Raw genomic sequence first — 55,945 nt, 5'->3', positions numbered from 1 at the left:
GTCGTCGGTGATGAGGCTGGGCACGCCCTCGGGGATCTCCTCGTCCACCTCGCGGCCCTCCGTGGGCTCCCCGGAGGCGCCGGAACCGCTGGATCCCGAGGAGGGGGCCTCACCGGGCGGCTCGTCCTCGGAGGTCCCGGGCTCCTCGGCCACCCCGGCGCCAGCGTCCTCGATGCTGCCCCACACGGTGTCGTACCAGGCGCGATCCTCCGCGTCCGGCACGTCCTCGGCGTCGTCCGGACGGATCTCACCGCTGGTCAGCACGTGGTAGCGCCGCTCCCCCGGCTCGGCGTAGTCCAGCCGCGCCCGGGCCACCTCCCGGACGTGCGCGTCGTCCTGGAGCCTCCGGCGCTCCTCGACGAGCTCGTCGGCGGCCCGGTCCTCCTGCTCGGCCTGCGCCCGGACCTCCGCGATCTGGGCCCGCTGCGTCCACCACCCGGCGAAGGGCGGGATGACGATCCAGGCCGCCAGGGCCAGGGCCGCGAGCAGCCCGAGCGCCCGCCAGGGCGCCTGCTGGAGCAGCGAGGAGCCGGCGGGCGACGCGGAGCCCCGCCGGGGGTCCCGGCCGGGGGTGGGTCGCTGGGGCATGCCCCCATTCTCCGACACGTCCTCGCCGCCCCTCGCAGAGGCACACCGGCCCGGCACCCACGCAGGGTGCCGGGCCGGGGGCACGGGCGTCGCGGCCCGCGGATCAGGGCGGGTCAGCCCTTCGGCGTGAAGCGCGGGAAGGCGCCGGCGCCGGCGTAGACCGCCGCGTCGTCGAGCTCCTCCTCGATGCGGAGCAGCTCGTTGTACTTCGCGACGCGCTCGGAGCGAGCCGGGGCGCCGGTCTTGATCTGACCGCAGTTGGTGGCCACGGCCAGGTGCGCGATGGTCACGTCCTCGGTCTCCCCGGAACGGTGGGACATCATCGAGGTGTAGCCGTTGCGGGCGGCCAGCGAGACGGCGTCCAGGGTCTCGGTGAGCGAGCCGATCTGGTTGACCTTGACCAGCAGCGAGTTGCCGGCCTTCTCATCGATGCCGCGCTGCAGGCGCTCCGGGTTGGTGACGAACAGGTCGTCGCCCACCAGCTGGACCCGGTCGCCCAGGCGCTCGGTGATGAGCTTCCAGCCCTCCCAGTCCTCCTCGTCCAGCGGGTCCTCGATGGAGACCAGCGGGTAGGCCTCCACGAGCTCGGCGTAGTAGTCGACCATCGCGGCGGCGTCCTTGGCCTCGCCCTCGAAGGTGTACTTCCCGCCCTCGCAGAACTCGCTGGCGGCCACGTCCAGGGCCAGGGCGATGTCCTTGCCCGCGGTGTAGCCGGCCTTCTCGATGGCCTCGAGGATGAGGTCCAGGGCGGCACGGTTGGAGTCCAGGTTGGGGGCGAAGCCACCCTCGTCCCCGAGCCCGGTGGACAGGCCCTTCTCCTTGAGCACGGCCTTCAGCGCGTGGTAGACCTCCGCGCCCCAGCGCAGCGACTCCCCGAAGGTCGGGGCGCCGATCGGGGCGATCATGAACTCCTGGATGTCCACATTGGTGTCGGCGTGCGAACCACCGTTGAGGATGTTCATCATCGGCACCGGCAGGACGTGCGCGTTGGGGCCACCGACGTAGCGGAAGAGCGGCAGGTCGGCGCTCGCGGCGGCGGCACCGGCCACGGCCAGGGAGACGCCCAAGATCGCGTTGGCACCCAGCTCGGCCTTGTTGTCGGTCCCGTCGAGGGCGAACATCTCGGTGTCGATGCGGCGCTGGTCCGAGGCCTCCTCGCCGAGCAGGCGGGGGGCGATCTCCTCGATGACCGCCTCGACCGCCTGGGTCACGCCCTTGCCGAGGTACCGGCCCTTGTCGCCGTCACGGCGCTCGACGGCCTCGAACTGGCCGGTGGAGGCACCGGAGGGGACCGCGGCCCGGGAGACCGAGCCGTCCTCCAGGATGATCTCGACCTCGACCGTGGGGTTGCCGCGGGAGTCCAGGATCTCGCGGGCGTGGATGCCTTCGATGAGTGCCAACGTTCGCTCCTTGTGGGTGCTGGGACGTGCCGGACCAGTCCGGTGCCGTGCACCTCGCTGTGCCCGGCCACGGTGAGCCTACTGGGTGTCCCGGGCCTGCTCCGCCCGTTCGCGGGCCTTGGCCGCCCGGTAGATGGGGTACACCTCGGCGGCGGTGGCGACGTTCGGGACGGCGGGGTCGAAGACGTGCGGGTGGCGGCGCAGGACCTTCGCCTCCAGGGTGCTCACCACGTCGTCGATGTCGAACTGCCCGGCCTCGGACGCGAGCTGGGCGTGGACGACCACCTGCCAGAGCAGGTCACCGAGCTCCTCCGCGAGATGGTCCGGATCCCCCTCGGCGATGGCCTCCCGGGTCTCGTGGGCCTCCTCCACCGCGTAGGGGGCCAGCGACTCGTGCGTCTGCTCCCGGTGCCAGGGGCAGCCCTCCGGCCCGCGCAGCCGGGCCATGAGCTCTACGACGCGGGTCAGGGAGGCCCCCGGCGCGGTCACCCCGCCACCTCGTCGAGGAGCACGGCACGCAGCAGCTGGGCCGCCCAGGCGAGCACCTCGGCGCCCCGCAGCGGCTGTCCACCCACCTTGGCGGTCTTCGGGGTCGGCACGAGGATCACCCCCAGCGCGGGCTTCACGACGGTCCCCGGGTAGATCCGGAGCAGACGCAGCTCCTGCGACTCCCGCAGCTCCACCCCGGCGAAGCGGATCTTGGAGCCCATCGCCGAGATGTCGGTGACCTCGGCCCGGCGGGCCAGCGTGCGCAGCCGCGCGACCTCGAAGAGGGCCTCGACCGGCTCGGGCTCCTTGCCGTAGCGGTCCCGGACCTCGGCGATGATCTCGGCCAGCTCGGCGTCGTCCTTGACCGCGGCCAGCTTCTTGTAGATCTCCAGGCGCAGGCGCTCCCCGGGCACGTAGTCGTGCGGCAGGTGGGCGTCGACCGGCAGCTCGATCTTCACCTCGGCCGGACCGGTGTCCTCGGCCTCGCCGGACTTCGCGCGGGCCACGGCCTCCCCGACCATCCGCACGTAGAGGTCGAAACCGACCCCCGCGATGTGGCCGGACTGCTCCCCGCCCAGCAGGTTGCCGGCGCCCCGGATCTCGAGGTCCTTCATAGCCACCTGCATGCCGGCACCGAGGTCGGTGTGGCTGGCGATGGTGCGCAGCCGGTCGTGGGCGGTCTCGGTGAGCGGCTTCTCCGGCGGGTAGAGGAAGTAGGCGTAGGCCCGCTCCCGCCCTCGCCCGACACGGCCCCGGAGCTGGTGCAGCTGGGAGAGGCCGAAGGTGTCCGCCCGGTCGACGATGAGGGTGTTGGCGTTGGGGATGTCCAGACCGGTCTCCACGATCGTCGTGGAGACGAGCACGTCGAACTGCCGCTCCCAGAAGTCCGTGACGACCCGCTCCAGGCGCTGCTCGCCCATCTGGCCGTGGGCCACCTCCACCCGGGCCTCGGGCACCAGCTCCCGCAGCCGGGAGGCCAGCTTGTCGATGCTCGCGACCTTGTTGTGGACGAAGAAGACCTGCCCGTCCCGGAGCAGCTCGCGACGGATGGCGGCGGCGATCTGCTTCTCCTCGTAGGCCCCCACGTAGGTCAGGACCGGGTGCCGCTCCTCCGGCGGGGTGGCCAGCGTGGACATCTCCCGGATGCCCGTCACCGCCATCTCCAGGGTGCGCGGGATCGGGGTGGCGGACATCGCCAGCACGTCCACGGCGGTGCGGAGGGTCTTGAGCTGCTCCTTGTGCTCCACCCCGAAGCGCTGCTCCTCGTCGATGATCACCAGGCCGAGGTCCTTGAAGCGGACCGAGGAGGAGAGCAGGCGGTGGGTGCCGATGACAACGTCCACGTCGCCGGACTGCAGCCCGGCGAGGGTCTCCTCGGCGTCCGCCTCGCTGGTGAACCGGGACAGGTCCTTCACGGTGACCGGGAACTGCTGGTAGCGCTCGGCGAAGGTCTGCGTGTGCTGCTTGACCAGCAGGGTGGTCGGCACGAGCACCGCCACCTGCTTGCCGTCCTGGACGGCCTTGAAGGCGGCCCGCACCGCGATCTCGGTCTTCCCGTAGCCCACGTCGCCACAGATCAGCCGGTCCATGGGCACCGGCTTCTCCATGTCGGCCTTCACCTCGTCGATGCTGGAGAGCTGGTCGGAGGTCTCGACGTGGGCGAAGGCGTCCTCGAGCTCCCGCTGCCAGGGGGTGTCGCCCCCGAAGGCGTGCCCCTGGGTGGCCATGCGGGCCGAGTAGAGCTGGATGAGCTCGTTCGCGATCTGCTTGACGTGCTTGCGGGCCCGGTTCTTGGTCTTCGTCCAGTCCGCCCCGCCGAGGCGGTTCAGGCTGGGCGCCTCGCCCCCGACGTAGCGGGTGATCTGGTCGAGCTGGTCGGTCGGCACGAAGAGCCGGTCCCCCGGCTGGCCGCGCTTGGAGGAGGCGTACTCCACCACCAGGTACTCCCGGGTGGCCCCGCCGACGGTGCGCTGCACCATCTCCACGAAGCGCCCCACCCCGTGCTGCTCGTGGACGATGAAGTCGCCCGGGTTGAGCTGCAGCGGATCGACCATCTTGCGGCGCCGGGAGGGCATCCGCCGCATGTCCTTGGTGGACCCCTTGACGGCCTGCCCGGTGAGGTCCTGCTCGGAGACCAGGGTGAGGCCGGTCCCCAGCGAGGGGAGGACCACGCCCGGCCCCCAGGGGGCGGTGCACACCTCGGCCACCGGGGCGGAGGGGGCCTCGGCCCCGGTGGCGGGCACAAGCCGGGCCGGGACCTCGTCCTCCCCCAGCAGCTCCACGAGGCGCTTGGCCAGGCCCGGCCCCTCGGTGAGGAGCACCACCCGCTGTCCGGCGGCGAGGGCGGCCCGGACGTCCTGCACGGCCTTCTCCGGCTCCCCGCGGTAGGGCGGCACCTCCCGCGCGTCCAGGGCGAGGTGGGTGGAGTCGTCCTCGAGGGTGTCCAGGTCGGGGGCGAAGGGCGAGAGGGCCCACCAGCCGACCCCGGACTCCAGCGCCTGCTGGCGCAGCTCGGAGAGCTCCCGGTAGGCGCCCTCCCCCAGCGCCTGCGCGAGGTCGACCGGGACGTCGCCCCCGGCGGCCGCCGAGGCCCAGCCGGCGGTGAGGAACTCCTGCGAGGTGTTCACGAGGTCGGCGGCCCGCGTCCGCAGACGCTCCGGGTCGCTGAGCAGGAGGCGGGAGCCCTCCGGCAGGAGGTCGACCAGGCTGACCATCCGGTCCACGAGCACCGGGGTGAGCGACTCCATGCCCTCCACGGCCACGCCCGCGGCGATGGACTCGAGCATGTCGGCCACCCCGGGGAGCTCCTCCACCAGGCCGGCGGCCCGCTCCCGGACGGCGTCGGTGAGGAGCAGCTCGCGGCAGGGCGGGGCCCACAGCCCGCCCTCGGCCACCTCCAGGGAGCGCTGGTCGGCCACCCGGAACCACCGGATCTCCTCCACCTCGTCGCCCCAGAACTCCAGCCGCAGCGGGTGCTCCTCGGTGGGCGGGAAGACGTCGAGGATGCCGCCGCGCACCGCGAACTGACCGCGCTTCTCCACGAGGTCGGTCCGCGTGTAGGCAGCGGCCACCAGGGCCTCGGCCACCGACTCCAGCTCGACCTCGTCCCCGGCCTGCACGGTCACCGGTTCGAGCTCCCCCAGCCCGGCGGGCAGCGGTTGCAGCAGGGAGCGCACGGAGGCGATGAGCACCCGGACCGGGCCGGCGTGGTCGGTCTGGTCGGGGTGCGCCAGCCGGCGCAGCACGGCCAGACGCTGGCCGACCGTGTCGCTGCGGGGGCTGAGCCGCTCGTGGGGCAGGGTCTCCCAGCTGGGGAAAGAGACCACCGAGGCCGGGGGCAGCACCGAGCGCAGACTGGCCGCCAAGTCGTCGGCCTCCCGGCCGGTCGCGGTCACCAGCGCGACCACCCCGCCGGTGGGAGCCGTCCGGGTGCTCAGGGCGGCCGCGACCCACGGCCGCACGCCGGGCACGGCGGTCAGGTCGACGTCCACGTCCCCCCGCTCGTGGATCTCCAGCACCCGTGCGATCCGGGGATCGGTGAGCACGGTGTCGAGCAGGGGCGCCAGCGGCGGCGGGGTCTCCTCGGCCGGCGCGGGGGTGGTCTCGGGCTGGGTGGAGGCGTCTCGGGGCACCCGCCAAGGGTAGGGCTCGCCGCCGACACCCACCACGGACACTGTGTTGCGTCCGTCCGAGGAACCGGTGAGGATCGGCCCGTGGTCACTTCCGAGCAGCTCCGTCCCCACCTCCTCTCCACCCCTCTGCGTACCTCCGCCGTCCTCGTGGCGTGCGGCGCCGCGCTCCTGGGAGGTGCGAGCCCGTCGACCGCGGCGCACGGACCGACCGGTTCCGCACCCGCCCGGGCGACGGGCGCCCTGGGGGCGCTCCCGGCGGCGGAGCCGATGAACCTGCGTGACGAGATCACCGACGAGGCCGGCGTCCTGGAGGACCCCGAGGGCCTCCAGGAGGAGATCGACCGCCTGCAGCAGGAGCACGGCGTCCAGGTCTTCGCGGTCTTCGTGGACAGCTTCGACGGCTCCTCCGACCAGTGGGGCCGCGACACCTTCGACGCCTCCGGGATGGGCTCCGACGACGTGCTCCTGGCCGTCGCCGTGGAGGACCGGTCCTACACGACCTACGGCGGCACCGGCACCCTCTCCCAGGCCGACGGCGCCACCCTGCGTCGCGAGTACATCGAGCCCGCCCTGGCCCAGGAGGACTGGGACGGCGCGGTCTCCGGCACCGTGGAGGGCATCACCGACGTCGCCGAGGGGCGCGCCGGGGAGGGCGCGGGCTCCTCGGGGGCGGGCGGGTCCAACGGGTCGAGCGGTCTGGGCGGCGGCAGCTGGATGCTGTGGCTCCTCGGTCTGCCCGTGCTCGGCGGTGCGCTGGCCATGCTGCGCGGGCTGGGCCGTCGCCCGGCCCGGGCGACGGGCTCGCCGGCACCGGCCCCCGGTGGGGCCCCGGTCCCCACCGCCGACCTGCAGAACCAGGCCTCCGAGCTGCTCGTGCGCGTGGACGACGCGGTGCGTTCCTCCGACGAGGAGGTCCGCTACTCTCGCGCCCAGTTCGGCGCCCAGGCCACGGGCGAGTTCGAGCAGGCCGTGAAGGAGGCCCGGGGCCGGGCCTCGGAGGCCTTCTCCCTCAAGCAGCAGCTGGACGACGCGGTGCGCGGCGGCCGGGCCGACGAGGGGGGCGTCCGGGCCTCCCTCACCCGCATCAACGCCCTGGCGCAGGAGGCGCTGGACATCCTCGACGCGCAGAGCGAGAAGTTCGACCGCCTGCGGGACCTGGAGTCCCGGGCCCCCGAGGTGCTCGCCGGGATCGACCAGCGTGCGGGCGAGGTGGAGGCCCGCCTCCCCGGTGCCCGCGAGCAGCTCCGCGCGCTCGAGGTGTCCTTCGCCCCGACCGCCCTGGCCACGGTCAGCGGCAACATCGAGCAGGCCGAGCGGCTGATCACCTCGGCACGGCAGAGCGGCCTCAACGGCCAGGCTGCGCTGGAGAAGCAGGACAAGCGCACCGCCGTGACCGCCGCCCGCACCGGGGAGGACGCGCTCGGCCAGGCCAGCGACCTGCTCGACCAGGTGGACGACGCCCGGGCCACTCTGGAGAACGCCTCCCAGGAGCTGGCCCGGGCCATCGGCTCGATCTCCGCGGACATCGCCGACGCGCACCGGCTGGCCCCCTCCGACGGAGCCCTGCAGCCCCTGGTGGCCCGCGCCGAGCAGGCCATCGCCCAGGGTGAGGCGAGCCGCAACGGCGGGGACCCGCTGGCCGCCCTGGCGGAGCTGGAGGCCGCGGAGGCCGCCATCGACGCCGCCCTGGAGCCGGCCCGCAGCGCCGACGAGCACCGGCAGAAGGTCACCGGCACCGTGAGCCAGCGCCTGGCCCGACTCCGCGCCGCCCACGCCAGCGTCGACGAGTTCATCCGCACCCGTCGCGGCTCGGTGGGAGGGCGTGCCCGCACCGAGATCTCCGAGGCCGGCCGCCTCCTCGACGAGGCCCAGCATCGTCTGGGCGAGGACCCGGCAGGTGCCGCAGCCCTGCTCGACCAGGCTGAGCCGCTCATCGAGTCCGCCCGCCGCGAGGCCGAGAACGACATGACCCAGGGTCCCTTCGGGCCCGGCGGCGGCTACGGCGGCCGCCAGGTGGGCGGGATCGACATGGGATCGCTGATCCTCGGCGGCATCCTCTCCGGCGGCTTCGGCGGAGGCGGCGGCGGAGGCTTCGGCGGAGGCGGCTTCGGCGGGGGCCTGGGGGGCGGTGGCTTCAGCGGCGGCGGACGCTTCTGAGCCGGCTGCACCCCCTGCCGAGCAGGCGCCGGACCCCCCCCTGTGGGGCCGCTCGGTCCCGGTTGGCGAAACGCCCGTCACCCCGGCAGACTGCAAGGGAATCCACCGCCGCACCCGCGGCAGAAGGGCAGGACACCATGGTCCAGAAGCAGACGATCATCGGCCGCATGACTACGCTGGCACGCGCCAACATCAACGCCATCCTCGACCGCGCCGAGGACCCGGAGAAGATGCTCGACCAGATGGTGCGCGACTACACCAACGCCATCGCCGACGCCGAGGAGGCCGTGGCCCAGACCATCGCCAGCCTGCGCATGGCCGAGGAGGACTACGAGCAGGACAAGAAGGTCGCCGAGGACTGGGGCCAGAAGGCCGCCGCCGCCTCCACCGAGGCCGACCGCCTGCGCGCCGCCGGCCAGGCCGCCGAGGCCGACAAGTTCGACAACCTCGCCAAGGCCGCCCTGGAGAAGCAGATCGGCGCCGAGAGCGACGCCCAGCAGGCCGAGCCGATGGTCACCCAGCAGCGCCAGACCGTCGAGACCCTCAAGCAGGGCCTGGTGGAGATGCGCTCCAAGCTGGACGACCTGAAGTCCCGCCGCGACACCCTGGTGGCCCGCGCCAAGACGGCCGACGCCCAGGCCCAGGTCAGCGACGCCATGGGGTCCATCTCCATCCTCGACCCGTCCTCCGAGCTCGGCCGCTTCGAGGAGAAGGTCCGTCGTCAGGAGGCCCTCGCCCAGGGCCGCCAGGAGGCCCAGGCGGCCACCCTGGAGGGACAGTTCGAGCAGCTCGAGGACTCCTCCAAGTCCACCGAGGTCGAGGCCCGTCTGGCCACTCTGAAGAACAAGCAGGCCTGATCCTGCGGGGCACCTGCCCCAACGCACGAGGAGGCCCCCACCGCGATGCGGTGGGGGCCTCCTCGTGGACCCGGGGGAGTGTCGATCAGCCGAAGCGGCCGGACACGTAGTCCTCGGTCTCCTGGTGCGTCGGGTTCTCGAAGATCTGCTTCGTGTCGCCGTACTCGATGAGCTTGCCCGGCTTGCCGGTGCCCTCGATGTTGAAGAAGGCGGTGCGGTCGGAGACGCGCGTCGCCTGCTGCATGTTGTGCGTCACGATGACGACCGTGTACTGCTCCTTGAGCTCGTGGATGAGGTCCTCCACGGCCAGGGTCGAGATCGGGTCGAGCGCCGAGCAGGGCTCGTCCATGAGGAGCACGTCCGGCTGGACGGCGACCGCACGGGCGATGCACAGACGCTGCTGCTGACCACCGGAGAGGCCGGCGCCCGGCTTGTCCAGACGGTCCTTGACCTCGTTCCAGAGGTTGGCACCGCGCAGGGAGGCCTCGACCAGGTTGTCGGCGTCCGACTTCGAGAGGCGCTTGGCGTTCAGCGTGACGCCGGCCAGCACGTTCTCACGGATCGACATGGTCGGGAAGGGGTTCGGCTTCTGGAAGACCATGCCGACCTGACGGCGGACCTCGACCGGGTCGATGTTCTTGCCGTAGAGCGGCTGGTCGTCCATGTAGACGTTGCCCTCGACGCGTGCGCCGGGGATGACCTCGTGCATGCGGTTCAGCGTCCGCAGCACGGTGGACTTGCCACAACCGGAGGAGCCGATGAAGGCCGTCACCGTGCGTGGCTCGATGACCATGTTGACATCCTCCACGGCACGGAAGTCGCCGTAGAAGATGTTCAGGTCCTTGAGTTCGATTCGCTTGGACAAAGTCTCTCCTCGGGGTCAGCTCTTCTTGGGAGCCAGGGCCGCTGCCACCGCTCGGGCGATCAGGTTCAGGATCAGCACCAGCATCACGAGCAAGAACACCGCGATCCACGACCGCTCGTAACTGGGGTCAGGGTACCCGGGGTTCAGCGGGTACTGGAACAGCTGGTATCCGAAGAACGCGAGCGAGTTCATCGGGCCCTCGAAGGGGTTCCAGTTGGTCGCGGCGTTGTAGCCGGCCGCCACCAGCAGCGGCGCCGTCTCACCGATCACTCGGGCGACACCGAGGAAGACGCTCGAGGCCAGACCGGCGGCCGCGGTGGGCAGCACGATCTTGGTGATGACGCGCCACTTCGGCACCCCGAGGGCCAGCGCCGACTCGCGCAGGTCCCGCGAGACGACGCGCAGCATCTCCTCGGAGTTGCGGACCACGATCGGGATCATGAGCACGCACAGGGCGACCGCGCCGGCGATACCCATCTTGGTGCCCGGTCCGAAGAGCATCGAGAACAGCGCGAAGGCGAACAGACCGGCGACGATCGAGGGGACACCGGTCATGACGTCCACCAGGAAGCGCAGGGTCCTGCTGAACCAGCCGTTGGTGCCGTACTCCACCAGGTAGATGGCGGCCATCACACCGATCGGGATCGAGATGATCGAGGCGATCAGGGTGATGAGCACCGTCCCGATGAGGGCGTGCTTCATGCCGCCGACCAGGCCGCCGCCCTCCTCGACGCGCGTCTCATCGACCCCACCGGAGATCGCGTACATGTCCTCGGTGAGCATGTTCGGGTTGGCCAGCAACGGCGGGATCGCGTTGCTGAACACCGTCCACAGCAGCCAGACCAGCGGGATGACCGCCAGCGCGAAGGCCGTGTAGATGAGGGCTCGGACCACCTGGTCGAGCCCCTGCCGGTGGCCGGAGGTGACGCGGTAGCCGACGTAGACGGCGACCAGGAAGATCACCATCGTGGCGACGACCCACAGGGCGACGTTCCAACCGATCAGGGCCATGAGGGCAGCTGCCACGGCAGCGCTGCCGAGCAGGATCAGGGCCCACAACGTCTTCGACGCGGGCTTGATCTGGTTGTAGTCCAGCTGGGGCATCTCGGGCCCCTGGTCGCCCTGCGAGACGACCTCTCGGTCCTTGACGGAAGTGCTCATGTCAGTTCCTCCGCTCGACGATCCAGCGCGCGAACAGGTTGACGACGAGCGTCAGCACGAAGAGCACGAGGCCCAGCGCGATGAGAGTGCTCACCTTCAACCCGGTGGCGTCCGGGAAGTTCAGGGCGATGTAGGCGGGGATCGGGAAGTTGCCCGAGCCGATGACGTTCCACTGGAACTCATCGCGCGGGGCGAGGATCATGGCGACGGCCATGGTCTCACCGAGAGCACGCCCCAACCCGAGCATGGCGCCACCGATGACACCGGGCCAGCCGAAGGGCAGCACGGCCTGCTTGATCATCTCCCACTTCGTGGCACCGAGGGCCAGCGAGGCCTCCTCGTGGCCCCGGGGAACCTGCTGGAAGACGTCGCGGGCGACCGAGGTGATGATCGGCAGGATCATGATGGCCAGGACGATCGAGGCCGTCAGCAGCACACGCCCGGTGGTGGAGGCGTCCTCGAAGAGCGGAATGAAGCCCAGGTTCTCCTCGAGCCACTCGTAGAGCGGCACGAGCTTCGGGGCGAAGGTCATGTATCCCCACAGACCGAAGATCACCGAGGGGATGGCGGCCAGCAGGTCGATGACGAAACCGAGCGACTTCGCGATCTTCGGCGGGGCGTAGTGGGAGATGAACAGGGCGATGCCGACCGCGACCGGCACGGCGATGAGCATCGCGAAGGCCGAAGCGAGCAGCGTGCCCCCGAGGAGGTGGAGCGCGAGCTGCCAGAAGCCATCGGAACCGGCCGCCTCCGGCTCCTGGAAGATCGGCCAGGCCTCACGGATGAGGAACAGGGCGACCAGAGCGAGGATCACCGCGATCGCGATGCCCGAACCCACGGAGAGTCCGGAGAAGATCTTGTCCCCAAGGCGTCCCGTACTGGCCCCCTTCACGGGCGCGGCAGGAGCCGCCCCGCGGGGCTCACCCGGTCCCTCGGAGAGCACGGTCGCCCCGTCAGCACTGGGGGGCTGTGCGTCAGCCATGTCTTTCGTTCTCCTTGATGGAGGGTGGATAGAGGGGGAACCACGACCGAGGGGACCGCACCACGTGCGCGGCCCCCTCGGTCAGGTGGTGGGGCGTCAGCCCTTGGCCGAGATGCTCTCGACCGACTTGGCGATCTTGGCGGCGGTGTCCGCGGAGATCGGTGCGGAACCGGCCTCGTCGGCGGCCTTCTGCTGGGCCTCCTCGGAGGCGACGTAGGTCAGGAAGTCCTTGACATTGTCCGCGTCCTCGGCCTTGTCGTACTGCTTGCAGACGACCTCGTAGGCCACCAGGACGACCGGGTAGGCGCCCTCGGCCTCACGGTTGAGCTCCAGCGCGAGGTCACCCTCCGGGCGGCCCTCGACCGGCTCGGAGCCGTCGACGACCTTGGCGGCGGCCTCCGGGGAGTACTCGACGAACTCCTCGCCGACGCCCACGTGGACGGTGTTCAGCTGGCCGATCGCGGAGGCGTCGGCGTAGCCGATGGTCCCCGGGGTGCCCTGGACGGTGCTCACCACACCGGAGGTGCCCTTGGCACCCTCACCGCTGGCCGGCCACTCCTTGGAGGACTCGTGCGGCCAGGCGTCACCGGCGGCGTCCACCAGGTAGTCCTGGAAGTTGGCGGTGGTACCGGACTCGTCCGAGCGGTGGACGACGGTGATCTCCTGGTCCGGGAGCTCGACACCCTCGTTGTCGGCGGCGATGGCCTCGTCGTTCCACTTCTCGATGTCGCCGTTGAAGATCTTGGCGATGGTCTCCGGCTTGAGCTTCAGCTCGTCGACACCCTCGAGGTTGTAGGCGATGGCGATCGGCGAGATGTAGGCCGGGAGGTTCATGGCCCCCTCGTCACCGCAGACCTTCTTGGCCTTCTCCATCTCCTCGTCGTCCAGGGCGACGTCGGAGCCGGCCCACGGGGTGGCCCCACCGAGGAACTGCTCGACACCGGCACCGGAGCCGTCGGGCGAGTAGTTGACGGTCACACCGGACTGCTGCTCGTTGTAACCGGAGATCCAGGCCTTGACGGCAGCCTCCTGGGCGGAGGAACCGACGCCCTTGAGGTCGCCGGAGAGGCCCTCGGCCGGCTTGTACTCGGGGTAGGAGCCGCCAGCGGCGCCCTCCTCGCCCTCACCCTCGGCGGGGGACTCCTCGCCCTCACCCTCGGCGGGGGACTCCTCGCCCTCACCCTCGGCGGGGGACTCCTCGCCCTCACCCTCGGCGGGGGACTCCTCGCCCTCACCCTCGGCGGGGGACTCCTCGCCCTCACCCTCGGCGGGGGACTCCTCGCCCTCACCCTCGGCGGGGGACTCGGCGGCGGAGGTGGCCGACTCCCCGGTCTCCTCAGCGTCACCGCCGCAGGCAACCAGGGTCAGGGAGGAGGCGGCGGTCAGAGCCACCAGGGAACCGATGCGGTTGATCTTCACGAGAGGGACCTTTCACGAGACGCAAGTGTTGGTCCGAAGCGCATGTCCTGCCGCAGACCACGGCATAAGCCGCACGTCACACAGTAGGCCGCCCGAGGTGACGCCAAGGCCACTTACGATGAACTGCGAGTGAACACTTGGCGACCATCCCGTGCACAGCCCCGTGGGATCCCCGCGACGCGTGATATGACCCGCACCCGCCCCCTCCCCGCCCGACGGCAGGGACGCACCGGCCCGTGGAGCGCCTCTCGGCGTGCGGCCGCTCGTGGCGGCGAAGGGTGGAGCCCGGGGCTACCGACGGACCGGTGCGCACGGGGGTCAACCGGGCACCCTCCGCGACTATTCCCGGCTCACTCCAACCGGTCCCGGCGCCAGAGCCGGGCCGCGGCGTCGAGATCCTCGGCCGTGCCCAGGAGGGCCATCCCCCGGCGCGCACCCTCCCCGGCCGGGAGGTCGTCGGCCTCGGGCTCCACGCCCCGGCCGGCCGCCACCACCCGGCAGAAGGCGGCCGCACGCTCCAGCGCGACGGCGAGGTCCCCCGCGTACACGCCGCGCAGCACGTGGTCGGCCAGCACCCGCACCTCCTGCGGCCCGGGCGGGTCCACCACCCCGGCCACCGCGTGCGACACCTCGGCCCACGCGCTCCCCGCGCGGTACCAGCGCGCCACCTCCTCCGGCTGCGCGATCACCCACTGGCGCAGGGCGTGGAGCCGCCACAGCGCCCCCGGGAGGCTGCGCGGCGGGCGCTGGGACCACAGCTGGGAGAGCGCGTCGAGCCCCAGCTCGTCCACGAGCTCCACGAGCCTCCGCGTCACCTCCGGGTCGTCGGCGGCCCGCCCCCGGTGCACGATGACCTGGGCGGTGGCGTGGGCGACCTCCAGGGTCTCGGCCGGGGCCTCGCCCCCGACGTGCTGGTCGAGCTGGAGCGAGGTCCGCATCGCCGGGCGGCGGGGACGCTGCCCGCTCACGACCCTCCCCCGGTGGAGCCACCCCCGGCGTCCATCGAGAGGGCCCGGACCACGGCCTCGCCCAGGTGGTCGCTCGCGTCGAGGTCCACCACGGCGGTGATGCCCCAGTCGTAGTCCCCGGCCGCGTCCTCGATGACCTGCCGCACCAGCCAGGCGCGCTCGCCGGTCAGCACCCCGTCCGGCAGGGCGTCCAGCTCCGCCGGCAGGGGGCGGGTGTTCACCTGGAAGAACTGGGGGGCCCGGGCCGAGGGACCGATGCCCACGTCCTCGTGCTCGTCGTAGTAGGCACCCAGCGCGTCGTCCCACGCGGCTGCATCCATCACCACCCGTGCCGGCGGCTCGCTGAGGGCAGCCACCGCCTCCTCGAGCTCCCCGAGCTGCTGGTAGCGGTCGTGGGCCACCAGCTCGACGCGCCGGAACATGGCCGTCCGGACCATCACCCGGAAGGCGCGCTCGTTGGCGGTGACCCCGGTCGGTCCCGGTGCAGGGCGCGGCTCGGCGTCGGGACGCTCCGGCAGCTCGCCCCCGGCCAGCGCCGTCCACTCGTCGACGAGCGAGGAGTCGGTCTGGCGGACGACCTCCCCCAGCCAGTCGATGATCTCCTCCACCTCCTCGGTGTGGGCGTGCTCCGGCAGGGTGTGGCGCAGGGTCCGCCAGGCGTCCGAGAGATAGCGCAGCAGCACACCCTCGGCGCGGGCGAGCCCGTAGTAGCGGACGTACTCGCCGAAGGAGGCCCCCTTCTCGTACATGTCGCGCACCACGGACTTCGGGGAGAGGGTCTCGAAGGCCACGTAGGGGTGGGACTGGCGGTAGATCTCCAGCGTCGCCTCGAGCAGCTCCTCCAAGGGCTTGGGCCAGGTGATCTCCTCCAGCCGGTTCATCCGCTCGGTGTACTCGATGCCGTCGGCCTTCATCTCGGCCACGGCCTCCCCCCGTGCCTTGAACTGCTGCTCGACGAGGACCGGGCGCGGGTCGTCCAGCACGGCCTCGATGACGCTCACGAGGTCCAGGGCGTAGGTGGGCGACTCGGGGTCGAGCACCTCGACGGCCGCCACGGCGAAGGCCGCGAGCGGCTGGTTCAGGGCGAAGTCCTCCCCCACCCCGTCGGCGAGGACCACCCGGGTGACACCGGTCTCCGGGTCCTTCTCCTGCCGGACCACACCGGCGTCACGCAGCCCCCGGTAGAGCTCGACGGCCCGGCGGGCGAGGCGTCGCCGCCCCGTGGGCGTCTCGTGGTTGTCGGTGACCAGACGCTTCATGGTGCGCCAGGCCTCCCCCGGCTCCCCCGGGCGCTGGATGACGTTGAGGAGGGTGCCGTGGGTGACCCGCATCCGGCTGGCCAGCGGCTCCGGCTCGGAGCCGACGAGCTTCGTGAAGGTCTCCTCGGTCCACCCGACGAAGCCCTCCGGGGGCTGCTTGCGGACGAGCTTCTTCCGCTTCTTCGGGTCGTCCCCCGCCTTCTCCTCGAGCTTCAGGTTCTCGATGACGTGCGGCGGCGCCTGGACGACCACGTGCCCCGAGGTGTCGAAGCCGGCCCGCCCGGCCCGGCCCGCGATCTGGTGGAACTCGCGGGACTTCAGCACCCGCATCCGGGAACCGTCGAACTTCGCCAGCCCGGTGAACAGGACCGTGCGGATCGGCACGTTGATCCCGACCCCGAGGGTGTCCGTGCCGGCGACCACCTGCAGGAGCCCGGCCTGCGCCAGCTGCTCCACGAGGCGCCGGTAGCGCGGCAGCATGCCCGCGTGGTGGACGCCGATGCCCTGCCGCAGCAGCGTGCGCAGGGTCTTGCCGAAACCTGCGGCGAAGCGCACCTCCGCCAGCCGCTCGGCGATGCGGGCCTTCGTCTCGGCGCTGATCTTCACCGTGCCGCTCAGCGCGAGCGCTCCCTCGACGGCCTGCTTCTGCGAGAAGTGGACGACGTAGACCGGCGACTGGTGCGTCTCGAGCAGCTCGGTGAGCGTCTCCTCCAGCGGGGTGGTGCGCCACTCGAAGGTGAGCGGCACCGGCCGCTCGGCGCCGGCGACCACGGCCGTGGGCCGGTCGGTGCGCCGGGTGAGGTCCTCGGCGAAGGAGGACATGTCGCCCAGGGTGGCGCTCATGAGGAGGAACTGGGCCTGCGGGAGCTCCAGCAGCGGCACCTGCCAGGCCCACCCGCGGTCCGGCTCGGAGTAGAAGTGGAACTCGTCCATGACCACCAGGCCGACGTCCGCCCGGGATCCCTCGCGCAGCGCCATGTTCGCGAGGACCTCGGCGGTGCAGGCGATGATCGGGGCGTCGGGGTTCACCGCCGCGTCGCCGGTCATCATGCCGACGTTCTCGGCGCCGAAGGCGTCCACGAGCGCGAAGAATTTCTCGCTGACGAGGGCCTTCAGGGGGGCCGTGTAGAAGGACACCCGGTCGGTGGCCAGCGCCGCGAAGTGCCCGGCCACCGCCACGAGGCTCTTGCCGGAACCGGTCGGCGTGGCCAGGACGACATTGCTCCCGGCGGCGAGCTCGAGCGCCGCCTCCTCCTGGTGGGGATAGAGCGTGATCCCGCTGTCCTGCGCCCACTGCGCGAAGGCCTCGTGGACCTCGGCGCCGTCCGGGCTGGTGCTGGCCGGGAGCCGGTCGACGAGGGGGCGGGGGGCGGGGCTCGGGTCACTCAGGTCGCTGGACATCGCGGCCATCATCGCACCGGCCCCGCCGCGCCACCCGGTCAGCCGTGCAGGATCTCGGCGGTCGTCACCTGCGTGATCTGCGGGGCGAAGAGCGCCATCTGCCGCAGGGCCAGCTCCTGGTTCTCCGGGCTCGACCCGGCGCACGCGTCGGTGACGAGCTCGACCCAGGCGCCGTCGTCCGCCGCGGGCAGGGCGGTGGCGATGACGCAGCAGTCCGTGGCGACACCGGCCAGCCGCAGCCGCGGCTGCTCACCGACCACCACCTGGAGCATGTCGTGCCACTTGCCGAAGGTCGGCTCGGTGACGACCAGCGCCTCGACGTCGGCCAGCTCGGGCACGATCGCGTAGAGCTCGTCGTCGTCCGGCACCTGGGCGAAGGACCACTCGGCGTAGTACGGGACCCACGAACCGTTGGGCTCGTCGTCGGCGACGAAGCGCGTGATGACGGTGCGGCCCGGGTGGGCCGCGGCCAGGGCCCGCAGGTTCTCGACCGTGCCGGCGAACATCGGGCTGCCCCACGGGCTCTTGTCCGGGCTGGCGAAGATGTTCTGCGGGTCGACGATGACCAGCCAGGGCAGGTCGTGCTCGTCGGCCCCGCCCGGCTCCACCACCTCCGGCAGACCCACCGGCGTCCCCTGCGTGCTCATGCGCGCTCCTCCTGCCGGCGCACCCGGCCGCGGCCGATCACGAGATAGCCGACGAAGCCCAGCACCAGGGCCACGAGCACCCCGAGGTTGGACCACGCCCACTCCCCCTCCCGGCCGCCGAGACCCAGCGGACCGAGCAGGTAGCCCTGCCACTCCAGCCACCCGGCGTAGGCGTTGGTCACCAGGCCCCAGCCGATGACCGAGGCCAGCAGCATGAGCAGGACCGGCCCCCAGGCCACCGAGCCGTACCGGCCGCGGGCGTCGAAGAGCGCCGCCTCGTCGTAGTCCCGACGACGCAGCGCGATGTCGGCCAGGAAGATGCCCGCCCAGGCGGCGATCGGGACGCCGAGGGTGATGAGGAAGCCCTGGAAGGGGCCGAAGAAGCTGTCGGCCACGAAGACCACGTAGAGCGTGCCCAGGGTGAGGATCAGCCCGTCGATGCCGGCAGCCGCCGGGCGCGGGAGGCGGACCCCCAGGCTGAGCAGCGTGAGCCCGGAGGAGTAGATCCCCAGCACGGCGCCCGAGACCAGGCTGATCACGGCGGCCACGAGGAAGGGCACGAGGAACCAGGTGGGCAGGGCCGCGGCCAGGGCACCGATCGGGTCGGCGGCGATGGCGGCGCGCAGCCCCTCGTCGGAGCCGGCGAGGAGCAGACCGAAGACGACCAGCCCGCACGGGGCCAGGGCGCCGCCCAAGGTGTTCCACAGGACCACCTGCGCCCCCGAGGCCGAGCGCGGCAGGTAGCGCGACCAGTCGCTGGCGATGTTGACCCAGCCCAGGCCGAAGCCGGTCATGGTCATGATGAGCGCGCCGATCATGGCCTGCGCGCTGCCGTCGGGGATGGAGGTCACGGCCGCCAGGTCGACCTCGTCCAGGGTCAGCAGCACGTAGGCGACCGTGATCGCGGCGGTGAGCCAGGTGAAGATCGACTGCATCCGCATGATGACCTGGTAGCCGAGCACGGCGAGGACCACGATGAGGCCGGCCACGACCGCCGCGGCGATGATCTTGGTCGTCGTGCCGCCGCCCCAGCCGAGGCGCTCGGCGATGGTCGCGGTGGCCAGCGTGGCGAGGATGGCCAGCACCGTCTCCCACCCGATCGACAGCAGCCAGCTCACGACACCCGGCAGCTTGTTGCCGTCCACCCCGAAGGGGGCGCGGGAGAGCGCCATCGTGGGGGCAGAGCCACGCTTCCCGGCCAGGGCGACGAAACCGCACAGGAGGAAGCTCAGGACCACACCGACCAGGCCGACCACGAGGGCCTGCCGGAAGCTGATGCCGAAGTCGAGGATCCACGTGCCGTAGGACAGGCCGAAGACCGAGATGTTCGCGGCGAACCACGGCCAGAACAGGTCGGAGGGCTTCCCGGTGCGGGCCGACTCGGCCACGACCTCGAAGCCGGTGGTCTCGATGAGCGAGCCGGAGCCGCCCGGAGCACCGTCCGGGGGTGAGCTCATCCGACTGGCCCCGTCAGCGGTGGGGACGGTGTTCTGCGTCATGGGTGAACTGTGTCACGCCGCTCGCAGCGCCCGGACTCAGGTCACCTTGGACAGGCGCAGCCGGCGCAGTCCCCACCAGGCGAGCAGCAGCGAGGCGACCACGGCGACGCCCAGCAGGACCACCCCGGAGGTGAGGCCCAGCCCGGTGAGGGTCACCGGGGCGCTGTCCGGACGCATCGCCTCGGCGACCGCCAGGGCACCGTGGTGGATGCTCAGGAAACGCGCCCGCGGGGCCAGCCCGATGAGCATCCCCTCCCAGAGCACGAGGTACAGGGCCCCGATGAGCACCGCCTGCCGCACCCACGCGCTCAGGGCGGTGAAGACCACGCCGTAGGCGATGCCGGACACCCCACCGGCCACCAGCCAGGGCAGCGGCTCCGCGCTCCCCATCGCCACCCCCATGCCCAGGGTGGTGAGCGCCCCGAGCACCCCCGCCACCAGGGCGACTACCAGGACCTTCTCGAGGATGATCCGCAGGCGTGGGGTGGGGGTGGAGAGCAGGTGGACGATCGAGTTGTCGTCCACCTCGTTGCCCAGCGCGTTGACGGCCACGAGCAGGGCGGTCAGGGGGACGATCACCGCGGTCGCCAGGTCCCGGAGGATCGAGTCGGCCATCACCTCGTCCACGCCCCCGGAGGCGACGCGGAGCAGCAGGGCGAGCGCCAGCCCACCCACCGGCAGGGCCAGCAGGAGCAGCGGGCGCCAGCCGCGGGCCAGGGCCCGCCAGGTCATGAGGGCCACGGTCATGCCGGTCACCGTCCTTCCACCAGATAGCTGAACACGCTCTCGAGCGACTCGTCCGTCGGGCGGACGCTCACCAGCTCCACCCCGAGCGAGCGGGCCAGCCGCGGGAGGGTGCGGGTGAATCCCTCGAAGTCCGTCACCTGCACCTGCAGACTCGGGCGGAGCCCCCGGGCGAGGGTGACCGACTCGGTGGCCCCCTCGGCGACGAGGGCTGCGGCCAGGCGCCGGTCGTCCCCGGAGACCACCTCGTACTGGTGCGGCCGGTCGGTCATGAGGCGCCGCAGCGAGCGGAAGTCTCCGGAGGCCAGGTGGCGTCCGGCGACCATCACCTCGATGGTGCCGGCCAGCTGCTGGACCTCCTCGAGGATGTGGCTGCTCACCACCACGCTGGCACCGCGGTCGGCGTACTCGTGCAGGGTGCCCATGAGGCGGACGCGCTGCCCGGGGTCCATGCCGTTGAAGGGCTCGTCCAGGAGGAGCACCTCCGGCTCGTGCACCAGGGAGGCGGCCATCTTGATCCGTTGGCGCATGCCCTTGGAGTACTTGCCGATCCGGCGGTCGGCCGCGTCGTGGAGGTCCACCAGGGTCAGCGCCCGGTCGGTAGCGACCCGCACGTCCGGCAGCCGGTGGAGGCGCGCCATCGCGGTGACGAACTCGCGTCCGGTCAGCTCGTCGTACATGGCCTCGGTCTCGGGCATCATCGCCAGCCGGCGGTAGATGCCCGGGTTGTCCCGGACCGGCTCCCCGTCGAGCGTGACCTCCCCCGCCGAGGGGGCCTCGAACCCGGCGAGCATCGCCAGCAGGGTGGACTTGCCAGCCCCGTTCGGCCCGAGCAGACCGGTCACACCGGGCTGGACCCGCAGCGTGACGTCGTTCACCGCCACCAGGTCCCCGTACCAGCGGGACACACCGTCGACGTGCATGGTCGCCATCAGCTGACCCTCCGGTATCGGCGGACGAGCAGCCACCCACCCAGGACGAGCCCGGCGAGGACGGCCACGAGATAGGTGGCGGCGGCCAGCTCGTCCGGCGCAGCCGTCAGCTCGTGGTTGCCGGTGAGCCACCGGACCACGCGCTCCACCGCCCCGCTGGGACTCACCATCGGGGAGAACCGGGCCAGCAGGCCCTCGGTGGCACCGGTCGACTTCAGCGCCTCGGTGACGGCCGAGAAGACGGCCCCGAGCACCAGGAGCAGACCGAGGATGACGGCCGTGGCCACTCCCCGCCGTGGGGTGAGCGCGGCCACCAGACCGGAGAGCGTCCCCACGACGGCGCTCAGGAGCAGCGCACCGAGCAGACCCACGCCGGCGGCGCCGAGCACCGTCTGCGGCTTCCCGGAGGCCAGCAGCCACCCGATCGCACCGATGAGGATGGCCGATCCCTGCAGCACCACCAGGGCCAGGACGAGGGCTCCCAGCCGGGCCAGGACGTAGTCCACCCGGGAGAGCGGTCGGGAGAGGTAGTGGACGATCGACCGGGAGCGCAGGTCGGTCGAGAAGAGCGTCGGGGCGGCGACGGCCGCGAAGAGCGAGACCACCGTGTAGAAGGCGTAGGGCACCCGGGCCGGGTGGAAGACCGGCTCCATCTCCCCGACCGGGATGAGCAGCATGATCGCGCTGGCGATGAGCATCGGTGCACAGATGAGCACCAGGCAGACCGCGGGCATCACCTTGCCCTTCCAGCTGCGCCCACCCCCGAAGGCGGCGGACAGGCCGTGCCGCACCAGGTAGCCGAGGATCCCGGCGCGACCGGCCCGGGGCCCCTCGTAGCCCCGGTAGCCGATGTCGCGGATCACCGCGTCGCGCTGGGTCATCGGACCTCCTCCCCCACGAAGAGCTCGGTGAGCTGGTGGCGCGCCGCGTCGAGCCGGACCAGGCCCCACCCGTGGGTGGTGACGAGGTCGACCACCGCGGCCCGGCTCGCCGGCGACGAGTCACCCACGAGCACGGCCCCGGTCGAGCGGACGGCCTCGAGGCCGAGGGCGCGGAGACCCTCGACGAGCTGGTCGGGGGCCTCGGGCGGGCCGTCGACCTCCACCTCGAGGGCCCCGGTGTCCTGGGTGAGGTCGTGGATGGAGGCGGAGGTCGTCAGGCGGCCGCCGTCGAGGACGACCACGTGGTCGCAGATGCGCTCGAGCTCACCGAGCAGGTGGGAGGTCACGAGGACGGAGATGCCGAACTCGTGCCCGATCCGGCTCACCAGGGAGAGCATCTCGTCGCGCCCCGCGGGGTCGAGCCCGTTGGTGGGCTCGTCGAGGAGCACGAGGTCGGGGTCGTGGACGAGCGCCTGGGCCAGCTTGGCGCGCTGCTTCATGCCGGTCGAGTAGCTGCCGACGGGGCGGTGGCGGGCCTCGTCGAGCCCGACGTGGCGCAGCACGTCGGCGGCCCGCTCGCGGGAGACGTCCTTGGGCAGGCCGGAGAGTCGCCCGTAGTGCATGATCGCCTGGGCCGCGCTGACGTCGGGGGCGAAGCAGTCGTACTCGGGCATGAAGCCCACCCGCGAGCGGGCTTCCAGGGGATTCTCCATCGCGTCGATGCCGAACACGGTGGCGGTGCCGGAGGTCGGCGGCTCCAGCCCGAGCAGCATCCGGATGAGGGTGGACTTGCCCGCACCGTTGTGTCCGACGACACCGGTGACACCCGGCCCGACGGACACGGTGAGGTCGTCCACCGCGGTGAAGCTGCCGAATCGCTTGGTCAGCGACTGTGTGGCCCAGACGTCCATGTGCGCCACCCTAGGAGTCCCCGGGGCCCGGGAGTCTCCCCCCACGGGCCCATCCGTGGCCGCCTCGCCCAGACCCGCGCGGCACGTACCCTTGTGCCCCTGCATCCCGGGCCTCTAGCTCAACGGTCAGAGCTGCGGACTTTTAATCCGTAGGTTGTGGGTTCGAATCCCACGGGGCCCACCAGATCCCGTCCGGCGACGGACGCCCCGGGCAGCTCACCCTTCCTGGGTGAGGCCCGCCCGGTCGGCCAGGACGGCCACCTGGGTGCGGTTCGCGCACCCCCACTTCCGCTGCACCTCGGCGAGATGGGACTTCACCGTGGCCTCGCCCACGTGCATCTCGCGGGCGATCTGGGTGTTCGTCAGCCCCCTGCCCACACGCGCCGCCACCCCTCGCTCACGCTCCGTGAGCAGCTCCGCGCGCCGCCCCGCCTCAGCCAGCAGCTCGGCGCGCGACCCCGGCCCGACCAGGCGCACCAGCGACCGGGCGCTCGCCGGGGAGAGAGGGCTGTCACCCACCGCGGCGGAGCGGACCGCGTCGATGATGTGTCGCGGGTCGGCGGTCTTCAGGAGGAAGCCCACCGCACCGGCGCTCAGCGCCTGCAGCACGGTGTCCTCGCTGTCGAAGGTGGTCATCATCACCACCCGGGGCGCTCCGGGGCGGGTCGCCAGCAGCCGAGCCACGGAGATCCCGTCGAGACGGGGCATGCGGATGTCGAGGAGGACCACCTCCGGGCGGTGGGCGTCCACCGCGCCCAGCACCTGGTCCCCGTCGTGCACGGCCGCGACCACCTCCAGGTCGTCGGTGGTGCGGAGAATGGCGGCGAGGCCGGCGCAGAGGAGCTGGTCGTCATCAACGACGAGGACACGGGTCCGCGGAGGGTGCGACGGAGCGCTGGGCATGGCGAACAGGGTAAGGACCGCCGCCCCCGCCACGCTCAGCCCGGGGAGCGCTCCGGCCAGGGGAGGCCGATCTCGACCACGAACTCGCCCTCGGTCCGCGTCACCTCCAGGGCACCTCCCAGGAGCTCGGCCCGCTCCCGCATCCCCGTGATGCCCAGCCCCGGCTGCTCCCGGGCGGGTTCGACCACGCGGTTGCGCGCCATCACCCGGACGCCGCGCCCCGGGCCGCCGACCAGCTCCAGCCGGACGACTTCCCCGGGGGCGTGCTTCCGGGCGTTGGTGAGGAGCTCCTGGACGATGCGGTGGACTGCCCGGGACAGGGCGGGGTCGGCCTCCCCGGCATCGTGGAGGTAGACCGTGGCGACCAGCCGGTCCCCGCCGGCGACGGCCTCGTCGACGACCCGGGTGATCTCCTCCAGCGGAGGCGTCCCGCCCGCCGGGGGTTCTGCGCGGAGCACGCCCACGAGCGAGCGGAGGTCGTCCATCGCGCGCCGCGCGTTCTCCCGGACGACCGCAGCCCGCTGAGTGACCTCCTCGTCCCGCCCCTCGGCCTGCAGCTCCAGGGCTCCCGCGTGCACCGAGAGCAGCGACAGATGGTGCCCGAGGGTGTCGTGCACCTCCTGCGCGACCAGCTCCCGCTCCGCCCGACGACCCAGCTCGGAACGGGTGCGGTCGCGCTCCCCCTCGGCGCGGAGGGCCCGGTCCTGGGCGAGACCCCGCTCGTGGTGCGAGCGCAGGCCCATGGCGGCGGAGCCCACGACCGTGAGCAGGACGACCGTGAAGAGGAGGGCGAACCACCACGGCAGCGGGTCACTGGTGACCGGCGCCGCACCCTCTGACTGGGTCGCGTGCAGGACGAGCTTGAGCAGGGAGCCCTCGTCGGTGGGCTGCCGCCCGTCCCGCCACACGATCCACCAGGCCCCGACCGCCACGAGCAGCCCGATGATCGAGAGATCTCCCCCCTGGTCCGCCTCCTCCCCGTCCGCGGGCTCCGCAGCACCGGGGTCCGGGGCGTGGACGAGGGCCGTCGACCAGGCCACCAGGGGTGCGAACCACCCGAGCGGCCAGAGCAGCGAGAGCACGGCCACCAGGTAGCCGACCAGCACCGGCCGGGCACGGGACCAGCAGAGCAGCAGCGGCTGGGCCACGGCGGCGGGGACTCCCAGGAGCAGCCAGAGCTGCCGGGCTCCCAGGTCACCGCCCGCCCGTTCGAAGGCCAGCCCCAGCGAGAAGAAGGCCGCCACGCACGACAGGGCGACCAGCACGCCCAGCACCGCCCACCAGATCCACTGCCGGTACCCGCTCAGCGGGGCGGCAGTCGTACGCACGGTCATGGCGACACCGTAGACAGCCCCACCGACGATCTCCTCCCTCGATCGGCCAGCCGCTTCCAGCCGGACGGGGGAAGCCCCGGGGGTCGGCCGCCACGTGTCATGGGACCACCAGATCACGTGACCCAGGAGGAACGATGAAGCGCAGGAAGTCCCCGCCCCCGCAGCCCGAGCAGAGCTGGTCCGGGCCACCGGCCGACCCGGCACCGGAGCGCCCGCGCCGGCGGAGCTGGTTCATGCGCCACAAGCTCCTCACCCTGGTGCTTGCCCTCCTCGGCATCGGGGCCCTCGCCCAGCTCGGTGGCGGCCAGGACGTGCCGGACACGGCTGCCCCGTCCGCGACACCGGGCGACGCCAGCAGCGCCAGCCCGGAGCAGGAGACCACGGAGGCCGAGGGCGGAGCCGCTGGCGACGAGGAGCCCGCCGAGTCCTCCGCCCCCAAGATCGGCGAGGAGGCGGCGGCCGGGGACTTCCGCTACACGGTCACGTCCGTGAAGCCGGGGGTGCCGCAGATCGGCGACGCCACCTTCGGGCAGAAGCCACAGGGCCAGTTCGTCCTGGTGGAGCTGCGGGTGACGAACACCGGCGACGAGGCGCAGATGTTCAACGACTCCGAGCACAAGCTCACGGACGCCGAGGGACGCCAGCACTCCGCGGACAGCGAGGCCGCCCTGTACGTGCCCGGGAACGACTCCTTCCTGGAGGACGTCAACCCCGGCAACACCCTCGAGGGCACGATCGTCTTCGACATCCCCGCCGATGCCGTCCCCGACCGGCTCACCCTGATGGGCCCGGGCTTCTGGGACCCGGCCGAGGTGACCGTCTCCCTCGACTGACCCCACGCATGACGGCGGGCCACCACCCCGAGGGGTGGTGGCCCGCCGTCATGCGTGGGCGGCCCTCAGTGCTGCTCGTTGGGGTCCTGGTCCGCATCCTGCTTGGTGGCGTGGACGGTGCCCTTGACGTGGTCCGGCGGGCCGTACAGGGAGTACAGCTTGAGCGGCTCGTCACCGACGTTGGTGAAGTTGTGCCACTGACCGGCCGGCACCAGGGCCACCCAGTCGTCCTCGATGGTCTCCTCGAAGGACAGGTCGTCCTCGGCCGGCCCCATCTGGACCGTGGCCCGTCCCTGCTCGATGCGCACGAACTGGTCGTGGTCCTCGTGCATCTCCAGGCCGATCTCACCGCCCGGCGGGATGGTCATGACGGTCATCTGGAGGTTCTCGCCGGTCCACAGGGTGGTGCGGAAGTTCTCGTTCTCCAGAGTCGCCTTCTCGATGTCGACGACGTACGGGGCGGGCCCGTGGTCGGTCTGGTCAGCCATGATGGCCTCCTCTGCTCGTTGGACGGTTCCTCCCCATCCTGCCCCGCACACCCCTGCGTGGCCAGTGGGGCATGCCTCAGTCCGCGGCACCCACGCGGCCCGCCGGGCGCACCATCGGGGCGTGCGGGATGCCGTCCAGGTCGAAGTCCTCTCCGTCCCGGACGAAGCCGAAGCGCGCGTACCACCCCACCAGGTGGGACTGTGCCTCCAGGAAGAGCGAGCGCTCCCCGCCGTGCTCGGCCACGACCTGCTCCACCAGGCGAGCGGCCAACCCCCTCCCGCGGGCCTCCGGGGCGGTGACGACCCGGCCGACCACGAGCTGGCTGCCCGGTCCGTCCGCGTCGAGGAGACGGAGGGTCGCGGCCACACCCCCGACCTCGTCCTCGACCCACAGGTGGGTGGTGGTGGGCAGCAGGTCCCGGCCGTCCACCTCCGCGTAGGGGCACTCCTGCTCCACGACGAACACGTCGCAGCGCAGACGCAGCAGGGCGTGCAGCTGGGCGGCGCCCAGCGCCGGGCCGGAGACCTGGCGCAGGGGAGGACGGGGGGTCGTGGCGGCATCGCTCATGGGGCCATCATGCAGAGCCCGCGCCCACCCGGAGCACCGGCGGTCCTGCCGCACCGCCACGTACACTGTGTGTCGTCCTGCCGCCAGCGGCGGGGCGGGTCCCCATCGTCTAGCGGCCTAGGACCCCGGCCTTTCACGCCGGTAACGCGGGTTCGAATCCCGTTGGGGATGCTCGGTCCGAGCCGATTTGGCGTGGACCATCGGATGCCGTATGGTTCTCCGAGTCGTCAGGCCACCTGATGATGCAAGGCCTCGTGGCGCAGTTGGTTAGCGCGCCGCCCTGTCACGGCGGAGGTCGCGGGTTCGAGTCCCGTCGAGGTCGCTGGAGCGAAGGTCGATCGACCGCCGCCCCGGCCAGATAGCTCAGTTGGTAGAGCGTTCGACTGAAAATCGAAAGGTCGGCGGTTCGACCCCGCCTCTGGCCACAGCGAAGCCGCACGATCCACGGATCGGGCGGCTTGTGGCATTTCCGGGGGTGTTCGCCGCTCTACGCTCAGGAGCATGACGAACCTCAGCGACTGGATCACGCACATCGTGGAGACGCTCGGCGGGCCCGGTCTGGCGATGCTCATGATGCTCGAGACGGTCTTCCCGCCCATCCCCTCCGAGCTCGTGCTGCCCATGGCGGGCTTCACCATCGCGCAGGGCTCGATGACCTGGGTGGAGGCGCTGGGGTGGACGACCTTCGGCTCGGTGGCCGGCGCCGTGCTGCTCTACGCCGTGGCCCGCGCATTCGGCCGGGAGCGCACCGTGCGCTGGATGGCGGCGCTCCCCCTGGTGGAGGAGACCGACGGCGACAGGGCCCACGCCTGGTTCGACCGCCACGGCAAGGTCGCCGTCCTGACCGGCCGGTGCATCCCCGGGATCCGCAGCCTGGTGTCGGTCCCCGCCGGCACCTCGGAGATGCCCTTCGGCACGTTCTTCCTGTACACGCTCGTCGGCTCCGCCGTGTGGAACGCGGTCCTCGTGGCCGCCGGCTACTCCCTGGGCGCCAACTGGCACGCCGTCGAGGGAGTCGTCGGGATCATCAGCAAGGTCGTCCTGGTCTGCCTCCTGCTGGCCCTCCTCTGGTTCGTCCTGAGCCGGCTCCGGGATCGCGCCCACCGCTGACCCGCACCCCGGGGTCACCGCAGGGCGTGCCGGACCATGCCCTCCAGGACGCGCAGCCCATCGGCCGAGAGCACCGACTCGGCGTGCCCCTGGATGGAGGCCACCCCGGGGCCGCGCAGGCCGCGGACAGCGCCGCTCGCCGCGTCGAGGGCCACCTCGAGGGGGCGCTCCCCGATGGTGGTGCCTCCCGGCTCGGGGACCCGGGCGACGAAGGTGTTGTAGAAGCCGATGCGGGCCAGCTCGCCGAACCAGTCGACGGTCAGCTGCACGCCCTGCTGCGGATCCTCCAGGCGCACGATCTCCAACCCGGCCAAGGTGCACAGCACCTGGTGGCTCAGGCAGACCGCGACCAGGGGGCGCCCGTCCGCCAACCGGGCGGCGATCAGCTCCCGCAGCCGGGTGATCCGCGGGGAGGAGTCCTCCGTCGGGTCCCCCGGGCCGGGACCGCAGAGCACGAGGTCCGCCGACCCCAGGCCCACCACGTCGTCGGGCCGCACCTCCTCCCAGCGTCGGACGTCGGGAACCAGGCCCAGGTGGCGCAGCTGGTGGGCGAGCATCTGCGTCCAGGCGTCCTCGGCATCCACCAGCAGGACGCTGCGCCCCGCAAGGTCCGGGGCCGCCAGGGGCTCCTGCGGCGTCACCCAGAACGGGGAGAGCCGGTCGTTGCGCGCCGCCAGGGCCTCGGCGACACCCGGCAACTCCTCCAGCCGGGGCGCGGCCACGGCGGGGCGGGCCGGCCGCAGCCCGAGGGCGGCCAGCATCCCGGCGGCCTTGGCCGTGGTCTCGGCCACCTCCGAGGCCGGATCGCTGGACCGCACCAGGGTGGCCCCGGCGCTCACCCGCACGGTGCCGTCGTGGGGCAGCTGCGCGGTGCGGATGAGGATGGGGGCGTCCATGCGCTCCCGGCCCCGGGCGTCCCGCTCGAACAGCGCCAGCACCCCGGAGTAGTACCCCCTCCCGTCAGGCTCGTGACCTCGGATGATGCGGCAGGCGTTCTCGATCGGTGAACCCGTCACCGTGGGGGCGAACATGGTCTCGCGGAGCACCTCGCGCGCGTCCAGGTCAGTGCACCCGTCGAGCAGGTACTCCGTGTGCGTGAGGTGGGCCATCTGCTTGAGCCGGGGGCCCGTCATCCGGCCCCCGTCGGAGCAGACGTGGGCCATCATCTTCATCTCCTCGTCGACCACCATGAAGAGCTCCTCGGTCTCCTTGGTGTCGTGCACGAAGGAGGTGAACTCCTCCGCGAGGTGCTCCGGACTGTCGTGCCCCGCGTGCCGGAAGGTGCCCGAGATGGGGTTCATGCGCACGCGCCCGTCCGCGACCTCGACGTGCCGCTCCGGGGACCCCCCCACCAGCGTGTGCCCCGGGGTGTGGACGACGAAGGTCCAGTGGGCACCGACCTCCTCGCGCGCCAGCCGGGCGAACCAGGCCAACGCAGCGCGGGCCGGGGTCGCGTCGACGTCGGCGACGACGTCGCGCCGGATCACGAAGTTGGCACCCTCCCCCCGGCCGATCTCCTCGCGCAGGACGCGCTCCACGGTGGCGCCGTACTCGGCGTCCGAGATGCTGAGGCGCTCCCCGGTCACGGCGGGGGGCTGCGGGACGAGCTCGTCGACGGCCGCCAGCACCTGCGACAGCGGCCAGGCCTCGTCCTGCGACGCCTCGATCACCCGGAGCGGGGCACCGTCGTCGTGGACGGGGAAGCCCCGCTCGGCCACCTGCCGGAAGGGGACCATCGCCAGCACCGGGGTGCCCGCGGGCCGCGGGATGTCGGCCAACCGCTCGACGTCCCGCACCGCACCTGAGAGGACCCGGACGACGTCCGGGTCCTCCCCGCTGCGGAGGAGGGCGAAGGGCTCGTCGGCGGCGAGGAGCGCGTCGAGCACGGCCGCCGCAGGGGGGAGGACCACAGGTGGCTCAGTAGGCCCGCTGCGTCAGCGAGCCCACGGTGCGCGGGGCGCGCTCGCTGATCGGCTCCAGCTCGGCGATCACACCCTCGACGTCCTCGATGACCTCCACGGCCGTCACGTGCTGGACCTTCTCCATGTGCTCCACGAGGTCCTGCACGTCAATGGCCTGGTCGGCGCGGACCACGATGGTCATGTGGGAGAGACCCCGCTGGTCGGTGGGGGCGGCCGCCAGGTACTGGATGTTGGCGGACCGGGTGGAGAACTGGCCGCAGACCTTGACCAGGACGCCCGGGTGGTTCTCGGCGGTGACGGACAGTGCGTGACGCTCCATGACGACTCCTGCGACGAGTGGCGGTGTCCCACCGGGGACTTGGGGGACCAGTCTCGCACCAGCTCCCCTCCCGTGGACACGGGGCCGTCCGAGAGTTGCCATACTGGACGCATGGCCGATCACTTTGACGTCGTTGTCCTTGGCGCGGGCCCCGGTGGCTACGTCGCCGCCATCCGCGCAGCCCAGCTCGGCAAGAAGGTCGCCGTGGTGGAGAAGAAGTACTGGGGTGGTGTCTGCCTGAACGTCGGCTGCATCCCCTCCAAGGCCCTCCTGCACAACGCGGAGCTGGCCCACACCCTGACCCACGAGAAGAAGACCTTCGGCATCGAGGGCGACGCCACGATGTCCTTCGGCCCGACCCACGCGCGCAGCCGCAAGGTCTCCGAGGGGATCGTCAAGGGCGTCCACTTCCTCATGAAGAAGAACAAGATCACCGAGGTGGACGGCTGGGGCACCATCACCGCCCCCGGCAAGGTCTCGGTCGAGCTCAACGACGGCGAGACCCAGGAGCTCACCTACGACGACCTGATCATCGCCGTGGGCGCCACCACCCGCATGCTGCCGGGTGTCGAGGTCAGCGAGAACGTCGTGACCTACGAGGAGCAGATCCTCGACGCCGACCTGCCGGAGTCGATCATCATCGCCGGCTCGGGCGCCATCGGCGTGGAGTTTGCCTACGTGCTGAGCAACTTCGGCGTGGACGTCACCATCGTCGAGTTCGCCGACCGCATGGTCCCGGCGGAGGACGAGGAGATCTCCAAGGAGCTCGCCAAGGCCTACAAGAAGCTCGGTGTGAAGGTCATGACCTCCACCAAGGTCGAGTCCGTGGAGGACACCGGTGAGGGCGTGAAGGTCACCGTCTCCCAGAAGGGCGAGGAGCAGGTGCTCGAGGCCGACCGCCTCCTCTCGGCCATCGGCTTCGCCCCCCGCCTGGAGGGCTACGGCCTGGAGGAGCTCGACGTCGAGACCACCGAGCGCGGCGCCATCGCCGTCGACGAGTACGGCCGCACGAATGTCGAGCACGTCTACGCCATCGGTGACGTCACCGGCAAGATGATGCTCGCCCACGTGGCCGAGGCCATGGGCGTCGTCGCCGCCGAGACGATCGCCGGCGCCGAGACCCAGACCATCGACTTCCAGAACATCCCGCGCGCCACCTACTGCCACCCGCAGATCGGCTCGATGGGTCTCTCCGAGGCGCAGGCCAAGGACGCCGGCCACGAGGTGAAGACGGCGAAGTTCCCGTTCACCGCCAACGGCAAGGCCATGGGCCTGGGCGCTGCGACCGGCTTCGTGAAGGTCGTGGCCGATGCCGAGCACGACGAGATCCTCGGCGTGCACATGATCGGCCCGCACGTCACCGAGCTGCTCCCGGCCGCGGTCACCGCCGCCACCTGGGATCTCACCGCCGCCGAGATGTCCCGCGTGGTCTTCGCCCACCCGACGCTCAGCGAGGCCCTCAAGGAGGCCATGCACGGCATCGAGGGGCACATGATCAACCTCTGAGCAGCCCGCTGCACGACGCAGCGCCCCGGCCACCCTGCGGTGACCGGGGCGCTGCGCCGCGCGAGGGGCTGACGCGAGGGGACGTCAGTCAGCCGTGGGGCCGGCAGCCCGCACCTCGCGGTAGTAGTCGCCCAGCTCGAGGCGGGAGGCAGCGGCCTCGTCGAGGCAGACGGTCACCCGCGGGTGCAGCTGCAGCGCGCTGGCCGGGCAGCGGGCGCTGACCGGGCCCTCGACGAACTGGGCCACGGCCTCGGCCTTGTGCTCGCCCGCGACCACCATGAGCAGGTGCCGCGCTTCCAGGATGGTGCCGATGCCCTGGGTGAGGCAGCGCCGCGGCACGGCGTCGATCTCGTCCTCGAAGAAGCGAGCGTTCGCCTCGCGGGTCCGCTGGGTGAGCACCGCCGGCCGCGTCCGGGAGGCCAGGGAGGAACCGGGCTCGTTGAACGCGATGTGACCGTTCGCCCCCACCCCCAACACCTGGAGGTCGACCCCGCCGGCCTCGCGGATCGCCGCCTCGTACCGGGCGGCGGCCTCGTCGAGGTCGTCGGCCAGCCCGTCCGGCCCCTGGACCCGGTCGGGGTCGAGGTCGACCTGGTCCACCAGCTCGCGCTGGATCACCGTGCGGTAGCGCTCCGGGTGGCCGGCCGGCAGGCCGACGTACTCGTCGAGCAGGAAGCCCCGGCAGCCCGCCAGCGAGGTACGCCCGTCACGGACGGCCGCCGCGAGCTCCTGGTAGAGCCCGAGCGGGCTGGAACCGGTGGCCAGGCCGAGCACGGTCCGCGGGTTGGCCCCGAGCTGGTCGATGACCACCCCGGCCGCGCTCCTGGCCACGGCCTCGGCATCACGTTCGATCAGGATCTCCATCATGCCTCCTGGGCATCGTCGTCAGTCTCGCCGACGCGGCTCGCCGGACGAAGGTCATCTCCCACCAGGCGGCACACGTGGGCGCGTGCCACTGGCAGCGGTGTCGAAGGTACCAATTCCTGCAACCACCCCCGGGGTGCCCCACGCCCGGCGGAGACCGAGCCATCCCCCCAGACCCGGACCGAGGCCATGGGGGTGGACAGCCCCGTGCCGAGGGCCTTGAGATAGGCCTCCTTGGCCGACCACAGGGCCGCGAATCCTGCCGCGCCGAGCGGCGGCTCCTCCCCTGGGGCGAGCACCCGCTGGAGCAGCTGCCGCGACGGGGCCTCGTCACGCACCAGCTCCACGTCCACCCCCACCGGCTGCCGATCCACCGCCACCACGACGAAGGGCCCCGAGTGCGAGGCCGAGACGCACCAGCCGGCCGCCCCTCCCGTGGGCACCGGGCGCCCGTGCGGCTCCCCGCAGCCACAGGTGCGGTCCAGCCCGACCTCCTCCGGCCGGCACCCGGCCACCTCGGCCAGCAGCTCGCGCATGAGGACCGCGGCACCCAGGGATCGCGCTCGCCGGGCCGGTGCCCGCAGGGCAGCGAGACGCTCTCGTTCCGCGGCGTCGAGCAGCGACTCCCCCCGCGGGTCCACCTCCCCCACGGTGCCCCAGCGCACACGGGGCCAGGGGGCGACGGGGGACGCACCGGAGCTCAGCACCGGACGAGGTTAGCGGGCGACGCCCCGGTCGACACGGCCTGCCCCAGCGGCCACGGTGTTCCGCCGCATAGGATCGGCCCAGCACCCGACCCTCAGGAGACGACGTGTCCGAGTCCACCCCGCAGCAGCCCGGCTACACCGCCCAGCCGGCGCCCGGCAGCACCCCCGCGTTCGACCTGGTGATGGTCGGCGGAGACATCGGGGTGTACGCCCTGGCGCGCGCCTTCAACGACCGCTACGGCATCGTGCCGACCGTGGTCTCCCGCGTGGCGACCGGACCGGTCATGAACTCGGCGATCATCAACCACCACCTGATCGGCGAGGAGAAGACCTCCGAGGAGACCCTCGACGAGCTGGTGCGCCTGGGCCGCGAGCACGACGGCTCCCGGCCCCTGCTGCTCCTCACCAACCAGGACACGATCGTGCGGATGGTCATGGAGCGCGAGGACGAGCTGGCGCAGTACTACACGATCCCGATGGCCAGCGTGGACCTGCTGGACCGGATCAGCGACAAGGTCGAGTTTGCCCACGCCTGCGCCGAGCTGGGCATCCCGCACCCGGCCACCCAGGTGCTGGACTTCGCCGGCTCCGCGGCTGCCGACTGGCAGGCCCCGGCCGTGGAGAGCCCCTTCCCGGTCGTCGCCAAGCCGGCCACCACGAGCCAGTACGAGACGCTGAAGTTCCCGGGCAAGAAGAAGGTCTACTTCCTCGACACCCAGGCCGAGTACGACGAGATGGTGCGCGTGCTCCGCGCGGCGGGTTTCACCGGCCAGTTCCTCGTGCAGCAGCTCGTCGGCGGTGACGACACCTACATGCGCTCGATCACCGCCTACCGGGACCAGTTCGGGCAGACCACCCTGCTGGCCGGCGCCCACGTGCTGCTCGAGGAGCACTCCCCCACCGCACTGGGCAACCCGGCCGCGATGTTCACCACCCCTCTGCCGGAGATGTGGGAGTCGGCCGTCCGTTTCCTGGACCACATGGACTACCGGGGCTTCGCGAACTTCGACGTCAAGGTGGACCCCACCGACGGCACCGGCTACTTCCTGGAGATGAACTCCCGGATCGGTCGCAACAACTACTACGTGACCGCCGCCGGGGCGAACGTCGCCGAGTTCGTCGTGACCGACGCGATCGAGAACCGCCCCCACGAGCCCGTCCGCGTCGAGAACGAGATCCTCTACACGGTGCTCTTCAAGCCCTTCCTCATGCGCTACGTGGTGGACCCCGCGCTGCGCCGCCGGGTGAACGCCGCGTCCCGCAACGGCACCTTCCACCCGCTGTGGAACCCGCGCAAGGACACCCTGTGGCGCCAGGGCTACACGATCGTGGCGATGCTCAACCACGTGCGGAAGTTCCTGAAGTATTACCCGAAGCCGAGCCAGCACGGCTTCTGACGGGAGCAGGTCAGGCGTCGACCCACTCCTGCCCGGCCGGGACGAGGACGCCCTGACCACCGGTGGTCGCCGCCACCAGGGCGGCCAGGGCGTCCTCGTGCCCGGGGGTGGAGGCCACGTGCAGGGTCGCGCGGTCGGCGTAGTCGGTCCCGGTGACCGTGAAGGAGGCCCCTCGCAGCTCGTTCTCGATCCGCCCCGCCTCGGCATGGTCGACGGTCAGCTCGTGGAGCTGCAGCAGTCGGCGCTCCAGCGGTCGGGCGTCCTCCAGTGCCGCCCGGACGGCGTCCCCGTAGGCCCGCACGAGACCACCCGCGCCCAGCAGGGTGCCCCCGAACCAGCGCGTCACCACGGCGGTGACCTCCCGGTAGCCCGATCCCCGGAGGACGTCGAGCATCGGGGTCCCGGCCGTCCCGGAGGGCTCGCCGTCGTCGTTGGAGCGCTCAACCCGACCGTCAGGGCCGAGGATGAAAGCGCTGCAGTGGTGACGTGCGTCGTGGTGCGTGCGTCGCTCGGCCTCGATGACGGCCCGGGCGGCCTCCTCGGTCTCCGTCCGGGCGATGCGGCACCGGAAGCGGGAGTGCTTCTCCTCGATCTCCCCGTGTGCGTCGGTGGCCAGGGTCCGGTACGAGGTCTCCATGGGAGCATGCTAAGCGAACGACTACCATGCGTCGTATGAAGAACCGCCACACGTCGTCCCGGGGGACCCTGCTGGCAGCGACCGCCCTCTCCCTGAGCGCGCTGGCCCCGCAGGCCCACGCGCACGACACCCTCATGGAGACCGTCCCGAAGGACGGGGCCTCCGTGGCCGAGGCGCCCGAGGTCCTGGAGCTCACCTTCAGCGACGCCCTGACGCCCGCCGGTCACCGCATGTCCCTGGCCGATGCCGAGGGGAAGGTCGTCGCCGAGGGGGAGCCGACGCTGGACGGCCCGAAGGCCACCTTCGACCTGCCCGAGGACCTCGGCGGCGGTGAGTACGCCCTGACCTGGCGCGTCACCTCCTCCGATGGCCACCCCATCTCCGGCCGCACCACCTTCACGGTGGAGGGGGGCGAGGGCACGGGGAAGGACCCCGCGGAGCCGGATCCCCAGCCCGAGCAGGACCCGGCCGACGCTCCCGAGGCGGCGGCCCCTGCCGAGGCCGCACCGGCGGCGTCGTCCGAGGAGTCCTCCGGCCTCTCCGGCGGCATGCTGCTGGGACTGGGTGCGGTGGGCGCCCTGGTGATCGGGGCCGGCCTCTTCCTGCTGCGGAGCTGAGGGACGGTGGGCCCGGGCCACCCGACGTCGTCTCGGGTCGGGCCCACATCGTTCCCGATCTGTGACCTGGCGACTCTCCCCTCCTGCCCTCTTGCGTGTCAGACTGACCGGCATGTCTGATAACGCCGTGGAAACCACCGCCGCCGCCTCCGCGGTGGCCGCCTCCGCCGAGGCCACCGGCGCGACGCAGGCCACGGATGACGGCCTGCCCCGCGAGCGTCGCCTGAGCCCGCTGGCCCACGCCCTGGTCTTCGTCCTCCTGGGGATGATCCTCAGCGCGGTGCTCGTCGGCATCTGGCCGCTCATGGAGATCCTGGCCAACGACGTGCCGACTCCGCACCCGGCCGGCTGAGACCCCAGCGCCCTCACCTACCCGTCTCATGTAGTATCTGCCTCACGACAGATACACGAATCCCGGGGCCGCTACGCCCCACCGCCCGACTCGGCGCCACGCCTCAAGGCTGGCGTCGTCAACGGCTGCGGTGAAGCGATGCCGCTCCGCCTGACCGGTTAGGGGGTCACGTCATGGGACGCGGCCGAGCCAAGGCAAAGCAGACCAAGGTTGCGCGGGAGCTGAAGTACTACACCCCCGACACCGACCTGAGCGCTCTGGAGCAGGAGCTGCGGGCAGCCTCGCAACGCTCCGGTTCTCGGGACGACGCGTCGGACGACACGGAGCAGGACGGCTACCACTACGACGACGACCAGTGGGCGGCCAACGACCGCTGACGCCCTCACTCCTCTGATGAAGGGGCGGCCCTCCCCGGGGCCGCCCCTTCATCCGTCCCGGCAGGGACGGTGGGGGTCAGGAGTGCTCACCGACCAGCGCGACCGATCCGCCCTGGACGCCCTTGGCCCCGGTGACCCACTCATCGACCTCAGCACCCCGGCCGGACCCGGCGTCCGCCGTGACCTCCCCGGCGACCCAGGCGTCGATCCCGTGCGCGTCGAGCACCTCGCACGCGGCCTCGACGCTGGCGGCCGGGAGGACGGCCACGAAGCCGACCCCCTGGTTGAGCGTGCCCTCGAGGTCCTCGCGCGGCACGTTGCCCCAGCGGGCGATCGCGTCGAAGACCGGGGCCGGCGCCCAGGTGGCCCGGTCGACCGTCGCGAAGGTGCCGGCCGGCATGACGCGCGCCAGGTTGGCCGCCAGCCCGCCACCGGTCACGTGGCTCAGGGCGTGCACCTCGGTGGCGCGCAGCACCTCCAGCAGCGGCTTGGTGTAGATCCGGGTGGGTTCCAGGAGCTCCTCGCCCAGGGTACGGCCGAACTCCGGGATCTCGTCGGTGAGCGAGAGGCCGGCGTGCTCGACGACCCGGCGCACCAGCGAGAAACCGTTGGAGTGCAGCCCCGAGGAGGCGATGCACAGCACCACGTCCCCCGGCACGACCCGCTCCGGGCCGAGCACGTCGGCGGCATCCACCACCCCGGTGGCGGCACCGGCCAGGTCGTACTCGTCCGGCTCCATGAGTCCCGGGTGCTCGGCGGTCTCCCCACCGACCAGAGCCACCCCGGCGATCTCGCACCCCTCGGCGATGCCGGCCACGATGCGAGCGATCCGCTCCGGCTCCACGGCGCCACAGGCGATGTAGTCGGTCATGAAGAGCGGCTCGGCGCCGGAGACGACGATGTCGTCGACGACCATCGCCACGAGGTCGTGGCCGATCGTGTCGTGGCGGTCCAGCTCGCGCGCGATGGCGATCTTCGTGCCCACGCCGTCGGTGGAGGTGGTGAGCAGGGGGCGCTCCATGCGCTGCAGAGCCGAGGCGTCGAAGAACCCGGCGAAGCCGCCGATCTGGCCCATGACCTCGGGGCGGGTGGCCCGGGCCACGGAGGCCTTCATGAGCTCGACCGCGCGGTCACCGGCCTCGGTGTCCACGCCGGCGCTGGCGTAGGTGATGGCGTCGTCACGGGACTGGTCGGTCATCAGGGCCTTCCGGGGTTCTGGGCGAAGTCGCGGGTCTGCTCGCGCACCTGCTGCGAGCCCACGTCGGTCGGGTCGGTGCGCCGGGCGGCGCGCTCGAGGTCGAGCCAGTCCTTGCCGGTGCGCTCGTCGGTGGGCAGGGGGATCGGGTAGTCACCGGAGAAGCAGGCGGTGCACAGCTGGTCCGCCGGCTGCTCGGTGGCCGCGATCATGTCGGCGGGGTCCACGTAGCCGAGCGAGTCGGCGCCGATGGAGGTACGGATCTCCTCGAGGGTCATGTTGGCCGCCACGAGCTCGGCCCGGGTGGCGAAGTCGATGCCGTAAAAGCAGGGCCAGGTGACCGGCGGGCTGCTGATGCGCACGTGCACCTCGGCGGCGCCGGCCTCGCGGAGCATCTTCACCAGGGCGCGCTGGGTGTTGCCGCGGACGATCGAGTCGTCGACGACCACGAGTCGCTTGCCCTTGATGACGTGCTTGAGGGGGTTGAGCTTCAGCCGGATGCCCAGCTGGCGGATGCTCTGCGTGGGGGCGATGAAGGTCCGGCCGACGTAGGCGTTCTTCACCAGCCCCAGCCCGTAGGGGATGCCCGACTCCTCGGCGTACCCGATGGCCGAGGGGATGCCGGACTCGGGGACGGGCATCACCAGGTCGGCCTCCACGGCGTGCCGGCGGGCTAGCGAGCGCCCCATCTCCACCCGGGCGTCGTAGACCTCCCGGCCGGCGATCCGCGTGTCGGGGCGGGCCAGGTAGACGTACTCGAAGACGCAGCCCTTCGGCTGGGGCGCGGCGAAGGTCCGGGTCTCCAGGCCGTTCTCGTCGATCGCGATGATCTCGCCGGGCGCGATCTCCCGCACATAGCTGGCGCCCACGATGTCCAGGGCGGCGGTCTCGGAAGCCACCACCCAGCCGCGGGTCAGACGTCCCAGGACCAGGGGGCGGACACCCTGCGGGTCACGGGCCGCGTAGAGACGGTTCTCGTCGAGGAAGACCAGCGAGAAGGCGCCCCGCACGTCGGGCAGGAGGCGCTGGGCGCGGTCGAGCACCTCCCCCTCCCCCATGGTGAGGAGGGAGGAGAGGATCGCGGTGTCGGTGGTGCTCCCGCGGGCGATCTCGCCGGCGGCCTGCGTGAGGTCACCGTCGAGCATCTCGGTGAGCCGGTCCAGGAGCTCGGCGGAGTTCACGATGTTGCCGTTGTGGGCCAGGGCCAGGGTGCGGTCGTCGTCCCCGGCGAGGGTCGGCTGGGCGTTCTCCCAGGCCGAGGCACCGGTGGTGGAGTAGCGGGTGTGGCCGATGGCCATGTGCCCCCGCAGCGGGCGCAGCGCCTGGTCGTTGAAGACCTGTGAGACCAGGCCCATGTCCTTGTAGACGCGCAGGGAGCGACCGTTGGCCACCGCGATGCCGGCCGACTCCTGGCCCCGGTGCTGCAGCGCGTAGAGCCCGTAGTAGGTCAGGGTGGCGACGTCCTCCTCGGGCGCCCAGACGGCGAAGACCCCGCACTCGTCCTGCGGTAGGGACTCGGTGGGCAGCAGGTCGTGGTTCAGACGTCCATCGGGTCGAGTCACGGCGCGATTGTCCCACACGAGCCCGCCCCCGCCCCCGACCCCGCGGGCCCACGGCCACGGGCGAGGAGCCCGACACGTACCGTGGGTCGGGTGCCCTCCGAGACCGAGCAGAATCCCGTCCCGACCGATGACCCCACCCGCCCCGACGGGCCCACCCGGGTGCCCGTGCACCGCTCCGCCCGGCTGACGCCCTTCCTCGTGCTCGGCACGCTGCTGGGTGTAGCGCTGGCTGCCCTCGTGACGGTGCTCGGCCCGGACGCCCCGTACCGGTCGGCGGGCCGTGAGTTCGGCTTCCTCGCCACCATGTTCGGCTCCGCCGGCCTCACGCTGGGCGGGATCGTCTACCTGGTCGTCGACCGGATCGTCTCCCGCCGCTGAGCCCCGGCGCAGCCCGACGGCCTCCGGCTCACGGGCCGGAGGACGCCACCAGGGGGAGATGAGCCGTGAGCTCGGCCCGCTGACCCGAGGCCTGCACGGCACCGCCGCCCACCGCATCGGCCCAGGCGCACTGCCCGGTGGCCAGCTCGAGCCACACCTCGGGCGCCATCTCCACCACGGCCGGGGGCGTCCCCCGCCGGTGCGTGGTCCCCTCGATGCACTGCACCACCCCGAAGGGGGGCACCCGCACCTCCACCGATCCGCCCGGTGCGCGGGCGCCCAGCTCCTCGAGGGTGTAGCGCACCGCCGTGGCAGCCACCGCCCGGGGCACCTGCTCCCCCGCGCCCCGGGCGGCGAGCCACTGCCCCACCGCCGCCTGCCCGGCGACCGGGTCGGTACGACGGCGGGGCGCCACCTCAGAGCGCCTCGCGCTCGATGGGGCAGCTCATGCAGCGGGGGCCGCCCCGGCCCCGGCCGAGCTCGCCGCCGTCGATCGTGAGCACCTCGACGCCCTGCGCGCGCAGGTAGTCGTTCGTGGTGGTGTTGCGCTCGTAACCGACGACCACGTTCGGCTCCAGGGCGAGCACGTTGCAGCCGTCGTCCCACTGCTCGCGCTCGGCGGAGCGCTCGTCCTGGTCCGCGGCCAGCACCTCGATCCGGTCGACCCCGAGGGCCTCGGCGATCGCCACGTCCAGCCGCTCCGGCGCGTTGTGGGTGAACTCGAGGCCCGCCTCGGCACCCTCGCCGTCGGCGCGGATGGTCCAGCTCTGCATGGGCGGCAGGTTCTGGTACCGGGTGAAGGTGGTGGGGTTGAGCATGGTCATCACCGTGTCCAGGTGCATGACCGCCCGGGCCTTCGGCATGTCCAGTGCCAGCACCGTCCTCGCCTGGCCGGAGCGCAGCAGATTCTGCGCCACGCGCTCCACACCCTGCGGGTTGGTGCGCTCGGAGACACCGATCATCACCGCCTCGTTGCCGATGACGAGCATGTCGCCGCCCTCAGTGGTCGCCGGGCCGCTCTCCAGGCCGTCGTTCCAGCGCGCGAAGTCGGCCTCGGCGAAGAGCGGGTGCCAGCGGTAGATGGCCTCGAAGTGCACCGTCTCGCGGCGGCGGGCCTTCTTGTGCATGGAGTTCACCGAAACACCGCCGAACATCCACGCCGAGGTGTCGCGCGTGAAGAGGTGGTTGGGCAGCGGGGCCAGCACCATGTCCCGGTCGGTGAGGGTGTTCAGGTACAGGCTGGTGCTGCGCGGGAGGCGGGCGTTCAGCTCGCCCTTCGTGAGGCCCCCGACCAGGTAGGTGGCCAGCTCCTCGTCGGAAATGGCCTGGAAGACCTCGCGGAGCTCCTCCGCGGCGCGCGGGCCGACGATCCGCTCGTCGAGGGAGCTGTCGAGCACGTAGGACCTGGCCTCCGGCACGGCCAGGGTCTCGCGCAGCAGGTCCGAGAACTCGTGGACGACGACGTCCCGGTCCTCCATCACGGCCCGGAACTGGTCGTGCTCGCGCTGCGCCTTCTCGAGCCAGAGCACCTCGTCGAAGAGGTAGCGCTCGCAGTTCGAGGGGGTCAGCCGGCTCATCTCGAGCCCGGGGCGGTGGACGATGACCTGCTTGAGCGTGCCCACCTCGGAGCCAACGTGGAACGGCATGGAGAGATCCTTCCTCTCCCGGGCCAACGACGGGGGCCACGGCCACCGCCGGCGGGACGCCGACCCCCGGCGGGCCAGCAGGTCCCGGCTGCCCGGGGTACATGTCGCGTGACAGGATCGCATGTATGAAGGCCACCGTGATCCATGCCCCCGGAGACGTCCGCCTCGAGGAGGTGCCCGACCCGCAGGTCGTCGCCCCCACCGACGCCGTGGTGCGCGTCGTCGCCAGCTGCGTGTGCGGCTCCGACCTGTGGCCCTACCGGGGCGCGAACGAGGTGAACGAGCCGCGTCGCATCGGGCACGAGTTCGTCGGCATCGTGGAGGAGACCGGCAGCGAGGTCCGCGACGTCCGGCCCGGGCAGTTCGTCATCGCCCCCTTCGTCTGGTCCTGCGGCGACTGCCTCCCCTGCCGGTCGGGCTTCCAGACCTCCTGCGAGCGCGGTGGCGGCTGGGGCGGGGACGACCGCGAGGGCCACCCCGTGGACGGCGGCCAGGGCGAGGCGGTGCGCGTCCCGCAGGCCGACGGCACGCTGGTGCCGGTCGACGGCGTCGACGACTCGGTCGACGAGCGACTGCTCGCCTCGCTGCTGACCTGCTCGGACGTGGTGGCCACCGGCTGGCACGCCGCCTCCCGGGCCGGGGTGGAGCCGGGCATGACCGTCGCCGTCGTCGGTGACGGTGCGGTCGGCCTGAGCGCCGTGCTGGCCGCCCGCGAGCTCGGCGCCGAGCGGATCATCGCCATGTCACGCTACGAGGCCCGGCAGGGGGTGGCGCGCGAGTTCGGTGCGACCGACATCGTGGAGGCCCGTGGTGACGAGGGCGTGGCGGCTGTGCGCGAGCTGACCGCCGGTCAGGGCGCCGACCGGGTGCTGGAGTGCGTGGGTACCGGTGAGTCGATGGTGCAGGCGCTGCGCTCCACCCGGCCCGGCGGCACGGTCGGCTACGTGGGGGTGCCCCACGGCGTGGAGCTGCCGGTCGAGCTGATGTTCCGCCGCAATCTCAACGTCGCCGGCGGCGTGGCCCCGGCCCGGGCGTATGCGGAGATGCTGCGCGACAAGGTGCTCGCCGGCCAGATCGAGCCGGGCCGGGTCTTCGATGCCGTGATGCCGCTGGCGGACGTCTCCGAGGGCTACCGAGCCATGGACGAGCGTCGGGCCATCAAGGTGATGCTGCGCCCGTGAGCCGCCTCGCCCTGGAGCCGGGCGAGCGGGGCGGCACCGTGGTCCTGCGCGACGGGCGGCCCCAGTCCTTCGTGGACCTCGACGACCCGGAGCACCTGGAGTTCCCGTACGTGCAGCACCTGGCGATGGTGCTGGACACCCTCGCCGCGCACCCTGCCCCCGAACGGCTGGGCGTCACGCACGTCGGCGGCGCCGGGCTGACCATGGCCCGCTGGGTGCAGCACACCCGTCCCGGCTCGCCGCAGATCGTCCTGGAGCCCGACGCCGAGCTCACCGAGCGGGTCCGCGCCGAGCTGCCGCTGCCCCGCGGCCACCGGATCCGGGTGCGGCCGCAGGACGGGCTGACCGGGGTGCGGGGCCTCAAGGACGCCAGCGCCGATGCCGTCGTCGTCGACGCCTTCGACGACGGGGAGGTGCCCGCCGACCTGCTCACCCCGGACTTCGCGGCCGACTGCCGGCGCGTGGTGCGCGGCGGGGGCGTGCTCACGATGAACCTCGCGGACACGCCCGGCCTCGCGCGGGCCCGTCGGCTGGCGCGCGCCTGGGCCGAGGCGGGCTGGAGCGGCCCCCTCGTGATGGTGGCCACCCGGGAGGTGATGCGGGGCAAGCAGCCCGGCAACGTGGTCCTCGTGGCCGGCCCGGACGGGGCCGCACGGGACTGGGTGGGGGCCCTTCGCGCCCGCACGGTCCGCATGGCCTTCCCCACCGACGTCCGGACGATCTGAGCCGTTGGGGCGGCCTCAGCCGGAGGTGGCCGGGCCTCCCTCGAGCCGGGCGACCAGGTCGGGCAGGGTGGCGACCGGGCCCCATCCCTCGGGGCTGCCCAGGTCGTGGACCGGGTTGCTCAGCCGGGCACCGACCGGCTCGTCGCACCCCATGATCGGCACCTCGTACCAGAGCCCGTCGTGCGGCACTCGGCGCAGGCCCTCGTGCTCGTCCCAGAAGACCAGGACCGGGCCGTCGGGCAGGACGCGCGAGATCTCGTCGCCGGTGGCGCCCAGGTCGTCGTAGCGCAGGGTGACCCGATCGTCCTCCCGGACTCCCCGTACCGCCTCCACCACCGTGGCGTCCAGCACGGCCGTGGAGTCCCGCACCTCGACGGAGCCGTCCAGCTCCACCACGGCGATCCCGTCGAACCCGGCCGCCTCGGTCGGCGAGAACATCGGCCCCACGGAGAGCGCCTGCACCTGGTCCCGCACCAGCCCGGCCCAGGGGTCGTTCGGCGGGATCGCACACACCTCCGGTTCCCCCGTTCCCGGCAGACCGCCCTCCTCGCACCCCGTCACCACGGCGGCCGCCACGGCGGCCGCCACCATCACTCCGGTCCGTGTCCTCATGCGCCCAGCATCGGCCCCCTGAGCGGCCCGGGGCCTCACCCCAGGGACGGGAAAGCGAGCCGCACCGTGGCACGATGGTCGGATGACCGACCCGCGACCGCTCCGCGCTGCTCCCCGTTCGCTGCCCCAGAGCAGCAAGCTCGCCGACGTACTCTACGAGATCCGCGGGCCGGTCAACGCCGAGGCACAGCGCATGGAGGCCACCGGGGAGCGCATCCTCAAGCTGAACATCGGCAACCCGGCCCCCTTCGACTTCCCGCCGCCCAGCGACATCCTGCGCGACATGATCGCCACCCTGCCGGACTCCCACGGCTACTCCGAGTCCAAGGGGATCCTCTCGGCCCGGCGGGCGGTGGTGGACCGCTACGAGGACATCGAGGGATTCCCGGAGGCCGATGTCGACGACGTGTACCTCGGCAACGGCGTCTCCGAGCTCATCATGCTGCTGCTCAACGCTCTGCTCGACGACGGGGACGAGGTGCTCATCCCGGCCCCGGACTACCCGCTGTGGACCGCCGCCACCTCCCTCTCCGGCGGCCGCCCGGTGCACTACCGCTGCGCCGAGGAGGACGGCTGGAACCCGGACGTCGAGGACCTGGAGTCCAAGGTCACCGAGCGCACGAAGGCGATCGTCGTCATCAACCCGAACAACCCCACCGGGGCCGTCTACAGCGAGGACACCCTCCGGGCGATCACCGACGTGGCCCGCCGCCACGGGCTGATGCTCCTGGCCGACGAGATCTACGACCGCATCACCTACGACGGCGTGGTGGCCACCAACCTGGCCACCCTCGCCCCGGACCTGCTGTGCATCACCCTCAACGGGCTGAGCAAGACCTACCGGGTGGCGGGCTTCCGCTCGGCGTGGATGGTCATCACCGGGCCGCGGGAGCACGCCACCGGCTTCCTCGAGGGCGTCGAGCTGCTCACCTCCACCCGGCTGTGCGCCAACGTGCCCGGCCAGCAGGCCATCCAGGCAGCCCTGGGCGGGCGGCAGTCCATCGACGACCTGCTGCTGCCGATGGGCCGGCTCACCCGCAGCCGGGACGTGGCCTGGGAGGGCCTGAACGCCATCGACGGGGTGAGCTGCGTGAAGCCCACCGGGGCCCTCTACGCCTTCCCCCGGCTCGACCCGGAGGTGCACGAGATCCGGGACGACCAGCAGTTCGCCCTCGACCTGCTGCGCAGCGAACGGATCCTCATCACCCACGGCTCGGGCTTCAACCTGCCCACCAGCGACCACTTCCGGGTGGTGACCCTCCCCCACCCGGACGACCTCTCGGTGGCGGTGGAGCGGATGGGCAACTTCCTGAGCAGCTACCGACAGCACTGAACCCCGGCCACGGGGATCCGTGACCGGGGTCCAGCGTCGGACGGCTCAGCGCAGCCAGGCGGCGAGCTGGTCGGCGAAGAAGGGCAGCTGCAGCCAGGCGACGACGCCGGCGGCCACCAGCAGGCCCGCCAGCGCCAGCCAGCGCTCCGTCTGCCGCCACAGGGCGCCGATGAAGAGGGCGGGGAAGATCAGGGCGGCCCGCATGACCGCCTCCTGGACCGTGTGCCACGGGCCCGCGCTGCCCTCCGCCGCACCGAGGCGCGAACCGTCCGTCACGCTCTGCACGAGGGTCCAGCCGGCCCACACGACGCAGGCGACGAAGGCGATGGTCACGAGCATGCTCACGGCACTGCCGAGCGCCTTCAGGCCCTTGCCACCGCTCGGGCTGGGCAGGGCGGTCACCATGAAGGAGATCACCCAGATGATGAGGGCGACGGTGATGTCACTGCTGTCGATGCCGGCGGGGAGGGCGAAGAGGTCGACGTCGGAGTCCATGGGGACAGTGTGCTGGATCCGTGCGCACGGAGGGACACCGACACCCGGGGGCGCCGCAGGACGAGCCCGCGAGGGTCCCCATCCCCGCCGGGAGCCCGGCAGCAGCGCCGGGCACGACGGAGCCCCGCCCCCAGCGGGAGGGACGGGGCTCCGTGCAGTGCTCTCAGTGGCCGTGCGCCTCGGCGATCTCCGCCTCGGCCACGGCCTCGCCCCCGCCACCCAGGAGCTCGGCGAAGGTGGTGCCCCGCGCCGCGGTGATCTCGGCGACGGTCAGCGCGACCTCCCCTCCACCGGTGGTGAGGCGCAGCGCGTCGCCACCGGTGGTGCCGAGAGCGGTCACCGGCACCTCGTGCTCGGCGAGCAGGGCCTCCAGCGCCGCGCGCTGCCCCGGCTCGACGGCCAGGAGCACGCGCGCCCCCGACTCGGAGAAGAGCGCCGCGGTGGCGTCCAGGTCGTCACCGACGAGGGCGCCCAGGTCCACCTGCGCACCGACGCCGTACCGCTCCACGCCCTCAGCCAGGGCGGCGGCCAGGCCACCCTCGGCCAGATCGTGCGAGCCGGCCACGAGCCCCTGCGCGGCAGCGGCCACGAGGACCTCGGCGAGCCGGCGCTCGGCGGCCAGGTCCACCTGCGGCGGGGTGCCGCCGAGGTGGCCGTGCAGGCCGGCCCAGGCGGAGCCGTCGAGCTCGTCCCCGGTGGTGCCGGCCAGCAGCAGGTCCAGGCCCTCGGCCCGCCAGGCGGTGGGGATGCGGCGGGCCACGTCGTCCAGCACGCCGAGCACCGCCACCAGCGGGGTCGGGTGGATCGCCGTGTCACCGGTGGAGTTGTACAGCGAGACATTGCCGCCGGTCACCGGGATGCCGAGCTCCACGCAGCCGTCGGCCAGGCCCCGGATGGCCTCGGCGAACTGCCACATGGTGCCCGGCTCCTCCGGGGAGCCGAAGTTCAGGCAGTCCGAGACGGCCCGCGGGGCGGCACCGGCGGAGGCCACGTTGCGGAAGGCCTCGGCCAGGCTGTGCTGCGCCCCGGCGTAGGGGTCCAGGTAGCTGAACCGGTTGTTGCAGTCGGTGCTCAGGGCCACGCCGCGGCCGGTCTCCTCGTCCACGCGCACCACGCCGGCGTCGTCGGGCATGGCGGCGGCCGTGTTCCCCTGGACGTAGCGGTCGTACTGGTCGGTGATCCAGGAGACATCGGCCAGGTTCGGGCTGGCGAGCAGGTCCAGCAGCTCGCCGCGCAGGTCCTCGGCCGTCTGCGGGCGGGCCAGACCGGCCGCCGTGACGGTGTCGGCCTGCACCGCGTCGAGCCACTCCGGGCGGGCGTAGGGACGCTCGTAGACCGGGCCGTCGTGGGCCACGGTGCGCGGGTCCACGTCGACGATGGTGTGGCCGTCCCAGTCGATGACCAGGCGCCCGGTGTCGGTGACCTCGCCGAGCCACGAGTGCTCGACCTCGTAGCGGGCCATGACGGCCTCGAAGGCCTCCGCGTTCTGCGGCGTGACCACGGCCATCATCCGCTCCTGCGACTCCGACATGAGGATCTCGCCGGCATTCAGGGTCTGGTCGCGCAGCAGCACGCTGGTCAGCTCGATGTGCATGCCGCCGTCACCATTGGAGGCCAGCTCGGAGGTGGCGCAGGAGATGCCCGCGGCGCCGAGGTCCTGGATGCCCTCCACGAGGCCCTCGCGGTAGAGCTCCAGGCAGCACTCGATGAGCACCTTCTCGCTGAAGGGGTCACCGACCTGCACGCTGGGGCGCTTGGAGGGGCCGCCGTCCTCGAAGGAGCCGGAGGCCAGCACGGAGGCGCCACCGATGCCGTCGCCACCGGTGCGGGCGCCGAAGAGGACGACCTTGTTGCCCACGCCGGAGGCGTTGGCCAGGTGGATGTCGTCCTTCTTCAGGGCGCCGACGCACAGGGCGTTGACCAGCGGGTTGCCCTGGTACACCGCGTCGAAGCGGGTCTCGCCGCCGATGTTCGGCAGGCCCAGGGAGTTGCCGTAACCGCTGATGCCGGCCACCACGCCCGGCAGGACACGCAGGGTGTCCGGGTGCTCGGGGTCGCCGAAGCGCAGGGCGTCCATGACGGCGATCGGGCGGGCGCCCATCGAGATGATGTCGCGGACGATGCCGCCGACACCGGTCGCGGCGCCCTGGTAGGGCTCCACGAAGGAGGGGTGGTTGTGGGACTCGACCTTGAAGGTCACCGCCCAGTCGTCGCCGATGTCGACCACGCCGGCGTTCTCGCCGATGCCGACCAGCAGGTGCTCGCGCATCTCGTCGGTCTGCTTCTCGCCGAACTGGCGCAGGTGGACCTTGGAGGACTTGTACGAGCAGTGCTCGGACCACATCACCGAGTACATGGCGAGCTCGGCGTTGGTGGGGCGGCGGCCGAGGATCTCGCGGATGCGCTCGTACTCGTCGGCGGTCAGACCGAGCTCGGCGAAGGGCTGGTCCGTCTCGGGCGTGGACGCGGCCTGCTCGACGGTGTCGAGGGCGGCGTTCACGTCGGCCGGGGTGTTCTCGGGCTGAGTGCTCATCGGACCATCTCCCGCAGGACGGAGGTGAAGAAGGGCAGACCGTCGGTGGTGGGGCCGTAGCCCTCCTCGACGCAGTGCTCGGGGTGGGGCATGAGGCCGACCACGTTCCCGCGCTCGTTGGTGATGCCGGCGATGTCGCGCATCGAGCCGTTCGGGTTGACGTCCAGGTAGCGGGCCACGACGCGTCCCTCGCCCTCGAGCATGTCGAGGGTCTTCTCGTCGGCGACGTACCCGCCCTCGCCGTTCTTCAGGACGATGGTGATCTCCTGGCCCTCCTCGTACTGGTGGGTCCAGGCGGTGGAGGCGTTCTCGATGCGCAGACGCTGGTCGCGGCAGACGAACTTCTGGTGGTCGTTGCGGATCAGCGCGCCGGGCAGCAGGTGGGACTCGCAGAGCACCTGGAAGCCGTTGCAGATGCCCAGGACCGGCATCCCACCGTTCGCGGCGTCGACGACGCGCTGCATCATCGGGGCGAAGCGGGCGATGGCGCCGCAGCGCAGGTAGTCGCCGTAGGAGAAGCCGCCGGGGAGGACGACGGCGTCGACCCCGGCGAGGTCGGAGTCGCCGTGCCAGAGGGCGACGGCCTCGCTGCCGGCCACGCGGATGGCGCGGGCGGCGTCGCGGTCGTCGAGGGAGCCGGGGAAGGTGACGACGCCGACCTTCACGCCGACGCCCCCTGCACCTGGTCGGCCTCGAGCTCGGCGGCACTGGCCTCGCGGACGCTCACGACGTCCTCGATGACCGGGTTGCTCAGCAGGGTCTCGGCGGCCTGGCGCGCGCTGGCGAGGGCGGCGTCGGTGACCTCGCCCTCCACGGCGAGCACGAAGCGCTTGCCCTGTCGCACCTCGGTGAAGCCCTCGATGCCCAGCTTGGGCAGGGCGCCGGCGATGGCCTTGCCCTGGGGGTCGAGGATCTCCGGCTTCGGCATGACGTCGACGATGACGTGGCCCATGGGCACTCCTGGGGGTCCGTGGCGGTGGGCGGCGCGATCGCGTGCCCGCGTGCAGGGCGGAGTTTACTGGCCCGCTGGGTCAGGTGGCGTTCAGCACCCAGACCACGGGGAGCAGCACGAGGACGCTCAGCAGCAGTGCCCCGACGGCGAACACCCACCGGCGCCGGGCGGCCAGCCGCCCCCACAGCCAGGCGGTGGCCAGCGCGGCAGGCGCGGTGGGCCAGAAGATGAGGAGGGCGAGCAGCCCTGAGTTCTTGTGGTCACCCTGGGTGTCCACGAACCCGGCGATCACCAGCGCGGCGGACAGGAAGCCCATGAGGCCACAGAGCACCCAGGCCACGGGGGCGATCCAGGCCCGGCCCACGGGAGCCGGCCCCCGCAGCCAGGCCACGAGCTCGCAGACCAGCACCACGACGGCCGGCCCGAGCACCGGGAGGAAGAGCAGCGAGACCTCCATGCCCGCAGGCTAGCGACGTGCGGGCTGGCGGGTGGCGACGTGCCGCGTTCCGGCCGCGCAGCCCGCGCGCGTGTGGCGAGGTGGCCGTCCTAGTAGCCAGAACGCCACACGCCACGCCCCGGGCAGCACCTGGCGTGCGACGAGATGGCCGCCTCAACAGCCAGAACGCCACACGGCACGCCCCCACAACGGCAGGCATGTGGCGTTTCGGCCGCGCAACCCGCACCGCGTGTGGCGGCGTGGCCGCGCAACTTGCGCGCGTGTGGCGAAGTGGCCGCCCTGGTAGCCAGAACGCCACACGGGAGCAGCAGCCAGCGACCACCGCGCCACACGGGAGCAGCCGCCAGCGACCAGAACGCCACACGACAACCTGGGAGGCGGCCAGAACGTCACACGGGCCGGCCGCTCCTGGGTCAGGCGGGGCCGGTGCTCTGGGAGAAGTGGAACGGGCGGTCTCCGCAGCGCCGGTCGGGCGTGAACCCGTGGCCCTCGTCCGGGGTCCAGCCGGTGCCGCCCACAATGAGCTCCTCCCCAGGCTGGACCTCCGTGCCGTCGGGCAGGGTGATGTGCGAGCCCGGGGTGCTCGTGGTGCCCTCGAGGAAGACCGTGGTCTCCTTGGTGGTCCCGTCCTGCACCGTGTACCAGCACTCCTCGGTGTCGTCCCAGGTCAGCTCGGCGATGATCCGCGGCTCACCCTCCGCCTCGGACGGGGGATCCACGTAGACCGCCATCCCGTCCTCGAAGACAGCGGAGCCGCTCGACAGCCCGAGGCCTCCCGGCAGCTCGCACCCCGCCACCAGCGTCAGCACTGCCACCGCCCCGATCCCGCTCGTGACTCGTCGCATGCCCGTCCCCCGCTCGTTGGTTGGTGGGTCCAGTCAAGCACGGACGGAGCCCCGAGCGACGCCGCAGAATCAGTGCGGGAGGGGCGCGACGCGCATCCGGTCCGCGATGGCCTGCACCTCGGTCAGTTCACCGGACGCGACGTCCATCACGAGCTGGAAGGTCTCGTCGGGGTCCAGGGTGATGCGAGCACCGTTCACGTCGAGGAAGACGAGGGCCGCCAGCAGGGCCAGCCGCTTGTTCCCGTCCACGAGCGGGTGGTGCGTGGCGATCGAGTGCAGGAGCGCGGCCGCCTGATCGGCCAGGCGGGGGTAGGCAGGCTTCCCGAAGACGGTGACCCATGGCCGCTGGGCGGCGGAGCTGAGCAGCCCGACGTCCCGGACCGGACCGATGCCCTCGGCCTCGACGATCTGGAGAAGGTGATCGACGGTCAGCTCCACAGGTCACACCGACCCGAGGCGGTCGAGGACCTCACGCCACTCCGAGCGGAGCCGCTCGACGGACTCGGCGACCTGGTTGCCGGAGCGGTGCCGCGCGGCGCGGTCGAGAATGGCGAGGCGCACCACCTCCTGCCGGGAACGCCCCTCCGCCTCCGCCAGCTCGGTGAGGGCGGCATCCAGCTCAGCATCGGTACGCAGTGTCATGGCCATAACTCGATGATACCGCGGCGGTATCGTGCGGACAAGAGGCCCATGTGTGCACAGGCAGCGAGTCCCCGGGAGGAGGCCGCCAAGGAGGTCCAGCACCTACCGTCTCCGGCGAAGCCTGTTGACCACCCCACGTGCAGAAGGAGATCCCCACCGTGCCGCCTCTCTCCAACGACCTCACCCCGCATCTCGCAGACGTCCCCGGGTGGCACCACCTGCTCTCCGCCTGCGCCGTCCTGCTGCTTCTGGGCACCGGCCTGGCGATCGGCGAGGTGCTGGGGAGACGACCGGGGGCCCCACGAGGCTTCTGGGGCCGGCACCTCGGCATCCTCACGGTCCTCGGTATCGCGTCCGGGACCGCCGCACGGGTGTGGCCCAGCCTCGACGACCGTCAGGACCAGATCCTGTTCGTGAGTCTGCTGCCCATCTTGGCCGGCATCGCCATCGGGTGGATCGTCGCGCGGCGCCGCACCGCCCAGGCAGACTGACCGCGGTCCACGGATGAGGGGAAGGATCCCCTTCCGTCAGCCACTCGAAGGCCTCCACGTACTTGGCGCGGGTGCCAGACTCTCCCCCTACGGGATGAGATCCCCGAGCATCCGAACCTCGTAGCGTTCCGCCCCGGAGGGGACTCACCCCCCCCGGCCACACGCCGGGAGGTGACATTCAGGAGCACGATGTGAACACCACGAAGCGGCGGACGCTCTTCAGCGCTGCCGTCGCCGCCGCATGCACCCTCGCACTGACGGCACCCACGGAGGCCGCCACGCCTCATGGCGAAGCCCCCGCGACCACCCAGCAGATCGTCGAGCTGTCCAGGGAGAGTGACGCAGCAAACGCCATTCAGAGCCTCGCCGGGGACCACCCCGTCCTGGAAACACAGCAGGTCGCCCCCACCAGCACCACCGTGTGGGGGGATCGAGACGAGCTCGTCAACGGACGCGGCGCCATCATGGCGATGCCCTCCCCCGCGGATGGTGACGACCCGAACGACATCGAGTACATGTCGTCCGACCTCGAGCACTCGATGGTCCTGGAACTCCCCGACAACGCGGTCACGCACCAGGAAGGCGGCGCCGTGATCGCTGAGACCCCTGGACGCCCCACGATCGTCACCCAGCTGACGACCACGGGGCGAGCGCAGGCCATGGGAATCCTCAACTCCCCTGACGAGGAGCTGGTGTTCGACTTCCAGCTGCCCGCCGGTCACACATGGGAGACCGCAGCCGACGGGGGGCTCCACCTGATCGATTCGACGGGCACCCCACAGGCCACTGTTGACACGCCATGGGCGGTTGACGCCAACGGACAGCAGCTTCCCACCCACTACGTGGTCGAGGGTGAGTCAATCCGCCAGGTCGTGGACACAACGGACGCTGCCTTCCCCGTGGTGGCCGACCCCTCGTGGTGGTGGTGGACTTCCACTGGGGGCATGTGCGCCACCGAGATCGCCGGCATCGCGTTTGCACCCCTGGCCGCAGTCAAGGTCTACAACATCGCAAAGCGTTTGAAGACTGTCGCCGAGCGCTCCTCCAAGGTGAGGGCCGCTGTCCAGAAGGTTGGTGGATACCGGGATGCAGTCAAGGCAGTCGCCAAGCGACTGGGCCAGCGCGTGAAGAACTCGTCCGCCGGGAAGTACATCCCCCTCGGGGGCCTTGCTCTCACCGCCACGCAACAGCAGGCAGCGGACCAGATCATCTCCTTCATGGGGGACAACATCTGGGACTTCATGGGTTTCGGGAGCTGCGGCTCCATCATCCGTGAACTGACCTGACGAAGACTCGGAGTTCTCAACCCATGAGCATCTCAACCCACCTGACCCTCACACACGAGCCCACCCACTGGGTAGCCGCATTGGTCCTTCTCGGCTGGGCCGTGGTTGCCGGGCGAGCAGTGGGGCTACCTGTCACCGCACGTCGCCCCGAGGGGAGCCCGCGGAGCTGGGCCGACCGCATCGGCCCCACGTCGCTCGGGTTGCTGGTCGCCACGGTGATCGCGCTCTTCCTACCCCTGACCGGAGCCTGGTGGGTGACTCCCGCGCTCCTGCTTGCGGGGTTCATCGCGGGTCATCTCTGGGGCATGACCCGAGACCGCGCGGTCACTACCGCCTGACGGCGACCACGACACCGGCACCGCAGAGGGGGCACGCACATGAGGTGCGTGCCCCCTCTGCGTCGCAACCGCCCCGGCTCAGCGGAAGGACTCCCCCGTCAGCCGCTCGAAGGCCTCCACGTACTTGGCGCGCGTCCCGGCCACGACCTCGTCGGGCAGGGCCGGGGGCGGGGTGTCGGAGTTCTTGTCCCAGCCCGAGGCCTCCGAGGTCAGCCAGTCGCGCACGTACTGCTTGTCGAAGCTCGGCTGCTGCCGGCCCGGCGCGAAGCCCTCGGCCGGCCAGAAGCGCGAGGAGTCCGGGGTGAGCACCTCATCGGCCAGCACGATCCGCACCGCACCGGAGGCGATCTCCTCCTCGGTGACCGTGCGCAGCTCACGCTCGGCGTCCACGCCCTCCAGCCCGAACTCCACCTTCGTGTCGGCCACGATGATGCCGCGCTCGGCCGCGATCTCGTGGCCGCGGCGCAGGATCTCCACGGTGAGGTTGCGGGCCGCCCGGGCCAGCGGGTGCCCGATGAGGGTGCGCACCTGCTCGTAGCTGATCGGCTCGTCGTGCTCACCGGCCGGCGCCTTCGTGGACGGGGTGAACAGCGGGTCGGGCAGCTCGGAGCCGTCCACCAGCCCCGCGGGGAGCCGGAGGCCGGAGACCGTGCCGGACTGCTGGTACTCCCCGAGTCCGCCCCCGGTGAGGTGGGCCCGGGCCACGCACTCCACCGGCAGCATCCGCAGCTTCTTCACGAGCACCGCCCGCCCGGCGACGGCCTCCGGCACGCAGGGCGTCTCGGTGGCCACGACGTGGTGCGGGGCCAGGTCGGCGAGCTGGTCGAACCACCACAGGCTCATCCGGGTGAGCACCTCGCCCTTGTCCGGGATCGGCGTGGAGAGGATGTGGTCGTAGGCGCTGATGCGGTCGCTGGCGACCATGAGCAGCAGGTCCTCGGCCGCCCAGCCCTCGGGCAGGGCGGCCTCGGGGCCGGGCGCGTACAGCTCGCGCACCTTGCCGGCGTGGACCAGCTCGTACCCGGGCAGGTCGTGGGCGAAGACGGGCTCGGTGCTCACAGGGTGATCCTTCCGGCCGCGGCGTCGGCGGCGATATCGGTGCGAGCCCACCCTCCGGGCAGGTCGATGAGGGTCAGCGCGGCGTAGGCGGCCTCGCGGGCGTGGGTGAGGTCGGCGCCGCGGGCCACGATGTTCAGGACGCGCCCGCCGCTGGCCACGAGCTGCGGGGTGCGAGCCCCCTGTCCGGCCGGGTCCCCGGAGACGTCCTGCACCTGCGTGCCGGCGTGCAGCACGACGGCGCCACGGGCCTCGGCCTCGGCGAGACCGGTCAGCGCACCGCCCTTCACCGGCGCGGCGGGGTACCCGTCGGCGGCCAGCACGACCACGCAGGAGGCCTCGTCGGCGAAGGTGGGCGGCTCCGCCTCCGTCAGGCTGCCGGTGGCGGTGGCCAGCAGCAGGTCGGCCAGCGAGGAGTCGAGGCGGGCGAGCACGGCCTGCGAGTCCGGGTCGCCGAAGCGCACGTTGAACTCGACGACGCGGGGGCCGGCGGCCGTCAGCGCCAGCCCCACGTAGAGCACGCCGACGAAGGGCGTGCCGCGCCGCGCCATCTCCCGGGCCACCGGCTCGGCGATGGTGCGGACCACCTCGTCCTCCAGCCCCTCCGGCGCCCACTCCAGCGGGCTGTAGGCCCCCATGCCTCCGGTGTTGGGGCCGGCGTCGCCGTCCCCGGCGCGCTTGAAGTCCTGGGCGGCCGGGAGGGCCAGGGCGGTGGTGCCGTCGAGGAGGCAGAAGACGCTCGCCTCGGGGCCGTCGAGGTACTCCTCGAGGACGACGTGGCCCTCCGCGGCGATGCAGGCGGCGGCGTGCTGCTCGGCCTCGGCCCGGTCGGTGGTGACGACCACGCCCTTGCCGCCGGCCAGGCCGTCGGCCTTGACCACCCACGGGACCGCCCGTCCAGCGGCGTCGGTGGCGAAGGCGTCCAGGGCGGCGGCGGTCTCGGCCGCGTCGGTGCAGACGCGTGCGCCGGCGGTGGGCACGCCCGCAGCCTCCATGACCTCCTTGGCGAAGGACTTCGAGCCCTCGAGGCGGGCGGCGGCCCGGTCCGGGCCCACCGTCGGGATGCCGGCCTCGCGCAGGGCGTCGGCCACCCCGGCCACGAGCGGGGCCTCCGGGCCGACCACGACGAGCTCGGCGCCCAGCTCCCGGGCGAGCGCCACCACGGCGGCGGGGTTTCCCGCGTCGACCGCGCGGCACTCGGCGAGCCGGGCCATGCCCGGGTTGCCGGGGGCGGCGAAGAGCTCCAGCGGATGGTCAGGGTTCTGGGTGCGGCGCAGGGCCTCGAGGATGCCGTGCTCGCGGCCGCCGGTGCCGATGACGAGGATCTTCACGGGCGTGACCCTATCGGGCGGGGCCTCCCCACCCCAGACCTCGTCAGCCGGCCGGGGTGGGGGGGCGGGACTGCTGCAAGGATAGGTGACAGGTTGGGTCAGGCCGCCTGGTCGGCTGGTGTGGACATGATGGTCTCGTACTCGATGGGGGTCAACCGCCC

At 72.1% G+C, this 55,945-nt stretch carries 55 protein-coding genes and 4 tRNA genes (1 of these 59 cut by a window edge); 19 read left to right on the top strand and 40 right to left on the bottom strand.

Translation table 11 applies throughout. The annotated features are described in order from the left end of the window. The 4 genes from CFT82_RS11190 to mfd form a co-directional block, all read right to left on the bottom strand. Positions 1-588: the 5' portion of an FtsB family cell division protein gene (locus tag CFT82_RS11190; protein ID WP_088819267.1), read on the bottom strand. It extends 75 nt beyond the left edge of the window; only the first 588 of its 663 coding nucleotides appear in the window; its start codon is at positions 586-588; the stop codon falls past the left edge of the window. Between the two features lie 113 nt (positions 589-701). Continuing rightward, positions 702-1,988 (bottom strand): phosphopyruvate hydratase, encoded by a 1,287-nt coding sequence (gene eno, locus CFT82_RS11185; RefSeq protein ID WP_088819266.1) that lies wholly within the window; start codon positions 1,986-1,988, stop codon positions 702-704. A 78-nt stretch (positions 1,989-2,066) separates the two neighbouring features. After that, entirely contained in the window at positions 2,067-2,477 is a 411-nt protein-coding gene (locus tag CFT82_RS11180; RefSeq protein ID WP_234994466.1) for a MazG nucleotide pyrophosphohydrolase domain-containing protein, read from the bottom strand. After that, entirely contained in the window at positions 2,474-6,022 is a 3,549-nt protein-coding gene (gene mfd, locus CFT82_RS11175) for a transcription-repair coupling factor (RefSeq protein WP_234994474.1), read from the bottom strand. The genes CFT82_RS11180 and mfd overlap by 4 nt, the downstream gene beginning before the upstream one ends. A 168-nt stretch (positions 6,023-6,190) precedes the next feature. Between mfd and CFT82_RS11170 the strand changes: the two genes are divergently transcribed. Together CFT82_RS11170 and CFT82_RS11165 are read left to right on the top strand one after the other, a co-directional pair. Next, positions 6,191-8,266 (top strand): TPM domain-containing protein, encoded by a 2,076-nt coding sequence (locus CFT82_RS11170; RefSeq protein ID WP_143469633.1) that lies wholly within the window; start codon positions 6,191-6,193, stop codon positions 8,264-8,266. Between the two features lie 137 nt (positions 8,267-8,403). Beyond that, positions 8,404-9,123, top strand: coding sequence for a PspA/IM30 family protein (locus tag CFT82_RS11165; RefSeq protein ID WP_088819264.1), 720 nt, complete (start codon positions 8,404-8,406; stop codon positions 9,121-9,123). Between the two features lie 85 nt (positions 9,124-9,208). On the opposite strand, the gene pstB is transcribed toward CFT82_RS11165, so the two are convergent. The 12 genes from pstB to CFT82_RS11105 form a co-directional block, all read right to left on the bottom strand. Then, complete coding sequence (gene pstB, locus CFT82_RS11160; protein WP_088819263.1) at positions 9,209-9,988, bottom strand: phosphate ABC transporter ATP-binding protein PstB; 780 nt, start codon at positions 9,986-9,988, stop codon at positions 9,209-9,211. A gap of 15 nt (positions 9,989-10,003) precedes the next feature. After that, entirely contained in the window at positions 10,004-11,149 is a 1,146-nt protein-coding gene (gene pstA, locus CFT82_RS11155; protein WP_088819262.1) for a phosphate ABC transporter permease PstA, read from the bottom strand. Between the two features lies 1 nt (position 11,150). Beyond that, a complete protein-coding gene (pstC, locus tag CFT82_RS11150) occupies positions 11,151-12,131 on the bottom strand; it encodes a phosphate ABC transporter permease subunit PstC (protein ID WP_088819261.1) in 981 nt (326 codons plus the stop codon). 96 nt (positions 12,132-12,227) lie between these two features. After that, complete coding sequence (gene pstS, locus CFT82_RS11145) at positions 12,228-13,550, bottom strand: phosphate ABC transporter substrate-binding protein PstS (RefSeq protein ID WP_088819260.1); 1,323 nt, start codon at positions 13,548-13,550, stop codon at positions 12,228-12,230. A 350-nt stretch (positions 13,551-13,900) separates the two neighbouring features. Further along, the gene (locus CFT82_RS11140; protein ID WP_234994464.1) at positions 13,901-14,518 is read right to left on the bottom strand and encodes a hypothetical protein; all 618 of its coding nucleotides are present in this window, start codon (positions 14,516-14,518) and stop codon (positions 13,901-13,903) included. Continuing rightward, positions 14,515-17,178 carry a DEAD/DEAH box helicase gene (locus CFT82_RS11135; RefSeq protein ID WP_088819258.1) on the bottom strand — a complete coding sequence of 888 codons (2,664 nt, stop codon included), beginning with the start codon at positions 17,176-17,178 and terminating at the stop codon, positions 14,515-14,517. The genes CFT82_RS11140 and CFT82_RS11135 overlap by 4 nt, the downstream gene beginning before the upstream one ends. 38 nt (positions 17,179-17,216) lie before the next feature. Then, complete coding sequence (locus tag CFT82_RS11130; protein ID WP_088819257.1) at positions 17,217-17,825, bottom strand: cysteine hydrolase family protein; 609 nt, start codon at positions 17,823-17,825, stop codon at positions 17,217-17,219. Continuing rightward, on the bottom strand, positions 17,822-19,282 hold the full coding sequence (locus CFT82_RS11125) for a purine-cytosine permease family protein (protein WP_088819294.1): 1,461 nt from the start codon (positions 19,280-19,282) through the stop codon (positions 17,822-17,824). The genes CFT82_RS11130 and CFT82_RS11125 overlap by 4 nt, the downstream gene beginning before the upstream one ends. Positions 19,283-19,360: 78 nt before the next feature. Next, positions 19,361-20,071: an ABC transporter permease subunit gene (locus CFT82_RS11120; protein WP_088819256.1), complete on the bottom strand. Its 711-nt coding sequence runs from the start codon at positions 20,069-20,071 to the stop codon at positions 19,361-19,363. A gap of 5 nt (positions 20,072-20,076) precedes the next feature. Continuing rightward, the gene (locus tag CFT82_RS11115) at positions 20,077-21,000 is read right to left on the bottom strand and encodes an ABC transporter ATP-binding protein (protein ID WP_088819255.1); all 924 of its coding nucleotides are present in this window, start codon (positions 20,998-21,000) and stop codon (positions 20,077-20,079) included. Continuing rightward, complete coding sequence (locus CFT82_RS11110; RefSeq protein ID WP_088819254.1) at positions 21,000-21,881, bottom strand: ABC transporter permease subunit; 882 nt, start codon at positions 21,879-21,881, stop codon at positions 21,000-21,002. The genes CFT82_RS11115 and CFT82_RS11110 overlap by 1 nt, the downstream gene beginning before the upstream one ends. After that, positions 21,878-22,792, bottom strand: a complete 915-nt coding sequence (locus tag CFT82_RS11105) for an ABC transporter ATP-binding protein (RefSeq protein WP_088819253.1) — start codon at positions 22,790-22,792, stop codon at positions 21,878-21,880. Before CFT82_RS11105 ends, CFT82_RS11110 begins: the two co-directional genes overlap by 4 nt. A gap of 108 nt (positions 22,793-22,900) precedes the next feature. Between CFT82_RS11105 and CFT82_RS11100 the strand changes: the two genes are divergently transcribed. Further along, positions 22,901-22,976, top strand: a tRNA-Lys gene (locus CFT82_RS11100). Positions 22,977-23,008: 32 nt separating this feature from the next. Here the strand turns inward: CFT82_RS11100 and CFT82_RS11095 are convergent. After that, positions 23,009-23,695 carry a response regulator gene (locus tag CFT82_RS11095; protein ID WP_088819293.1) on the bottom strand — a complete coding sequence of 229 codons (687 nt, stop codon included), beginning with the start codon at positions 23,693-23,695 and terminating at the stop codon, positions 23,009-23,011. A 35-nt stretch (positions 23,696-23,730) separates the two neighbouring features. Further along, positions 23,731-25,029, bottom strand: coding sequence for a sensor histidine kinase (locus tag CFT82_RS11090; RefSeq protein WP_088819252.1), 1,299 nt, complete (start codon positions 25,027-25,029; stop codon positions 23,731-23,733). Between the two features lie 134 nt (positions 25,030-25,163). On the opposite strand from CFT82_RS11090, the gene CFT82_RS11085 reads away from it, so the two are divergent. Beyond that, a complete protein-coding gene (locus tag CFT82_RS11085; RefSeq protein ID WP_088819251.1) occupies positions 25,164-25,862 on the top strand; it encodes a DUF4352 domain-containing protein in 699 nt (232 codons plus the stop codon). A gap of 65 nt (positions 25,863-25,927) precedes the next feature. On the opposite strand, the gene CFT82_RS11080 is transcribed toward CFT82_RS11085, so the two are convergent. Beyond that, positions 25,928-26,350, bottom strand: coding sequence for a cupin domain-containing protein (locus CFT82_RS11080; protein ID WP_088819250.1), 423 nt, complete (start codon positions 26,348-26,350; stop codon positions 25,928-25,930). Positions 26,351-26,426: 76 nt separating this feature from the next. Further along, the gene (locus CFT82_RS11075; protein ID WP_088819249.1) at positions 26,427-26,918 is read right to left on the bottom strand and encodes a GNAT family N-acetyltransferase; all 492 of its coding nucleotides are present in this window, start codon (positions 26,916-26,918) and stop codon (positions 26,427-26,429) included. Between the two features lie 98 nt (positions 26,919-27,016). Here CFT82_RS11075 and CFT82_RS11070 point away from each other — a divergent pair. The 4 genes from CFT82_RS11070 (at position 27,017) to CFT82_RS11055 (ending at position 28,028) form a co-directional block, all read left to right on the top strand. Next, positions 27,017-27,089 (top strand) — tRNA-Glu (locus CFT82_RS11070). Positions 27,090-27,166: 77 nt separating this feature from the next. Beyond that, positions 27,167-27,240: transfer RNA gene (locus tag CFT82_RS11065), tRNA-Asp, on the top strand. Positions 27,241-27,270: 30 nt separating this feature from the next. After that, a tRNA-Phe gene (locus CFT82_RS11060) sits at positions 27,271-27,343 on the top strand. Between the two features lie 76 nt (positions 27,344-27,419). After that, complete coding sequence (locus CFT82_RS11055; RefSeq protein ID WP_088819248.1) at positions 27,420-28,028, top strand: DedA family protein; 609 nt, start codon at positions 27,420-27,422, stop codon at positions 28,026-28,028. Positions 28,029-28,042: 14 nt separating this feature from the next. Here CFT82_RS11055 and CFT82_RS11050 read toward each other — a convergent pair whose 3' ends face one another. Together CFT82_RS11050 and CFT82_RS11045 are read right to left on the bottom strand one after the other, a co-directional pair. Continuing rightward, entirely contained in the window at positions 28,043-29,938 is a 1,896-nt protein-coding gene (locus CFT82_RS11050) for an anthranilate synthase family protein (protein ID WP_234994462.1), read from the bottom strand. Between the two features lie 7 nt (positions 29,939-29,945). Next, positions 29,946-30,269 carry an ACT domain-containing protein gene (locus CFT82_RS11045; RefSeq protein WP_088819247.1) on the bottom strand — a complete coding sequence of 108 codons (324 nt, stop codon included), beginning with the start codon at positions 30,267-30,269 and terminating at the stop codon, positions 29,946-29,948. Positions 30,270-30,380: 111 nt separating this feature from the next. Here CFT82_RS11045 and lpdA point away from each other — a divergent pair, with 111 nt between their 5' ends. Further along, complete coding sequence (gene lpdA / locus CFT82_RS11040; protein WP_088819246.1) at positions 30,381-31,775, top strand: dihydrolipoyl dehydrogenase; 1,395 nt, start codon at positions 30,381-30,383, stop codon at positions 31,773-31,775. An 84-nt stretch (positions 31,776-31,859) separates the two neighbouring features. On the opposite strand, the gene nagB is transcribed toward lpdA, so the two are convergent. Both nagB and CFT82_RS11030 read right to left on the bottom strand, forming a co-directional pair. Beyond that, positions 31,860-32,639, bottom strand: a complete 780-nt coding sequence (gene nagB, locus CFT82_RS11035) for a glucosamine-6-phosphate deaminase (protein ID WP_088819245.1) — start codon at positions 32,637-32,639, stop codon at positions 31,860-31,862. Beyond that, the gene (locus CFT82_RS11030; protein ID WP_143469631.1) at positions 32,639-33,346 is read right to left on the bottom strand and encodes a 4'-phosphopantetheinyl transferase family protein; all 708 of its coding nucleotides are present in this window, start codon (positions 33,344-33,346) and stop codon (positions 32,639-32,641) included. The genes nagB and CFT82_RS11030 overlap by 1 nt, the downstream gene beginning before the upstream one ends. Before the next feature lie 104 nt (positions 33,347-33,450). Between CFT82_RS11030 and CFT82_RS11025 the strand changes: the two genes are divergently transcribed. Next, positions 33,451-34,743 carry a carboxylate--amine ligase gene (locus CFT82_RS11025; RefSeq protein WP_234994460.1) on the top strand — a complete coding sequence of 431 codons (1,293 nt, stop codon included), beginning with the start codon at positions 33,451-33,453 and terminating at the stop codon, positions 34,741-34,743. Between the two features lie 10 nt (positions 34,744-34,753). Here CFT82_RS11025 and CFT82_RS11020 read toward each other — a convergent pair whose 3' ends face one another. Then, positions 34,754-35,380 (bottom strand): IMPACT family protein, encoded by a 627-nt coding sequence (locus tag CFT82_RS11020; protein WP_088819243.1) that lies wholly within the window; start codon positions 35,378-35,380, stop codon positions 34,754-34,756. Positions 35,381-35,415: 35 nt separating this feature from the next. Between CFT82_RS11020 and CFT82_RS11015 the strand changes: the two genes are divergently transcribed. From CFT82_RS11015 to CFT82_RS11005, 3 genes are all read left to right on the top strand, one after another. Then, positions 35,416-35,997 (top strand): copper resistance CopC family protein, encoded by a 582-nt coding sequence (locus tag CFT82_RS11015; RefSeq protein ID WP_159461913.1) that lies wholly within the window; start codon positions 35,416-35,418, stop codon positions 35,995-35,997. 112 nt (positions 35,998-36,109) lie between these two features. Further along, positions 36,110-36,349: a hypothetical protein gene (locus CFT82_RS11010; RefSeq protein ID WP_143469630.1), complete on the top strand. Its 240-nt coding sequence runs from the start codon at positions 36,110-36,112 to the stop codon at positions 36,347-36,349. A gap of 173 nt (positions 36,350-36,522) precedes the next feature. Then, positions 36,523-36,726 carry a DUF3073 domain-containing protein gene (locus CFT82_RS11005; protein ID WP_088819240.1) on the top strand — a complete coding sequence of 68 codons (204 nt, stop codon included), beginning with the start codon at positions 36,523-36,525 and terminating at the stop codon, positions 36,724-36,726. A gap of 76 nt (positions 36,727-36,802) precedes the next feature. Here CFT82_RS11005 and purM read toward each other — a convergent pair whose 3' ends face one another. Together purM and purF are read right to left on the bottom strand one after the other, a co-directional pair. Then, a complete protein-coding gene (gene purM / locus CFT82_RS11000; RefSeq protein WP_088819239.1) occupies positions 36,803-37,924 on the bottom strand; it encodes a phosphoribosylformylglycinamidine cyclo-ligase in 1,122 nt (373 codons plus the stop codon). Next, positions 37,924-39,483 (bottom strand): amidophosphoribosyltransferase, encoded by a 1,560-nt coding sequence (purF, locus tag CFT82_RS10995; protein WP_088819238.1) that lies wholly within the window; start codon positions 39,481-39,483, stop codon positions 37,924-37,926. The genes purM and purF overlap by 1 nt, the downstream gene beginning before the upstream one ends. Before the next feature lie 90 nt (positions 39,484-39,573). Here purF and CFT82_RS10990 point away from each other — a divergent pair, with 90 nt between their 5' ends. Next, the gene (locus tag CFT82_RS10990; RefSeq protein ID WP_143469629.1) at positions 39,574-39,861 is read left to right on the top strand and encodes a hypothetical protein; all 288 of its coding nucleotides are present in this window, start codon (positions 39,574-39,576) and stop codon (positions 39,859-39,861) included. Between the two features lie 28 nt (positions 39,862-39,889). Here CFT82_RS10990 and CFT82_RS10985 read toward each other — a convergent pair whose 3' ends face one another. After that, positions 39,890-40,276: a sterol carrier family protein gene (locus CFT82_RS10985; protein ID WP_088819236.1), complete on the bottom strand. Its 387-nt coding sequence runs from the start codon at positions 40,274-40,276 to the stop codon at positions 39,890-39,892. A gap of 1 nt (position 40,277) precedes the next feature. Further along, positions 40,278-41,507: an arginine deiminase gene (locus CFT82_RS10980; RefSeq protein WP_088819235.1), complete on the bottom strand. Its 1,230-nt coding sequence runs from the start codon at positions 41,505-41,507 to the stop codon at positions 40,278-40,280. A gap of 125 nt (positions 41,508-41,632) precedes the next feature. Between CFT82_RS10980 and CFT82_RS10975 the strand changes: the two genes are divergently transcribed. Next, positions 41,633-42,688 carry a zinc-dependent alcohol dehydrogenase family protein gene (locus tag CFT82_RS10975; RefSeq protein WP_088819234.1) on the top strand — a complete coding sequence of 352 codons (1,056 nt, stop codon included), beginning with the start codon at positions 41,633-41,635 and terminating at the stop codon, positions 42,686-42,688. Beyond that, complete coding sequence (locus tag CFT82_RS10970; protein ID WP_088819233.1) at positions 42,685-43,413, top strand: spermidine synthase; 729 nt, start codon at positions 42,685-42,687, stop codon at positions 43,411-43,413. The genes CFT82_RS10975 and CFT82_RS10970 overlap by 4 nt, the downstream gene beginning before the upstream one ends. Positions 43,414-43,428: 15 nt before the next feature. Here the strand turns inward: CFT82_RS10970 and CFT82_RS10965 are convergent, their stop codons facing one another. Then, a complete protein-coding gene (locus tag CFT82_RS10965) occupies positions 43,429-44,025 on the bottom strand; it encodes a hypothetical protein (protein ID WP_143469628.1) in 597 nt (198 codons plus the stop codon). Positions 44,026-44,107: 82 nt separating this feature from the next. On the opposite strand from CFT82_RS10965, the gene CFT82_RS10960 reads away from it, so the two are divergent. Beyond that, positions 44,108-45,358, top strand: coding sequence for a pyridoxal phosphate-dependent aminotransferase (locus tag CFT82_RS10960; protein WP_088819231.1), 1,251 nt, complete (start codon positions 44,108-44,110; stop codon positions 45,356-45,358). 45 nt (positions 45,359-45,403) lie between these two features. On the opposite strand, the gene CFT82_RS10955 is transcribed toward CFT82_RS10960, so the two are convergent. The 8 genes from CFT82_RS10955 to CFT82_RS10920 form a co-directional block, all read right to left on the bottom strand. Beyond that, positions 45,404-45,853, bottom strand: a complete 450-nt coding sequence (locus CFT82_RS10955; RefSeq protein WP_088819230.1) for a hypothetical protein — start codon at positions 45,851-45,853, stop codon at positions 45,404-45,406. Between the two features lie 163 nt (positions 45,854-46,016). Further along, a complete protein-coding gene (purL, locus tag CFT82_RS10950) occupies positions 46,017-48,386 on the bottom strand; it encodes a phosphoribosylformylglycinamidine synthase subunit PurL (protein ID WP_088819229.1) in 2,370 nt (789 codons plus the stop codon). After that, positions 48,383-49,051, bottom strand: a complete 669-nt coding sequence (purQ, locus tag CFT82_RS10945) for a phosphoribosylformylglycinamidine synthase subunit PurQ (protein WP_088819228.1) — start codon at positions 49,049-49,051, stop codon at positions 48,383-48,385. Before purQ ends, purL begins: the two co-directional genes overlap by 4 nt. Beyond that, positions 49,048-49,338, bottom strand: a complete 291-nt coding sequence (gene purS / locus CFT82_RS10940) for a phosphoribosylformylglycinamidine synthase subunit PurS (RefSeq protein WP_088819227.1) — start codon at positions 49,336-49,338, stop codon at positions 49,048-49,050. The genes purQ and purS overlap by 4 nt, the downstream gene beginning before the upstream one ends. Before the next feature lie 79 nt (positions 49,339-49,417). After that, the gene (locus tag CFT82_RS10935) at positions 49,418-49,795 is read right to left on the bottom strand and encodes a hypothetical protein (protein WP_088819226.1); all 378 of its coding nucleotides are present in this window, start codon (positions 49,793-49,795) and stop codon (positions 49,418-49,420) included. Positions 49,796-50,208: 413 nt separating this feature from the next. Beyond that, entirely contained in the window at positions 50,209-50,640 is a 432-nt protein-coding gene (locus CFT82_RS10930; protein ID WP_143469627.1) for a hypothetical protein, read from the bottom strand. 69 nt (positions 50,641-50,709) lie between these two features. Then, positions 50,710-51,078 (bottom strand): type II toxin-antitoxin system death-on-curing family toxin, encoded by a 369-nt coding sequence (locus CFT82_RS10925; RefSeq protein WP_088819224.1) that lies wholly within the window; start codon positions 51,076-51,078, stop codon positions 50,710-50,712. 3 nt (positions 51,079-51,081) lie between these two features. Continuing rightward, positions 51,082-51,288 carry a ribbon-helix-helix domain-containing protein gene (locus CFT82_RS10920; RefSeq protein WP_088819223.1) on the bottom strand — a complete coding sequence of 69 codons (207 nt, stop codon included), beginning with the start codon at positions 51,286-51,288 and terminating at the stop codon, positions 51,082-51,084. A gap of 152 nt (positions 51,289-51,440) precedes the next feature. On the opposite strand from CFT82_RS10920, the gene CFT82_RS10915 reads away from it, so the two are divergent. Together CFT82_RS10915 and CFT82_RS10910 are read left to right on the top strand one after the other, a co-directional pair. Beyond that, positions 51,441-51,773 (top strand): hypothetical protein, encoded by a 333-nt coding sequence (locus CFT82_RS10915; protein WP_143469626.1) that lies wholly within the window; start codon positions 51,441-51,443, stop codon positions 51,771-51,773. 191 nt (positions 51,774-51,964) lie between these two features. Then, positions 51,965-53,059: a hypothetical protein gene (locus CFT82_RS10910; RefSeq protein WP_088819221.1), complete on the top strand. Its 1,095-nt coding sequence runs from the start codon at positions 51,965-51,967 to the stop codon at positions 53,057-53,059. 416 nt (positions 53,060-53,475) lie between these two features. Here the strand turns inward: CFT82_RS10910 and CFT82_RS10900 are convergent, their stop codons facing one another. Further along, positions 53,476-54,456, bottom strand: coding sequence for a phosphoribosylaminoimidazolesuccinocarboxamide synthase (locus tag CFT82_RS10900; RefSeq protein ID WP_088819219.1), 981 nt, complete (start codon positions 54,454-54,456; stop codon positions 53,476-53,478). After that, positions 54,453-55,784 carry a phosphoribosylamine--glycine ligase gene (purD, locus tag CFT82_RS10895; RefSeq protein WP_088819218.1) on the bottom strand — a complete coding sequence of 444 codons (1,332 nt, stop codon included), beginning with the start codon at positions 55,782-55,784 and terminating at the stop codon, positions 54,453-54,455. The genes CFT82_RS10900 and purD overlap by 4 nt, the downstream gene beginning before the upstream one ends. Between the last annotated feature and the right edge of the window lie 161 nt (positions 55,785-55,945).

It is taken from the genome of Kytococcus aerolatus, from assembly GCF_900187395.1.
GTDB lineage: Bacteria > Actinomycetota > Actinomycetes > Actinomycetales > Dermatophilaceae > Kytococcus > Kytococcus aerolatus.
The sequence above is the reverse complement of the archived record's forward strand: the minus strand, read 5'-3'. Positions and strand labels throughout refer to the sequence as shown.

Bases quoted from the DNA above. Each gene is read 5' to 3' on its own strand.
- CFT82_RS11165 (WP_088819264.1), top strand. From the start codon at position 8,404: ATGGTCCAGAAGCAGACGATCATCGGCCGCATGACTACGCTGGCACGC.
- pstA (WP_088819262.1), bottom strand. From the start codon at position 11,149: ATGAGCACTTCCGTCAAGGACCGAGAGGTCGTCTCGCAGGGCGACCAG.
- pstC (WP_088819261.1), bottom strand. From the start codon at position 12,131: ATGGCTGACGCACAGCCCCCCAGTGCTGACGGGGCGACCGTGCTCTCC.
- CFT82_RS11135 (WP_088819258.1), bottom strand. From the start codon at position 17,178: ATGTCCAGCGACCTGAGTGACCCGAGCCCCGCCCCCCGCCCCCTCGTC.
- CFT82_RS11130 (WP_088819257.1), bottom strand. From the start codon at position 17,825: ATGAGCACGCAGGGGACGCCGGTGGGTCTGCCGGAGGTGGTGGAGCCG.
- CFT82_RS11125 (WP_088819294.1), bottom strand. From the start codon at position 19,282: ATGAGCTCACCCCCGGACGGTGCTCCGGGCGGCTCCGGCTCGCTCATC.
- CFT82_RS11120 (WP_088819256.1), bottom strand. From the start codon at position 20,071: ATGACCGTGGCCCTCATGACCTGGCGGGCCCTGGCCCGCGGCTGGCGC.
- CFT82_RS11115 (WP_088819255.1), bottom strand. From the start codon at position 21,000: ATGGCGACCATGCACGTCGACGGTGTGTCCCGCTGGTACGGGGACCTG.
- CFT82_RS11110 (WP_088819254.1), bottom strand. From the start codon at position 21,881: ATGACCCAGCGCGACGCGGTGATCCGCGACATCGGCTACCGGGGCTAC.
- CFT82_RS11105 (WP_088819253.1), bottom strand. From the start codon at position 22,792: ATGGACGTCTGGGCCACACAGTCGCTGACCAAGCGATTCGGCAGCTTC.
- CFT82_RS11095 (WP_088819293.1), bottom strand. From the start codon at position 23,695: ATGCCCAGCGCTCCGTCGCACCCTCCGCGGACCCGTGTCCTCGTCGTT.
- CFT82_RS11090 (WP_088819252.1), bottom strand. From the start codon at position 25,029: ATGACCGTGCGTACGACTGCCGCCCCGCTGAGCGGGTACCGGCAGTGG.
- CFT82_RS11085 (WP_088819251.1), top strand. From the start codon at position 25,164: ATGAAGCGCAGGAAGTCCCCGCCCCCGCAGCCCGAGCAGAGCTGGTCC.
- CFT82_RS11080 (WP_088819250.1), bottom strand. From the start codon at position 26,350: ATGGCTGACCAGACCGACCACGGGCCCGCCCCGTACGTCGTCGACATC.
- CFT82_RS11075 (WP_088819249.1), bottom strand. From the start codon at position 26,918: ATGAGCGATGCCGCCACGACCCCCCGTCCTCCCCTGCGCCAGGTCTCC.
- CFT82_RS11055 (WP_088819248.1), top strand. From the start codon at position 27,420: ATGACGAACCTCAGCGACTGGATCACGCACATCGTGGAGACGCTCGGC.
- CFT82_RS11045 (WP_088819247.1), bottom strand. From the start codon at position 30,269: ATGGAGCGTCACGCACTGTCCGTCACCGCCGAGAACCACCCGGGCGTC.
- lpdA (WP_088819246.1), top strand. From the start codon at position 30,381: ATGGCCGATCACTTTGACGTCGTTGTCCTTGGCGCGGGCCCCGGTGGC.
- nagB (WP_088819245.1), bottom strand. From the start codon at position 32,639: ATGGAGATCCTGATCGAACGTGATGCCGAGGCCGTGGCCAGGAGCGCG.
- CFT82_RS11020 (WP_088819243.1), bottom strand. From the start codon at position 35,380: ATGGAGACCTCGTACCGGACCCTGGCCACCGACGCACACGGGGAGATC.
- CFT82_RS11015 (WP_159461913.1), top strand. From the start codon at position 35,416: ATGAAGAACCGCCACACGTCGTCCCGGGGGACCCTGCTGGCAGCGACC.
- CFT82_RS11010 (WP_143469630.1), top strand. From the start codon at position 36,110: ATGTCTGATAACGCCGTGGAAACCACCGCCGCCGCCTCCGCGGTGGCC.
- CFT82_RS11005 (WP_088819240.1), top strand. From the start codon at position 36,523: ATGGGACGCGGCCGAGCCAAGGCAAAGCAGACCAAGGTTGCGCGGGAG.
- purM (WP_088819239.1), bottom strand. From the start codon at position 37,924: ATGACCGACCAGTCCCGTGACGACGCCATCACCTACGCCAGCGCCGGC.
- CFT82_RS10980 (WP_088819235.1), bottom strand. From the start codon at position 41,507: ATGCCGTTCCACGTTGGCTCCGAGGTGGGCACGCTCAAGCAGGTCATC.
- CFT82_RS10975 (WP_088819234.1), top strand. From the start codon at position 41,633: ATGAAGGCCACCGTGATCCATGCCCCCGGAGACGTCCGCCTCGAGGAG.
- CFT82_RS10965 (WP_143469628.1), bottom strand. From the start codon at position 44,025: ATGAGGACACGGACCGGAGTGATGGTGGCGGCCGCCGTGGCGGCCGCC.
- CFT82_RS10960 (WP_088819231.1), top strand. From the start codon at position 44,108: ATGACCGACCCGCGACCGCTCCGCGCTGCTCCCCGTTCGCTGCCCCAG.
- CFT82_RS10955 (WP_088819230.1), bottom strand. From the start codon at position 45,853: ATGGACTCCGACGTCGACCTCTTCGCCCTCCCCGCCGGCATCGACAGC.
- purL (WP_088819229.1), bottom strand. From the start codon at position 48,386: ATGAGCACTCAGCCCGAGAACACCCCGGCCGACGTGAACGCCGCCCTC.
- purS (WP_088819227.1), bottom strand. From the start codon at position 49,338: ATGGGCCACGTCATCGTCGACGTCATGCCGAAGCCGGAGATCCTCGAC.
- CFT82_RS10935 (WP_088819226.1), bottom strand. From the start codon at position 49,795: ATGGAGGTCTCGCTGCTCTTCCTCCCGGTGCTCGGGCCGGCCGTCGTG.
- CFT82_RS10930 (WP_143469627.1), bottom strand. From the start codon at position 50,640: ATGCGACGAGTCACGAGCGGGATCGGGGCGGTGGCAGTGCTGACGCTG.
- CFT82_RS10920 (WP_088819223.1), bottom strand. From the start codon at position 51,288: ATGGCCATGACACTGCGTACCGATGCTGAGCTGGATGCCGCCCTCACC.